Source organism: Rhizobium sp. 268, from assembly GCF_036571585.1.
Lineage (GTDB): Bacteria > Pseudomonadota > Alphaproteobacteria > Rhizobiales > Rhizobiaceae > Rhizobium > Rhizobium redzepovicii.
Window position 1 is genome coordinate 1 of sequence record NZ_JAPPSO010000026.1, and the last position, 42,792, is coordinate 42,792.

Annotated in this window: 42 protein-coding genes and 1 tRNA gene; 24 read left to right on the forward strand and 19 right to left on the reverse strand. The window is 61.8% G+C overall.

Annotated elements, in window-relative coordinates; all coding sequences use genetic code 11:
* The 5 genes from OS035_RS30745 to OS035_RS30765 all read right to left on the reverse strand — a co-directional run.
* Positions 1-247 (reverse strand): electron transfer flavoprotein subunit beta/FixA family protein (locus OS035_RS30745; protein WP_442967724.1); only part of this gene is annotated, 247 nt, incomplete at its 3' end.
* Positions 248-410: 163 nt separating this feature from the next.
* The gene (locus OS035_RS30750) at positions 411-1,208 is read right to left on the reverse strand and encodes a rhomboid family intramembrane serine protease (RefSeq protein WP_097629823.1); all 798 of its coding nucleotides are present in this window, start codon (positions 1,206-1,208) and stop codon (positions 411-413) included.
* Positions 1,209-1,239: 31 nt separating this feature from the next.
* Positions 1,240-1,818, reverse strand: a complete 579-nt coding sequence (locus OS035_RS30755; protein ID WP_097629819.1) for a cob(I)yrinic acid a,c-diamide adenosyltransferase — start codon at positions 1,816-1,818, stop codon at positions 1,240-1,242.
* Positions 1,819-2,114: 296 nt separating this feature from the next.
* The gene (locus OS035_RS30760; protein WP_097629818.1) at positions 2,115-2,318 is read right to left on the reverse strand and encodes a twin transmembrane helix small protein; all 204 of its coding nucleotides are present in this window, start codon (positions 2,316-2,318) and stop codon (positions 2,115-2,117) included.
* A gap of 14 nt (positions 2,319-2,332) precedes the next feature.
* On the reverse strand, positions 2,333-3,166 hold the full coding sequence (locus OS035_RS30765; protein WP_097629817.1) for an SDR family oxidoreductase: 834 nt from the start codon (positions 3,164-3,166) through the stop codon (positions 2,333-2,335).
* A 76-nt stretch (positions 3,167-3,242) separates the two neighbouring features.
* On the opposite strand from OS035_RS30765, the gene OS035_RS30770 reads away from it, so the two are divergent.
* A complete protein-coding gene (locus tag OS035_RS30770; protein ID WP_097629816.1) occupies positions 3,243-4,166 on the forward strand; it encodes a YihY/virulence factor BrkB family protein in 924 nt (307 codons plus the stop codon).
* On the opposite strand, the gene gluQRS is transcribed toward OS035_RS30770, so the two are convergent.
* Positions 4,131-5,012 (reverse strand): tRNA glutamyl-Q(34) synthetase GluQRS, encoded by an 882-nt coding sequence (gene gluQRS / locus OS035_RS30775; protein WP_097629815.1) that lies wholly within the window; start codon positions 5,010-5,012, stop codon positions 4,131-4,133. The two genes, OS035_RS30770 and gluQRS, sit on opposite strands and share 36 nt — an antisense overlap.
* Here gluQRS and OS035_RS30780 point away from each other — a divergent pair.
* Both OS035_RS30780 and OS035_RS30785 read left to right on the forward strand, forming a co-directional pair.
* Entirely contained in the window at positions 5,011-5,703 is a 693-nt protein-coding gene (locus tag OS035_RS30780; protein WP_097629814.1) for a DNA-3-methyladenine glycosylase family protein, read from the forward strand. The genes gluQRS and OS035_RS30780 overlap by 2 nt on opposite strands.
* Before the next feature lie 111 nt (positions 5,704-5,814).
* Positions 5,815-6,372 (forward strand): HNH endonuclease, encoded by a 558-nt coding sequence (locus OS035_RS30785; protein ID WP_003567029.1) that lies wholly within the window; start codon positions 5,815-5,817, stop codon positions 6,370-6,372.
* On the opposite strand, the gene OS035_RS30790 is transcribed toward OS035_RS30785, so the two are convergent.
* Positions 6,373-6,888 carry a disulfide bond formation protein B gene (locus OS035_RS30790; protein WP_097629813.1) on the reverse strand — a complete coding sequence of 172 codons (516 nt, stop codon included), beginning with the start codon at positions 6,886-6,888 and terminating at the stop codon, positions 6,373-6,375. It abuts the gene before it with no gap.
* A gap of 18 nt (positions 6,889-6,906) precedes the next feature.
* Positions 6,907-7,497 (reverse strand): YqaA family protein, encoded by a 591-nt coding sequence (locus OS035_RS30795; protein WP_097629812.1) that lies wholly within the window; start codon positions 7,495-7,497, stop codon positions 6,907-6,909.
* 258 nt (positions 7,498-7,755) lie between these two features.
* Here OS035_RS30795 and OS035_RS30800 point away from each other — a divergent pair, with 258 nt between their 5' ends.
* A complete protein-coding gene (locus OS035_RS30800) occupies positions 7,756-8,040 on the forward strand; it encodes a hypothetical protein (protein ID WP_097629811.1) in 285 nt (94 codons plus the stop codon).
* A gap of 42 nt (positions 8,041-8,082) precedes the next feature.
* On the opposite strand, the gene OS035_RS30805 is transcribed toward OS035_RS30800, so the two are convergent.
* Positions 8,083-9,831: a cation:proton antiporter domain-containing protein gene (locus OS035_RS30805; protein WP_097629810.1), complete on the reverse strand. Its 1,749-nt coding sequence runs from the start codon at positions 9,829-9,831 to the stop codon at positions 8,083-8,085.
* A gap of 212 nt (positions 9,832-10,043) precedes the next feature.
* On the opposite strand from OS035_RS30805, the gene OS035_RS30810 reads away from it, so the two are divergent.
* Both OS035_RS30810 and OS035_RS30815 read left to right on the forward strand, forming a co-directional pair.
* A complete protein-coding gene (locus OS035_RS30810) occupies positions 10,044-10,328 on the forward strand; it encodes a hypothetical protein (RefSeq protein WP_097629809.1) in 285 nt (94 codons plus the stop codon).
* Between the two features lie 166 nt (positions 10,329-10,494).
* Entirely contained in the window at positions 10,495-10,782 is a 288-nt protein-coding gene (locus OS035_RS30815; RefSeq protein ID WP_331814861.1) for a hypothetical protein, read from the forward strand.
* Positions 10,783-10,978: 196 nt separating this feature from the next.
* Here the strand turns inward: OS035_RS30815 and OS035_RS30820 are convergent.
* A tRNA-Leu gene (locus OS035_RS30820) sits at positions 10,979-11,063 on the reverse strand.
* Positions 11,064-11,253: 190 nt separating this feature from the next.
* A complete protein-coding gene (locus OS035_RS30825; RefSeq protein WP_097629808.1) occupies positions 11,254-12,549 on the reverse strand; it encodes an MFS transporter in 1,296 nt (431 codons plus the stop codon).
* A gap of 129 nt (positions 12,550-12,678) precedes the next feature.
* On the opposite strand from OS035_RS30825, the gene OS035_RS30830 reads away from it, so the two are divergent.
* Positions 12,679-13,257: a TetR/AcrR family transcriptional regulator gene (locus OS035_RS30830; RefSeq protein ID WP_097629807.1), complete on the forward strand. Its 579-nt coding sequence runs from the start codon at positions 12,679-12,681 to the stop codon at positions 13,255-13,257.
* Between the two features lie 84 nt (positions 13,258-13,341).
* Here OS035_RS30830 and OS035_RS30835 read toward each other — a convergent pair whose 3' ends face one another.
* Positions 13,342-14,322, reverse strand: coding sequence for an aldo/keto reductase (locus tag OS035_RS30835; protein ID WP_097629806.1), 981 nt, complete (start codon positions 14,320-14,322; stop codon positions 13,342-13,344).
* 251 nt (positions 14,323-14,573) lie between these two features.
* On the opposite strand from OS035_RS30835, the gene OS035_RS30840 reads away from it, so the two are divergent.
* Positions 14,574-16,214, forward strand: coding sequence for an AMP-binding protein (locus tag OS035_RS30840; protein ID WP_097629805.1), 1,641 nt, complete (start codon positions 14,574-14,576; stop codon positions 16,212-16,214).
* On the opposite strand, the gene OS035_RS30845 is transcribed toward OS035_RS30840, so the two are convergent.
* The 3 genes from OS035_RS30845 to secA form a co-directional block, all read right to left on the reverse strand.
* The gene (locus OS035_RS30845; RefSeq protein ID WP_097629804.1) at positions 16,211-17,488 is read right to left on the reverse strand and encodes a GNAT family N-acetyltransferase; all 1,278 of its coding nucleotides are present in this window, start codon (positions 17,486-17,488) and stop codon (positions 16,211-16,213) included. The two genes, OS035_RS30840 and OS035_RS30845, sit on opposite strands and share 4 nt — an antisense overlap.
* The gene (locus OS035_RS30850; protein ID WP_331814866.1) at positions 17,489-18,904 is read right to left on the reverse strand and encodes an oligosaccharide flippase family protein; all 1,416 of its coding nucleotides are present in this window, start codon (positions 18,902-18,904) and stop codon (positions 17,489-17,491) included.
* A 178-nt stretch (positions 18,905-19,082) separates the two neighbouring features.
* Positions 19,083-21,800 carry a preprotein translocase subunit SecA gene (secA, locus tag OS035_RS30855; protein WP_097629803.1) on the reverse strand — a complete coding sequence of 906 codons (2,718 nt, stop codon included), beginning with the start codon at positions 21,798-21,800 and terminating at the stop codon, positions 19,083-19,085.
* Positions 21,801-22,045: 245 nt separating this feature from the next.
* Between secA and OS035_RS30860 the strand changes: the two genes are divergently transcribed.
* The 6 genes from OS035_RS30860 (at position 22,046) to OS035_RS30885 (ending at position 26,265) form a co-directional block, all read left to right on the forward strand.
* On the forward strand, positions 22,046-22,927 hold the full coding sequence (locus OS035_RS30860) for a peptidylprolyl isomerase (protein ID WP_097629802.1): 882 nt from the start codon (positions 22,046-22,048) through the stop codon (positions 22,925-22,927).
* 115 nt (positions 22,928-23,042) lie between these two features.
* On the forward strand, positions 23,043-24,284 hold the full coding sequence (gene argJ / locus OS035_RS30865) for a bifunctional glutamate N-acetyltransferase/amino-acid acetyltransferase ArgJ (protein WP_097629821.1): 1,242 nt from the start codon (positions 23,043-23,045) through the stop codon (positions 24,282-24,284).
* Positions 24,265-25,071: a GNAT family N-acetyltransferase gene (locus OS035_RS30870; protein WP_097629801.1), complete on the forward strand. Its 807-nt coding sequence runs from the start codon at positions 24,265-24,267 to the stop codon at positions 25,069-25,071. Before argJ ends, OS035_RS30870 begins: the two co-directional genes overlap by 20 nt.
* Positions 25,068-25,481 carry an 8-oxo-dGTP diphosphatase MutT gene (gene mutT / locus OS035_RS30875; protein WP_097629800.1) on the forward strand — a complete coding sequence of 138 codons (414 nt, stop codon included), beginning with the start codon at positions 25,068-25,070 and terminating at the stop codon, positions 25,479-25,481. Before OS035_RS30870 ends, mutT begins: the two co-directional genes overlap by 4 nt.
* A 229-nt stretch (positions 25,482-25,710) precedes the next feature.
* Entirely contained in the window at positions 25,711-26,028 is a 318-nt protein-coding gene (locus OS035_RS30880) for a hypothetical protein (protein WP_003582564.1), read from the forward strand.
* A gap of 69 nt (positions 26,029-26,097) precedes the next feature.
* Positions 26,098-26,265 carry a Flp family type IVb pilin gene (locus OS035_RS30885; protein ID WP_003590018.1) on the forward strand — a complete coding sequence of 56 codons (168 nt, stop codon included), beginning with the start codon at positions 26,098-26,100 and terminating at the stop codon, positions 26,263-26,265.
* Between the two features lie 69 nt (positions 26,266-26,334).
* On the opposite strand, the gene OS035_RS30890 is transcribed toward OS035_RS30885, so the two are convergent.
* Entirely contained in the window at positions 26,335-27,219 is an 885-nt protein-coding gene (locus OS035_RS30890; RefSeq protein ID WP_097629820.1) for a methyltransferase domain-containing protein, read from the reverse strand.
* Between the two features lie 77 nt (positions 27,220-27,296).
* Between OS035_RS30890 and OS035_RS30895 the strand changes: the two genes are divergently transcribed.
* The 4 genes from OS035_RS30895 to OS035_RS30910 are packed head-to-tail and all read left to right on the forward strand — an operon-like array spanning position 27,297 to position 29,655.
* Positions 27,297-28,073 carry a ComF family protein gene (locus OS035_RS30895; RefSeq protein WP_097629799.1) on the forward strand — a complete coding sequence of 259 codons (777 nt, stop codon included), beginning with the start codon at positions 27,297-27,299 and terminating at the stop codon, positions 28,071-28,073.
* Positions 28,074-28,104: 31 nt separating this feature from the next.
* A complete protein-coding gene (grxC, locus tag OS035_RS30900; RefSeq protein WP_097629798.1) occupies positions 28,105-28,362 on the forward strand; it encodes a glutaredoxin 3 in 258 nt (85 codons plus the stop codon).
* A 10-nt stretch (positions 28,363-28,372) separates the two neighbouring features.
* Positions 28,373-29,230, forward strand: a complete 858-nt coding sequence (locus OS035_RS30905; protein ID WP_097629797.1) for a carbon-nitrogen hydrolase family protein — start codon at positions 28,373-28,375, stop codon at positions 29,228-29,230.
* On the forward strand, positions 29,227-29,655 hold the full coding sequence (locus OS035_RS30910) for a DUF1178 family protein (RefSeq protein WP_097629796.1): 429 nt from the start codon (positions 29,227-29,229) through the stop codon (positions 29,653-29,655). Before OS035_RS30905 ends, OS035_RS30910 begins: the two co-directional genes overlap by 4 nt.
* Positions 29,656-29,683: 28 nt before the next feature.
* Here OS035_RS30910 and ubiG read toward each other — a convergent pair whose 3' ends face one another.
* Positions 29,684-30,430 (reverse strand): bifunctional 2-polyprenyl-6-hydroxyphenol methylase/3-demethylubiquinol 3-O-methyltransferase UbiG, encoded by a 747-nt coding sequence (ubiG, locus tag OS035_RS30915; protein ID WP_097629795.1) that lies wholly within the window; start codon positions 30,428-30,430, stop codon positions 29,684-29,686.
* A 296-nt stretch (positions 30,431-30,726) separates the two neighbouring features.
* On the opposite strand from ubiG, the gene OS035_RS30920 reads away from it, so the two are divergent.
* The 6 genes from OS035_RS30920 to clpB all read left to right on the forward strand — a co-directional run bounded on the left by OS035_RS30920 (position 30,727) and on the right by clpB (position 40,241).
* The gene (locus tag OS035_RS30920) at positions 30,727-32,001 is read left to right on the forward strand and encodes an aspartate kinase (protein WP_012559094.1); all 1,275 of its coding nucleotides are present in this window, start codon (positions 30,727-30,729) and stop codon (positions 31,999-32,001) included.
* Between the two features lie 89 nt (positions 32,002-32,090).
* The gene (gene ptsP / locus OS035_RS30925) at positions 32,091-34,358 is read left to right on the forward strand and encodes a phosphoenolpyruvate--protein phosphotransferase (RefSeq protein ID WP_097629794.1); all 2,268 of its coding nucleotides are present in this window, start codon (positions 32,091-32,093) and stop codon (positions 34,356-34,358) included.
* A gap of 29 nt (positions 34,359-34,387) precedes the next feature.
* The gene (prfA, locus tag OS035_RS30930) at positions 34,388-35,467 is read left to right on the forward strand and encodes a peptide chain release factor 1 (RefSeq protein ID WP_097629793.1); all 1,080 of its coding nucleotides are present in this window, start codon (positions 34,388-34,390) and stop codon (positions 35,465-35,467) included.
* The gene (prmC, locus tag OS035_RS30935; protein WP_097629792.1) at positions 35,464-36,324 is read left to right on the forward strand and encodes a peptide chain release factor N(5)-glutamine methyltransferase; all 861 of its coding nucleotides are present in this window, start codon (positions 35,464-35,466) and stop codon (positions 36,322-36,324) included. The genes prfA and prmC overlap by 4 nt, the downstream gene beginning before the upstream one ends.
* Positions 36,325-36,667: 343 nt before the next feature.
* Complete coding sequence (locus OS035_RS30940) at positions 36,668-37,390, forward strand: DUF4167 domain-containing protein (protein ID WP_097629791.1); 723 nt, start codon at positions 36,668-36,670, stop codon at positions 37,388-37,390.
* 250 nt (positions 37,391-37,640) lie between these two features.
* Entirely contained in the window at positions 37,641-40,241 is a 2,601-nt protein-coding gene (gene clpB / locus OS035_RS30945; protein ID WP_097629790.1) for an ATP-dependent chaperone ClpB, read from the forward strand.
* A gap of 189 nt (positions 40,242-40,430) precedes the next feature.
* On the opposite strand, the gene OS035_RS30950 is transcribed toward clpB, so the two are convergent.
* Together OS035_RS30950 and OS035_RS30955 are read right to left on the reverse strand one after the other, a co-directional pair.
* Positions 40,431-42,371, reverse strand: coding sequence for a M23 family metallopeptidase (locus tag OS035_RS30950; protein ID WP_097629789.1), 1,941 nt, complete (start codon positions 42,369-42,371; stop codon positions 40,431-40,433).
* Positions 42,372-42,604: 233 nt separating this feature from the next.
* The coding region (locus OS035_RS30955) for a hypothetical protein (protein WP_331814882.1) at positions 42,605-42,792 on the reverse strand (188 nt) is incomplete at its 5' end.

The window sequence follows — 42,792 nt, forward strand, 5'->3', positions numbered from 1 at the left end:
CCCGGTCGGCACCCATGGCGAGTGCCGTGCGCAGCGTCTCCTCGGCCTTGGCAGGGCCGATCGACACCACCACCACTTCCCCGGCCTTGCCGGCTTCTTTCAGCCGCAGCGCCTCTTCCACCGAGATCTCGTCGAACGGGTTCATTGACATCTTCACATTGGCAAGCTCGACACCGGAACCATCCGGCTTCACTCGGATCTTCACGTTGTAGTCGACGACGCGCTTGACGGGCACGAGAATCTTCATGGTGTCCTTCCTTCAGGGGAAATTGGCTTCAGCGAAAATGCGCGCTCGCGCGCCATTTCGATTGTCGAATGGCGACATGGATACGCGCTTTTCCTCCAATTACAACGCTTCCATGCTAGCGGCGGGCGATTTGCCGGGCAATATATGGACGTTTACGTTCACGTCAATATTCTTGTCGGCGTCGACCCCAAGGAAGGCGTTGAACCTTGCGCCCGGCCGCGTCGACAGTGATGGCCGGACCGGTGCCGGGATCGCTTCTCACAGCCCGGGGCGTGACGATCTCTCGGTCGAAGAGCGGCACACCCGGCCGGCGCAACACCAGGATCGAAAGGGCACCGGCAAGAATGCCGCCGACATGCGCGCCCCAGGAAACGTCGCCGTCGGGTGCGACCGCCAGCATGAAGAATTGCTGGCCGATCCACAAAAGCAGCGGCACGAAGGCCGGCAGCGGCAGCGGCACGCGGAAGAAGACCAGAACCCAGACCTTGACGCGCGGATGCAGCAAGACATAGGCGGCAATCACACCGGAAATCGCCCCCGAGGCGCCGACCAGCGGCGCTTGCGACGTCATGCTCAGCAGACCGTGGCAGAGCGCGCCGGCGGCCGCGCACAGCAGATAGAAAATCAGGAAACGCAGATGTCCCATGGCATCCTCGACATTGTCGCCGAAGACCCAGAGGAAGATCATGTTGGAGGCCAGATGCCAGAAGCCGGAATGGACGAAGGCATAGGTGAGGTAAGTCAGCGGCTCCGGCACGATTTCCAGCCCCTGGGCCAGCACCGCGTCGCCAAAGGCGATCGCCGGGATATAGCCGAGCCCGACGGTCGTTGCCTGCGCTGCCTGCTCGCTCTCCAGGCTGGTGAAAAGCCAGACGGCGACATTCAATGCGATCAGTAAGAGCGTCACCCACTGGACCTTGATATATTTCAGCGTGTTGGCGTCATGAAAAGGTATGAACATCAAGCCCCCGGCAATCGTGATCGCGGCAAGCCTATCTGTTTTTTCCCGGAACCCAAAGCACATCCGCATGGCCGCGGTCATTTGCATGACGTGCGGCGACGAAGAGGAAATCGGAGAGCCGGTTGACATATTTCCTCGCCGGCTCGCTGACGATCTCGCCGTCGGTGCGGGCAAGCGCCACCATCAAACGCTCGGCGCGGCGCGCGATCGTGCGGGCCAGATGCAACTGCGCGGCGGCCGGGCTGCCGCCCGGCAGGACGAAGGACGTCAGGGGCTCCAGGCCGGCGTTCAACTGGTCGATGTCGCGCTCCACGCGGGCGACCTGCGCCTCGACGATCCGCAGCGGCTCATAGGCCGGTGGCTCGCCGGTATCGGGGGTGGCGAGATCGGCGCCGAGATCGAAGAGATCGTTCTGGATCGACATCAACATAGCGTCGAGTTCGGGCAGGCCTGATGTGTGCAGCCGCGCCAGCCCGATCGCGGAATTGGCCTCGTCGATCGTGCCATAGGCCTCGACGCGCAGATCGTCCTTTGCCCGGCGCGGGCCGGACACCAGCCCGGTCGTGCCGTCGTCGCCGGTTTTGGTGTAGATCTTGTTGAGTTTCACCATGTTGCACCGCCTGATAGGGGGAGGGTTGAACCACCCCACCCTCCGTCATGCTCGGGCTCGACCCGGGCATCCAGACCGCATCCAGCAGCGGCTAGGGGGATGGATCCTCGGGTCAAGCCCGAGGATGACGGAGAGTGGGGTTGGCATTGTTGCCAAACTCGCGCAGTCATACTGACACACACCGCGTTGGGGTGTTTCCTCAAGCCGCTTACCTCACCTCCCTCATTCCTGTTACGAGCACAGGAATGAGGGAGGATGTTTCGGCGTTCATCATCAAAAATGCCCCCACGGTCTTCTCACGTCGGCCGGCCGCCGCCGGTGAACCAGAGTGTTAGCATGATCAGGAAGACGGCGATGGCCTGCAAGAGGACGCGCAGCTGCATCAGCTTGTTGGAGCGATTGGCGTCGCCGCCCTTCATCATGTTGAAGAGGCCGCGGATCAAGACGAGGGCGACGCAGCCCATGACGATGATCGCGAGGATATAGGTGACGGTGGACATGGCATTCAGCTTTCTCAGTCCGTCCAGCGCATCAGGCGGTAGAAGAGGTCTGCCGGAAGCAGCCGCTTCAGGAACATGCCCTGCTTGGCCGGTGTCGTTACAGGATAATGTGGCCTCGGATTTTTCGAGTTCAATGCGTGTTTCAACACGGAATAGACCGCCTCCGGGCCAAGCTTGTGGCGGTTGACCGGGCCGGATCCGTCGAGTCTTGCCAGTTGCCTGACATAGTCGGCTGCGTGCGGCGAGTTCTCGACGTCGATATGTTCGTGGATCTTGGCGAGCGCGTTGGTGGTGAAACGGGTGGCAATCGGGCCGGGCTCGATCAGACTTACATGGATGCCGCTGCCCTGCAGTTCCATGCGCAGGGTGATGCTGAGGCCTTCGAGCGCAAATTTGGAGGCGGTATAGGCGCCGCGATAGCGATAGGGCACGACACCGAGAATGGACGAGCATTGCACGATCCGACCCTGACCGCATTTGCGCATCGCCGGGATCACCTGCCGCGTCAATTCGTGCCAGCCGAAGAAATTCGCCTCGAACTGGGCGCGCAGCGCTGCCGTCGAAAGATCCTCGACGGCGCCCGGCTGGCCATAGGCGCCATTGTTGAAGAGCGCGTCGATGCGGCCGCCGCTACGTTGCAAGACGGTGTCGACCAGCTCGGAAATCGTCTCGGGCCTGGCATAATCCATCAGGAAGGCTTCGATGCCGTCGGTTTCCAAGCCCGGCAGATCTTCCGGTTTGCGCACCGTCGCGAAGACGCGCCAGCCATCGGCTTTCAGCGCCCGCGCGCAATGAGCGCCTATACCGGACGAGCATCCAGTCACGACGATGCTGCGCTCTGCCGCCATGGAATGATTCCTGTACAAAATGGGACTCGTTTCCCATATTCGGCCAGAGGATACAATCTGGAAAGCCGGAGACGGAATGCCGAAGGCGCTGCGCACGATCTACGACGTGGTCTACGACGCGATCTGTCACATGGTCGAGGATGACGGCTTCGCCATGGCAAGCCATGTGGCGCTGTCGAGCCTGCTTGCGGTTTTCCCCTTCCTGATCTTTGGCACGGCGCTCGCAAGCTTCCTCGGCGCCGATCAGTTTTCCTCGACCGCCATCCATCTGATCTTCGACACCTGGCCCGAGGCGATCGCCAAGCCGCTCGCCGACCAGGTGCTGCAAGTACTGACCATTCCGCGCGGCGGGCTGCTGACGATCTCGGTGCTGGCGGCTGCCTATTTTGCTTCGAACGGCGTCGAGGCGCTGCGCATCTCGCTCAACCGCGCCTACCGGGTGCAGGAAACGCGGCCGTGGTATTTCACCCGCCTCGCCAGCCTCGGCTATGTGCTGATCGCGGTGATCATCTTTGCGGCGATCAGCATCCTGCTGGTCGCCGTACCGCTGGCGCTCGACTATGCCAGGAATTGGTTTCCGCTGTTTGCCGATACGCTCGACATCGTCTTCAGCTGGCGCATTTACGGCACGCTTGTCGTGCTGACCGTCGGGCTGCTGGTCATGCATCTCTGGCTGCCGGCCGGCAAACGGCGGGTCTTCGACGTCATTCCGGGCGTGCTGCTGACGCTGCTGCTCTGGCTTGCCGGAGCGCTGATCTTTGCCTATTACCTCGCGACCTTCGCCAACTACACCGCAACCTATGCCGGTCTCGCCTCGGTCATGATCGTGCTGATCTTCCTCTATATGGTCGGCGTCATTTTCATCATCGGCGCCGAGATCAATGCGGCGCTGATCAAATTCCGCGTCTTCCGGATGTTCTCCCACACCCTTTCGATTGTCGGCAGGGAGCGTGTCGAAAGGCCATCAGAGCCCGACAAGGCGGCGAATGTCGGCCCCTGACATGCCGCTGGCGCGCAACTCGCCAATCCCGCTGTCGCCCTGGCTTTTCGAAAGCTTGCGGCCGGCATTGTCGAGAATGAGACGATGATGGTGATAAACCGGCTGCGGCAGGCCGAGCAGCACCTGCAGCAGCCGGTGCACCGAGGTGGCCGGGAAGAGGTCGAGCCCGCGCACCACATGGGTGACACCCTGGAGCGCATCGTCGACCACCACCGAAAGATGATAGCTCGACGGAGCGTCCGAGCGCGACAGGATGACATCGCCCCAGACTTCCGGCTCGGCGGCGATCTCGCCCGATCTGCCGTCGCCGGTTTCCGTCCAGAACAGCAGCTCGCCGATCAGGTCGAGTGCCTTGCGCATATCGAGCCGCCAGGCATGTTTCTTCCCCGAGGTCAGCATCTCCTGCCGTTCGTCTTCCGGGCGCTCGCGATCGGTTGCGGGGTAAAGTGGCGTGCCGTCGGGATCGCGCGGCCAGGACTTGCCAGCGGCCTCATAGGCGGTGACGCGCGTCTTCACCTCGCCGCGCGTCAGGAAGGCCGGATAGACCAGGCCGCGTTCGATCAGTGCGTGCAGTGCCGCCCGATATTCGGGGAAATGTTCCGACTGCCGCCGCACCGGGCTTTCCCAGCCGACCCCAAGCCAGTCGAGCTCCCTGAGGATGCCGGCCTCGAACTCGGGCGTGCAGCGCGTCTGGTCGATATCCTCGATGCGCAGCAGCAGGCGGCCATGTTCGGCCTCCGCCATGTCGTGATTCAAGAGGGCCGAGAGGGCATGACCGAGATGCAGCTCACCGTTGGGGCTCGGCGCAAAACGAAAGACAGGTTTTTGACGCTCGCTCGTGGTCATGCTTTCTTCTGCCATGGATTTAGGTTTCGAACCACTGCGAGGCGATGTGCAGATCATCCGCAACGAAGACGACGTCAGGCAAGGGCTCGAAGCGCTGCTTCGCCTCGATCCGCGCCTTGTGCCGATCGCGGCGGATGCCGGGCCTGTGCCGCTGCGGCTGCGTGAACCGGGTTTTGCCGGCCTTGCCCATATCATCGTCTCGCAGATGGTGTCGCGCGCCAGCGCCGAAGCGATCTGGCGGCGCATGCAGCCGGCGGACGGTCTCCTGACCGCGGAAGGCTATACGCTGCTTCACGCCGAGGCCTGGCGCGACTTCGGCCTGTCGCGCGCCAAGGCCGAGACCTTGTCGCGGATCGCCGAAGCCGTTGCCTCCGGCCGCCTCGATCTTTCCGGGCTCTGCCTGATGCCGCCTGGTGAAGCGCTTGGAGAACTCACCGCGCTGAAGGGCGTCGGTCCGTGGACGGCAGAAGTCTATCTGATGTTCTGCGGCGGCCATGCCGATGTGTTTCCGGCCGGCGATGTCGCGCTGCAGAACGCCGTCGGTGCGGCATTCGGTCTCGCGGCACGGCCTCAGGCAAAGGCGCTAACGGCGCTGGCGGAAGCCTGGTCGCCGTGGCGCTCGGTGGCGGCACGGCTTTTCTGGGCCTATTACGCTACGAAAACACGGCGTGACATGGTGCCGACCGGCTGATCGGCAACACTCTTCAAATTGCCTTTATCCTCTGAATTTATTGGACTTCACAATCCTGTAACAACCGGCCTAATATACAGGTGCAGATGCCGAATCGATCAGGAGAGTCCCTTGACGATTGCAGTCTCCCCCCAGGCCCTGCCAGCGCTCGTCCTGAACGCTGACTACCGGCCACTGAGTTATTACCCCTTGTCGCTGTGGTCCTGGCAGGACGCGATCAAGGCGGTATTTCTCGACCGTGTGAACATCATCGCAGAATATGAACATTCGGTTTCCTCGCCGAGTTTTTCGATGCGGCTTCCGAGTGTCGTGTGCCTCAAGACCTACGTCCAGCCGTCCCGCAATCCCGCCTTCACCCGGTTCAACGTCTTCCTGCGCGACCGGTTCGAGTGCCAGTATTGCGGCGCCCATGACGATCTGACTTTCGATCACGTCATCCCGCGCGCCCATGGCGGCGAGACGACCTGGGAGAATGTCGTGGCCGCCTGTTCGCCTTGCAATCTGCGCAAGGGCAGCAAGCTTCCCAAGCAGGCGAGCATGTTCCCGGCGCAGAAACCCTATCAGCCGACGGTGCAGGATCTGCACAATAACGGCCGGCTGTTCCCGCCGAACTATCTGCACGACAGCTGGCTCGACTATCTCTACTGGGATACCGAACTGCAGCCCTGATCAGGCCGTCTTGCGAACGCCAACGAAAGCGAAGGCGGCCAGCAGGATTCCGGCAATCACGTTCCAGCCCGCAAAAGACAGGCCGAGCACCCGGAGCGCCGCATCGGTGCAGGACGGGCCCTTGATCGTGTTGAGCTCACCGAGCAGATCGCCGGCATTGGTGGTCATGCTGCTTGCCGTTGTCGAGCAAGTGGCCGGGCCCGGCCAGAAATGCCATTCGACTCCGGCGTGATAGACGCCCATGCCGGCCGTGACCAGCATCAGCATGCCGGCGGCGAGAATGAGCGCGCGGGTGATCCAGTTCGGCAGGCCGACGAGTTCCGAAACCGCGGCGAGGACGGCGATCGGGATGGCGTAATAGTAGGGCTGCCGCTGCAGCAGGCAGAGCGCGCAGGGAATATAGCCGCCGATATATTGGAAACCAAGCGCCGTGCCGACCGCGGCCGCCATGCCGATGGCGAGCAATATGGAATAGACGAAGCCGGGACGGGCGAGCGGCGAGGAAGTGGCAGTCATGGCGGAACTCCGCGAGATTTAGTGAGCGAAAGAGCGGTAGCCGACATATAGCACGATCACCGCAGTTGCACCGATGCCGACGATCTGGCCGAGGCGCTTCTCGATGAAGTCACGGATCGGCTCACCGTAGCGGCGCAGCAACCAGGCGAGGAAGAGGAAACGCGCGCCGCGGGCGATGATCGCCGAAACAATAAAAAGCCCCAGATTGACGTGGATGACGCCGGAGAGGATCGTGACGATCTTGATTGGCGGCAGATGCGCAAGTCCCGAAGTGACGAGCAGCAACAGGATCGTCTCGTAGGTGACATAGGCCTTCATCTGCTCGAAGGCGTCGAGCTTGCCGTAGAATTCGAGAACCGGCCGCGCCACCGTCTCATAGGCGAAATAGCCGAGCGCCCAGCCGGCGATACCCCCGAGCACGGAAGCAATGGTCGCGATCACCGCGTAGCGATAGGAGCGTTCCGGCTTGGAAAGCGCCATCGGCAGGAACAGCACATCGGCGGGGACGAGAAAGACGGAGCTTTCGACGAAGGCGATGACGGCGAGCCAGACTTCGGCCGATTTGCGCGCGGCCAGAGACATGGTCCAGTCGTAAAGTCTGCGGAGCATTCCGAACCCTTCCTGTTGCGGTGCAAAAAAGCTTTAGGGGCCGTGCGCGACGCTGTAAATGCCCGCCCGTGTCCTTCGTGCCACCCGCCGCCTAAAAATTTCGTGATACAGGCCCCGCCGCCCTCCCAAGATTTCATGTGATGGCGAATCGGCCATTCTGCGGCAAGCTGTCTCAAAGCGTGATGCCGAAAAGTGTGGGCGGTTTTGGGACGGCATCAAGCTCGAGCTGAATTGGGCGACGTGCAGGGTGGCATCAGAATGTTCAAAGTGATCGAAGGCGGCCGCGGGCAGGCCGTGCATATGGCCGACCGGCCCGAAGAGGGCGGCAGACCGAGCCGGGACGATGTGCGCCGGGAAGCGGCGCGACGGCTGAGCGAAAGCGGCTATCATCCGTCGCGCATCCGGGAATTTGCGACCGGCGTGCCAATGCTGGCGTCGCTTAAATATTTGTCGCTGCAGATCGATTTCGCAGCCGAGACATTGTCGCGGCTCGACCCGATCCCGGAGGATTTCCGCGCCGACGGCTATTGGCCGGCTGGCTGAGGCAATCGCATATCGCATTCGCAGACATGCGTCGGTATTGCCTCAGGAGAGGTCCATCGACTTTTCCCATTGCTGACGCAGGTCGTTCATCTCCGTGCGTTTCTGCGCCATTTCGCTGACGGCGGCGCGCAGATTGGGATGACGCGACATGAACATGTTGAAGTCGCGCCGTTCGAGCACTTCGAACTGGCAGAAATCGACGGCGATGACATCGGCCGTGCGCCGTCCGCCGGTCAGAAGCGCCATTTCGCCGAAGAAGGCGCCAGGCTCAAGGCGGATCGCGCCGCTTGCGAGCCGGACTTCCACCGCCCCCGAAGAAATGAAATACATGCCGTCGCCGCGGTCGCCGCGGCGGATGACGCGTTCGCCGGGTGGAGCGGATTTTGCCTTGAAGAGCAGCAGCAGTTCCTCCTGCGCGTCTTCGTTAACCTCGGAGAACAAAGGAAAAGTCTCGATCAGCTGCTGCATTTTCAGCTGATGCTCGCGTTCGCGCTCCTCGCCGAGCGCCCTGATCTTTTCCAGTTCCTTGCTGAGCGCCTTCTGCCTCGCCCTGCCGTAGCTTTCCCAAAGGGAGGGCCATCTCGAATGGGCAAATTTCTTCAACCCGTCGGTCGCCAGGATCACGATCGGGTTGAGCGTGATCGACAGGATTGCAGCGGCAAGGATCAGATCCTGGCCCTCGTGCGGCAGCAGCCCGAGCGAGACGCCGAGGCCGGCGAGGATGAAGGAGAATTCGCCGATCTGGGCAAGGCCGCCGGCCAATGTCAGCCCCAGGCCGATCGGATATCGCAGCAGTAAGACGATGAAGAAGGTGATGATGGCCTTGCCGAGGATGACAAGCGCCAGCGCGCCGATCACCGCCAGCGGCTGGCTGACCAGGATCGATGGATCGAAGAGCATGCCGACGGAGACGAAAAACAGCACGGAGAAGGCGTTCTGCAGCGGCAGCGAGTCGGCGGCCGCCCTGTGGCTGAGCTGGGATTCGCTCATGACGACGCCGGCAAAAAAGGCGCCGAGCGCAAAGGAGACGCCGAAGATCGCCGCCGAGCCGAAGGCGATGCCCAGCGCGATCGCCAGGACCGTCAGCGTGAAGAGTTCACGCGAACCGGTGCGGGCGATCATCGTCAGCAGCCAGGGCACGATGCGCGGGCCGAGGAAGATCGCCATGGCGGCGAAGCCGGCCACCTTCGCCAGCGTCAGGCCGATCGTCAGCGCCAGGGAAAGCTCGCCGAGGCCGTGGTTGGTGGTCGCGGCGGCGTTGCCGCCAAGAAGCTCTGCGAGCGCCGGCAGCAGCACCAGCGCCAGCACCATCACCAGATCCTCGACGATCAGCCAGCCGACGGCGACGCGCCCGCTTGGCGCGTTGACGAGATTGCGCTCCTCCAGCGCCTTCAGCAGAACGACAGTGCTGGCCACAGACAGGCTGAGGCCCAAGACGATGCCGGCGCCCAAGCTCCAGCCCCAGAGTTTGCAAAGGCCGATGCCCAACAGGGTGGCGAGGATGATGCGCCCGATCGCGCCCGGCACGGCGATCCCTCGGACGGCGAGCAGGTCCGAGGCGGAAAAATGCAGGCCGACGCCGAACATCAGAAGGATGACGCCCATTTCGGCGAGCTGCCCGGCAAGGGCGGTATCGGCGACGAAACCCGGCGTAAACGGCCCCATCAGAATGCCGGCGAGGAGATAGCCAACGAGCGGCGGCAGCCGCAGCCGGTCGGCGCCATAACCCAGGATCGCCGCGAAAACGAAACTGACGGCGACCGTTGCGATAAGCCCTACTTCCTGATGCACGTCCGACCCTTCCTGTGATGGCGGCGGCCACTCTGTACGAAGTGCAAGCAAAATTAAACAGTTGATTTGGCGGGTAGCGGCCCTTGTTCGCAATCCTTGCGATCAGGCGTAGAACTGGTCTGCTGTCGTCTGCACCAAGCCCGGGCGGGCGGCGATCTTGGAACCAGTTGCGTCTTTTCTCGTTGCCCTTTCATCCAGAAAGGAGAAACGACATGCGGAAGATCATCCTGAATTGTACTATAGCGGCCCTTGCCGCCTGCTCGTTTGCAGCGCCTGTTCTCGCCGACAGCGTCTATGTTAGGGAACGTACCTATGATGACGGTTATCGTCATGAACGGGTGAGACCCGGCATAACCATCAGCGAGCGTGGCGTCACTTTCGGTGCGGTGCGCGAACGTGAACACCGCCGCTATCGCGACAACGGCTGCGAAACCAGAAGTGTCACCCGTCAGACCGACGACGGCGAAGTGACCAAAACGGTCCGGCGTTGCAATTAACTGGAACTACGCGACAATGACGAAGCCCGGTTCGAAGAGCCGGGTTTTCGCCTTTCGTGGCGCTGATATCGCAATCCAGTGGTGAAACTCGTCCGTCGGTGTTATGAGCACGCCTTTGGTAGAAGCGCATTCCCAGCGCAAACACCGCCTGCACAGGATTTCGAGTATGATTGAACTTACGCCGTCCCAGATCGCCGCGCTGAAACTCGCCAGGGATGGAGACCTTTACCCTCAGCCGGCCAATAAATGGACGCATCAGAACGCAACGGTGACCTACGCGAAAAACGACCGCTGGAAAGAGCGGCCGCAGAAAATAAAATCGGTCACTGCCAAGACGCTGGGCGAGTTGAAGGAACCAGGTTTCCTCGAGGGGCGGCACCTCGATGACGATGTCACGAAAGACGTCTACGGCATTACCATGGCCGGCAAGATGTGGCTGCTGAAGAACAAGTAGTTTCGGATGTGAATACGGTTCGTGCTTCCGCGTCAGCTTGTCGATGCGGAGGCGCGGACGAACGTATCGGGATGACGGTTTTAGTGGCCGGAGCACTGTCTAAACCGGTCAGCCATCCTTCCTAACGGAACTGCGGCGCGACAGCCTTCGCTCTATGAGCTTCGGCTTGCTGAGCCGAAGCTCATAGAGCGAAGGCTGGTGCCCCATGCCGGGGTCGAACCAGCACTTCTTTCGAAACTCGATTTTGAGTCGAGCGCGTCTACCAATTCCGCCAATGGGGCAACGGAGTGAACGGGCGGCTGTCTAACATGCGAGCGCCCGCACGCGCAAGACGGGCAAGCGAAGTTATCGGACTGATCCGGTAGAGACATCCGGCCTCGTTTCGAGGCCGGATGCTTGCGATATCAAAGCTCTCTATTTTTATGCATGTCGTTATCCCCGAACCGCTGGCACACTTCCGGGCGACATGCATTAATGGGCGGCGGCGGGCGCCGGGCTGGTCAGGCCGGACTTCTTCAGCGTGATCGCCAGGATCGAGGCCAGCAGGCAGAAAGCGCCGGCGACGAAGAAGGCGGGCAGGTAGCTCGACAGCTCCGTGCGCGACAGGCCGGCGCCATAGGCGGCGGTAGCGGCGCCCAACTGATGGCCGGCAAAGACCCAGCCGAAGACCAGGCCGGCCTTTTCGCGGCCGAAGCGGTCGGCGGCGATCTTGACGGTCGGCGGCACGGTGGCGATCCAGTCGAGGCCGTAGAAGATGGCAAAGATGGAGAGGCCGTAGAAGCTGAAATCGCTGAAGGGCAGATAGAGCAGCGAGAGGCCGCGAAAGCCGTAGTAGAAGAACAGCAGCCAGCGATTGTCGAAGCGGTCGGACAGCCAGCCCGAGCCGATGGTGCCGAAGAAATCGAAGATGCCCATGACGGCGAGCACACTGGCAGCAGCCACCGGCACGATGCCGAAATCGCCGCAGAGAGTGACGAAATGGGTCTGGATCAGGCCATTGGTGCTGAGCCCGCAGATGAAGAAGGTGGCAAACAGGATCCAGAAGGTCGAGGTCTTGGAGATTTCCCTGAGCACGGTGATCGGCGTCATCAGCGCAACGCCGAGAGAGGTTCCCGCCGGCGGCGGTGTCACCTGCGTTTCGCCGACGGACGGCAGGTTCAGGTCGGCCGGCCGGTCTCGCATGAAAGCCAGCACGGCCAGAGCTGCGACCATGATCATGGCGCAGACGAAAAACACCGTCGATCGCCAGCCGTAGCGTTCCGTCAGCTCCGCCATTAGCGGCAGAAAGACGAGCTGGCCGGTAGCCGAGCTCGCCGAAAGCATGCCGACGACGAGGCCGCGATGCTTGGTGAACCAGCGGGTTGAGACGGTGGCCGCGAGCACCATAGCCGTCAGACCCGTGCCGAAGCCGACGACGACGCCCCAAAGCGCCAACAGATGCCAGAGCTTGGTCATGAACAGCGAACCGATGAAACCGGCGCCGATCAGGGCCAGGGCGAAAACGATGACCTTGCGCACGCCGAAATAATTCATGAAGGCGGCGGCGAACGGTCCCATGAAGCCGAAAAGGATCAGGCGGATCGCAAGGGCCGAGGAAATCTGCGAGGTCTCCCAGCCGAACTCGTCCTGCAGCGGCTTGATGAGAACGCCGGGTGCGCCCATGGCGCCGGCCGTGACCAACATGGTGAGGAAGGTGGCGGCGACGACGACCCAGCCGTAGTGGATGTTGCGCCGGGCAAGGGTGGAGGCAAGGGCTGTGGAAACCATAGGCGAGATTCCGTTCGGATTCAGCTTCGGGAAGATACGGGAATGCTTTACATGATGGCCATCATATTTCTTGCCTATTGATGATGGACGTCATATATTTTGTCAAGCGACTATTTCTGGAGTTTAAAAATGCGGGTCAGCCGCGAGAAATTTGCCGAAAACCGAGAGAAAATCCTGAGCGTTGCCGGCGTGCTCTTTCGAGAGAACGGTTTCGACGGCGTCGGCGTCGCCGACATCATGAAGGCGGCCGGGCTGACGCATGGCGGTTTCTACGGTCACTTCGCGTCGAAGGACGACCTGGCGCTGGAGGTCAGCCGCAAGCTGATCGACAAGGTCGAAACGCGCTGGAAGGAGCATATCGCCGATTCTCCGGACCGGCCGCTGGAATCGCTTCTCGACCACTATATCCACTGGCGAACGGTCGACGATCCGGGCGGCAGCTGCGTCTTCGCGACTCTGATCCAGGAGGTCAGCCGCAGCCGCGGTGCGGTGCGCGCCGTCTTCAGCGACGGGCTCTCCGTGCTGGTCGACACGCTCGCCGATATCGTTCCCGGAAAGAGCGAAGAGGAACGCCGCGCCAATGCCGCTACCACGCTCTCCTCGATGATGGGCGCCGTCATTCTTGCCCGCGCGGTGGAAGACCGGGCGCTTGCAGAGCAGTTTCTGGTGACGATGCGCCGGCAGCTCGATCCCAGCAGTAGTTTTTAATCTGGAAAGACAATGTTTCGCTCTCCCTCTTCTGCCCATAGAGGGAGTGTGATCTGTCTTACCGATGCCTCAGGCGGCCAGCGGCTATTTGAAGCCGGCGACGGCGTGTGGGATATAGGGTGCTTCCAATGCGGCGATTTCCTCAGTGGTGAGCTTGACCGAGAGCGAGGCAACGGCGTCGGTCAGGTGGTTCGGTTTGGAAGCGCCGATGATCGGGGCGGTCACCGCACTCTTCTGCAGGATCCAGGCGGTTGCGACCTGGGCGCGGGAGACGCCGCGAGCCTTGGCGATCTCTGCCACCGCCTCGACGATCTTGCGATCGGCATCGATGGACTGCGTGTAAAGCGTCTTGCCGAATTCGTCGGTTTCGCTGCGCGCTGTCGCCTCGTCCCAGTCGCGGGTCAGGCGGCCGCGGGCAAGCGGGCTCCAGGGGATGACGGCGATCTTCTGATCCTCGCAGAGCGGCAGCATTTCGCGCTCTTCCTCACGGTAGAGCAGGTTCAGGTGGTCCTGCATGCTGACGAATTCGGTCCAGCCGTTCAGCCTCGAGACGTAGAGCGCCTTGGCAAATTGCCAGGCATACATGGAGGAGGCGCCGATATACCGCGCCTTGCCTGCCTTGACGACGTCGTGCAGCGCCTCCAGCGTTTCCTCGATCGGCGTCGTATAGTCGAAGCGGTGGATCTGGTAGAGGTCGACATAGTCTGTGCCGAGGCGGCGCAGGCTGTTGTCGATCTCGTCGAAGATCGCCTTGCGCGACAGGCCGGCGCCGTTAGGGCCCGGCCGCATGCGGTTGAACACCTTGGTCGCCAGCACGATGTCCTCGCGCTTGGCGAAATCCTTTATGGCGCGGCCGACGATCTCCTCGGAGGAGCCGTTGGAATAGGTGTTGGCGGTGTCGAGGAAGTTGATGCCGAGGTCAATCGCCTGCCGGATCAACGCCCGGCTTTCTTCCTCCCGCAGGCTCCAGGCATGATTGCCGCGGCCGGGATCGCCGAAGGTCATGCAGCCCAGGCAGATTTTCGAGACTTCCAGGCCGGTTTTCCCAAATTTTGCATATTCCATGAAACGACTCCGTGATGAATTTGCTGATCCAAATCCGATGCCCCAAATCCGATGTCGTTGGACCGCCTTGTATGATCTAGTGCGGAAACCGGCAAAGTCGCAGGGCGCCGGGCGAAGAATCCGTCCGGCGATGCGCACAACAATGCGTGATGGGCTTTGAAGCAGGGGGGCGGTCATCGCCGTCCGGACCGGTCGCTTGCGCAATTGCAGCACAAGGTGTTAGCTGGTGCAGCATTCACTGGATTTCGCCTATGCTACTGCCGTCCCACAATCGCTACGACGATCTCTATCGCGATTTTTCGTGGCGGATTCCCGAAGATTTCAATATCGGCCGCGCCGTCAGCGACGACTGGGCGGCGAGGGCGCCGGAGCGCGTCTGCCTCGAACATTTCAGCCCGGACGGGCATCACCGCAGTTTGACCTATCGCGCGCTCGCCGACCGTTCCTCGGCCTTTGCAAATGCGCTGGTTTCACTTGGCATAAAACGCGGCGATCGCGTCGCGCTGCTCCTGCCGCAATCCTTCGAGACGGTGATCGCGCATGTGTCGATCTACAAGACTGGCGCGATCGCCTTGCCGCTGGCGCTGCTCTTCGGCGTCGAGGCGCTGGAATACCGGCTGAAGGCGGCAGGGGTGGCGGCCGTCGTCACCAATGGCTTCGGTCTCGAGCGCATCCGGCAGATCCGGGAGCGCCTGCCGATGCTGAAACATATCGTCAGCATCGACGGGGCGACTGCCGATGCGGCCGACTTCGGCGAACTGGTGGATGGCCATTCTCCCGTCTTTGATGTCGTCAAGACCGGTCCGGACGATCCGGCGTTGATGATTTTCACCTCGGGAACGACAGGGCCGCCGAAGGGCGCGCTGCATGGCCACCGCGTCCTACCCGGCCATATTCCCGGCATGCAGTTTGCTCATGAGGGTTTTCCGAAAGCGGGCGACAAGGTCTGGACGCCGTCCGACTGGGCCTGGGCGGGCGGGCTGCTCAACGCGCTGCTGCCGAGCCTTCTGCTCGGCGTTCCCGTCGTCTCGTCGCCGGCGCAGAAATTCGACGCCGACATGGCCTATCGCATCATGGCCGAGATGGGGGTGCGCAACGCCTTCATTCCGCCGACGGCGCTGAGGTTGATGAGATCCGTTGCCGATCCGCGCTCGAAATACGATCTGGTGCTGCGCACCATCGGCTCGGCCGGAGAGGCGCTCGGCCGTGAGACCTATGAATGGGCGCAAAGGACGCTCGGCATCACCGTCAACGAATTCTACGGCCAGACGGAGTGCAATTTCGTGCTCTCGTCGAGCGCTGCCCATGGCGTGACCAGGGCCGGCGCCATTGGCCGCGCGGTACCCGGACACCGCGTCGCAATCGTCAGCGAAGCCGGTGACGAATTGCCGACGGGCGAACCGGGCCAGATCGCCATCGCCAGTCCCGATCCCGTGATGTTCCTCGGCTACTGGGACGATGCGGCGGCGACGAAACGAAAATTCGCAAAGAACTGGCTGCTCACCGGCGATGTCGGCCGGCAGGATGCCGATGGCTACGTCGCCTTCGAGGGCCGCGACGACGATGTCATCACCTCGTCGGGATATCGCATCGGCCCGGCCGAAATCGAGGATTGCCTGATCGGCCATCCCGCCGTGCAGCTTGCCGCCGCCGTCGGCAAACCCGATGCGGTGCGCACCGAGATCGTCAAGGCCTATATCGTTCTGTCGCTGGGCCATCAGCCAAGCGAGGCGCTGGCCGCCGATATCAGGGAATGGGTGAAGACGCGGCTTTCAATGCATGAATATCCGCGTGAGGTGGAATTCATCGATGCCTTGCCGCTGACGACCACCGGCAAGGTGATCCGCCGGCTGCTGCGCGAGAGGGCGGCGGCCGAAGGTCAGCCGTGCTAGCCCCGGCCGGCGAGCGACATGATCTTCTCGCGCAGCATTTTCGCCATGTTGCGGGTGCTGCGGTACATGTGGAGCTGGGCTGAGACCTGACGCATGTCGCGGTCGCTGTTCTGCGTCAGGCCGATCACCAGCGTTCCCATTTCCTCGCGCTCCTGCCAGAAGCGGCTCATGATCGGATGGTCCGAGACGGCGCAGGAATCGGAGCGGACGATATTGGCGTCGTCGAGATGCCATTCGGTGAGTTCGCTCATCAGCAGCTTGCCCGGCGAAAAGCGCGCATAGTTCTCGTCATAGGCGGTCTTCCAGGTATAGGCCTCGCCACCCATCATCAGCACGACGATGGCGGCGATCGCCTTGCCGTTGAGATCGATCGTGTGAATACGCACGGCATCGACGGCGGCAAGGTTCGACACCGCCTCGCGGGCGAAGGCCGTGTGATAACGATCGGTGACGAGAGCGCTTCGGCGCTTGCCCTTCCAGCCACCGGCTTCCATTGCCAGGAATTCCTCGAAGCGGATATGGATTTCGCGCGGTTGCCGGGCGACGGCATAGACCGCTGTTCCCAACTCCTCCAGCAGGCGCCACTGGCGGCGCATCTCGCGCATATGCGAGGAGGAGATGGTTTTGCCGAGATAGGCCGGCGCCTCTTCCTCGCTCTGCAGCATCGGGCGCAAATAGGGATTGGTGACGGTGACGGGAAGATTGCGGCTGAGCGCCACGGCCTTGATCATCCGCACGAAGATACCGTTCAGCCTGAGATCGGGCAGGACCACGATTCCGGGCAGATTGAGGTCGCGCGCGGTCAGTCCCTCGAAGAGATTGTCGAGAGTCTCGGCAGCATCCTCGCTGTCGACCAGCGGCGTGCCGAGCGGGCCGAAGCTGTTCGACCAGCCGCGGATGATCGATGGGCCGACGGCAAACCCCGGCTTGTCGACCGAAAACGGCATTAGAAAACGCATGCGGCTGCGGCCGGCATTGTGGTCGCGGATCAGGGCGAAGTTCACCTGCCGGTCTTCGAGCCGCGGCATGGCGGGCGCGAGGAAGCGGCCGGAGAAGAAGACGTTCGGCTCCATCGCCCGGTTGGAGAGGAAGTCGAGTTCTTCCTGCAGTTCATAGCCGAGCTTGCCGGGATAGAGGCAGAGTTCGCGCCCCGGCCGGCCGATCTCGGCGCGGGCCTCAGCCCGCGGCGCTTCGAAATGCAGCGCGGCGAGATCATGCACCATGCGGTTGGCAATGCTATCGGTGCTTTCGGTAACGGGAGGAATACGCACCATCTATCGAACTCTCATTTCTGGCGTTGCGGCGGAGGGGCTGGCAAAGGCGAAAAGGACGATGCCGAGCGTGCGGCGCACGGCAAGATGCAGCAGGATTGCCTCGACCGCCATGGCAGAAGCCGTGGCGATCGCGGTGCCCTCTATGCCGTAATGCGGGATCAAAGCGAGGTTGAGACCGACATTGGCGGTCAGAGCGCCGGCGTAGAGCGCGACGCAGAGGTTCTGCTTGCCAGCCATCATCAACAGCGTTTCGGCCGGGCCGACCAAAGACTTGGCGAGGATGCCGGCAAGCAGGATCGCCATGACCAGATAACCTGATGTGAAGACGCCGCCGAAGAGCGACAGCAGAAGATGGCCGGCGGCAAGTACCACAAGGCCGACGCCGAGTGCCGGCCAGAAAGTCCAGCGGGCGGCGTCGATGGCGGCGGTCGCCAGCTGGGCGTGGTCGCCTTCGGCGATGATCGAGGAAAAGCGCGGGCCGGAGGCTGCCTTGACCGAGAAATTGATGAAATGCACCAGCGCCATCGTCTTGGCGGCGGCGAAATAGATGGCGACATCGTGCGGCTCGAGGAAGATGCCGACGACGACGACATCGGAATTGGTGAGCAGGAAGCTCACGCCCTCGATCAGGAAAATCGGAAAAGCGACGCTGAACCAGGCGAGGAAATCGATTTTGCGCGGGCCTTCGTCATAATGCCGGCGAAGGCGATAGAGCGTTGCAGCATACTGGCCGAGCGCGGTGACGAAGGTCGCGACGAGCGCCGCCTGCATCGCGGTGACGGCCGTATGCTCGGCGCCGATGGCAATGGCGATGAGCATGAAGGCGATGATCAGGATCGGACGGACGATATAGACCGGGCTAAGCGCCATGACCGGCCAATGGTTCGCTCGCGACGTGCCTTCCAGAATGTCGCCGAGCGCGATCATCGGCATGGCAAGCAGGCCGAGGAATATCGGGACGAGATAATAGACTTGGATCATATGGCCGAATAAATGCAGCCCGAGCATGCCGGCGGCGAGCACCGCGATGCCTGAAAGCAGCGCGAAGATGCGCGCCGTGCCGGTGAGGCCGCGGATTTCCTCGAAAGCGCCGGCCGCCCTGTATTGCGGCAGAAAGCGGATGATCGCCGTGTGGAACCCAAGACACGAGAGATCGCCGAAGACGACGACCAGCACCCAGACGAAAACGAAAATGCCATATTCATATTCGCCCATCAGCCGGGCAAGCACGATCTGGGAGATGAAGGCGAGGGCTGCGCTGAGGATTCGGATCGAAAAGGCCGTCAGCGCCATGCGCTGAGCGGCCGCCTTCTCACCACGTTCGGTGAGCACGGCCGCAAGCATGCGCAGCGCACGGCCGCCGATCGGGCGCAGACCCGCGGGCAGCATCTTTTCCGCTGTTTCTATGACCGCCATGATGAACACGCAAAACTCTGAAGGTCAGGCAAATCGTCCCGAAGTCTTGACAGAACAGGGTTAAGAAACGGTTCCGGATCGGGCTTGTCACCGATGCTGAAATCGCGGTTTTCCTGCGCGGCCGCGGAAAAGAAAATGCCGCCCGAAGGCGGCATTTTCACGATCTTTGGGGCTTGCCTCAGACCTGCTCGAAGGCGCCGTGGCAATGCTTGTATTTCTTGCCGGAACCGCAGGGGCAGGTCTCGTTGCGGCCGACCTTGCCCCAGGTAGCCGGGTCGTCCGGATTGCGGTTCTCCGGCGAAACGATGACTTCCGATGCCTGGTAGATCGCCGGGGCGAAATCGTCCTCGCCTGTGGTCGGATCGAGGTGATGGGCCTGCATCAGCGGCGGTTCGGGTTCGGCAGGGGCCTGCTGCACCAGCTCGACGCGCATCAGCTGGGCGGTCACGGCCTCGCGCAGATTGTTAAGGAGGCTCGTGAACAGCTCGAAGGCTTCCGACTTGTATTCCTGCAGCGGATCGCGCTGGGCATAGCCGCGGAAGCCGATGACGGAGCGCAGATGGTCGAGATTGACGATGTGCTCGCGCCAGAGATGATCGAGCGTCTGCATAACGATCGAGCGTTCGACATAATGCATAATGTCGTCGCCGAAACGCTCGGCCTTTTCGGTGAAGGCGGCGTTGGTGGCTTGCGTCAGGCGCTCGCGGATGTCGTCTTCGCCAATGCCTTCTTCCTTCACCCAGTCTTCGATCGGCAGGTCGAGATTGAGAATGTTCAGAGCACCGGTCTTCAGGCCGGCGGCATCCCATTGCTCGGCGTAGGCGCGCTCGGGGATATGCTTGTCGACCAGATCCTCGATCACCTCACGGCGCATGTCGGAAACGGTTTCGGAAATATTGGTCGATTCCATCAGTTCGAGGCGCTGCTCGAAGATCACCTTGCGCTGATCGTTGAGAACGTCGTCATACTTCAAGAGGTTCTTGCGGATATCGAAGTTGCGGGCTTCGACCTTCTTCTGCGCGCGCTCCAGAGCCTTGTTGATCCAAGGGTGGACGATCGCCTCGCCCTCCTTGAGGCCGAGCTTGGTCAGCATGCTGTCCATACGGTCGGAGCCGAAAATGCGCATCAGGTCGTCCTGAAGCGAGAGGTAGAATTTCGAGCGGCCGGGGTCGCCCTGACGGCCGGAGCGGCCGCGCAGCTGGTTGTCGATGCGGCGGCTTTCATGGCGTTCGGTGGCGATGACGTAGAGACCGCCGGCTTCCAGCGCCTTCTGCTTGAGTTCCTTGATCTCCTCGACGATTGCCTGGATCCGGGCTTCACGCTCCGGACCGGCTTCGACTTCGCCGAGTTCGCGCTCGATGCGCATCTCGAGGTTGCCGCCGAGCTGGATGTCGGTACCGCGGCCGGCCATATTAGTGGCGATCGTGATGGCGCCGGGCACACCGGCCTGGGCGACGATATAGGCTTCCTGCTCGTGGTAGCGGGCGTTCAGCACCTGGAAGTCGTCGAAGCCCTGTTTGCGCAGGCGCTCTGCGAGCAGTTCCGATTTCTCGATCGACGTGGTGCCGACCAGCACCGGCTGGCCGCGCTTATGGGCGTCGAGAATCTCCTCGATGATCGCCTTGAACTTCTCGTCGAAGGTCCGGTAAACCTCGTCGTCCTCGTCGATACGCTTGATCGGCAGGTTGGTCGGGACCTCGATGACGTCGAGGTTGTAGATATTCCCGAATTCTTCCGCTTCCGTCTGTGCCGTGCCGGTCATGCCGGCGAGCTTGGCGTACATGCGGAAATAGTTCTGGAAGGTGATCGAGGCCAGCGTCTGGTTTTCCGGCTGGATCTGCACCTTTTCCTTGGCTTCGAGCGCCTGGTGCTGGCCTTCGGAATAACGGCGGCCGGGCATCATGCGGCCGGTGAATTCGTCGATGATGACGACTTCGTCGTTGCGGACGATATAGTCCTTGTCGCGCTGGAAGAGCTTGTGGGCCTTCAGCGCGTTGTTGACGTGGTGGACGATCGCGACGTTCTCGATGTCGTAGAGCGCGTTGCCCTTCAAGAGGCCGGCCTGGCGGAGCAGGTCCTCCAGCTTCTCGGTGCCCTCTTCGGAGAAGTTGGCCGAGCGCTGCTTCTCGTCGATCTCGTAGTCGCTGGGGACGAGCAGCGGAATGAAGGCGTCGATCGTATTATAGAGTTCGGAGCGGTCGTCGAGCGGACCGGAGATGATCAGCGGCGTGCGCGCTTCGTCGACGAGGATCGAGTCCACTTCGTCGACAATCGCGAAGTTGTGGCCGCGCTGGACCATCTGGTTCTTCTCGTACTTCATGTTATCGCGCAGATAATCGAAGCCGAGTTCGTTGTTGGTGGCGTAGGTGATGTCGCAGGCATAGGCCGCGTGGCGTTCCTCGTCGGACAGGCCGTGGACGATGACGCCGGTGGTCATGCCGAGGAAACTGTAGACGCGGCCCATCGTCGCGGCATCGCGCTGGGCGAGGTAATCGTTGACGGTGACGACGTGCACGCCTTTGCCGGACAGCGCGTTCAGATAGACCGGCAGGGTGGCGACGAGGGTCTTGCCTTCGCCGGTCTTCATCTCGGCGATCGCATTCGAATGCAGGATCATGCCGCCGACCAGCTGTACGTCAAAAGGCCGCAGGCCGAGAACGCGGCGGGAGGCTTCGCGCACGACCGCGAAGGCCGGGATCAGGATGTCGTCGAGCGTCTTGCCCTCGGCGAGCAGAGCGCGAAACTCGACGGTCTTTGCCGCCAGCTGCTCGTCCGTCAGGGCCTTGGTCTTCTCTTCGATAGAGTTGATGGCAGCGACGTTCGGCTGGAAAGACCGCACGCGGCGGTCATTGGAGGACCCAAATAACTTGCGGGCTATACCGCCAAAGCTGACCATATGACTGGTCCTTTCTCAATATTCATCCCCGGCGTTTGTTGTTCGCGGCCCAGCCGAAAATCAGGCGCGCGCCTTAAAACGCCCGGAAACTGTTCTGGACGCGAGGTTGCGTGACAGATAAGAGGGGGGTCGAATGATGTCAACGGATTTGGCGGATACAGAAAGGCCACAATCCGGTGTTGATGGCTATTTTGGGCCGATTCAGGCGATGCTGAAACCGGCGATGTAACTGTGAAGGGTATTTCATGTTGAGCACCAACAAACTTGCCGTTCTGGCTTTCGCAACTGTTGTTGCGTTCCAGGCCCCGGCCTATGCCGATGACGCCGTCATCGCCAAGGTTGGCAATCTGGAGATTCACCAGTCGGAACTCGACCTTGCCGTCGCTAATCTCGATCCGCAGCTGGCGCAGCTGCCCGACGACCAGAAGAAAGTCGCAGCCCTTTCCGCCGCCATCGACGTGAAGCTGCTCGCCGCCGACGCTGCGGCCGAGAAGCTCGATCAGACCGACGAATTCAAGAAGCGCATGCAGTATCTCACGGACCGCGAGCTGCACAACGCCTACTTCAAGAAGCATGTCGTCGACATCGTGACGCCTGAAGAAGTCAAGGCTCGCTACGACAAGGAAGTCGCCGCCCTGCCGAAGCAGGAGGAAGTCCACGCCCGACATATCCTCGTCAAGACCGAGGACGAAGCCAAGGACATCATCAAGCAGCTCGACGCCGGCAAGGATTTCGCCGAACTCGCCAAGGAAAAGTCCACCGATCCGAACAAGTCGGAAGGCGGCGACCTCGGCTATTTCTCGCGCGGCCGCATGGTCAAGGAATTCGAGGACGCAGCCTTCGCGCTTGAGAAGGGCACCTATTCCAAGACTCCGGTTAAAACCGATTTCGGTTATCATGTCATCAAGGTCGAGGATAAGCGCGACGCCCCGCCGCCGCCCTTCGAGCAGGTGCAGGACCAGGTTCGTCAGCTCGTCATGCGCGACAAGTATCTTGAGCTTCTGAATAAGGCGAAGGCCTCGGCCAAGATCGAAATCAGCGACGAGACGCTGCGCAAGGGTTACGACCAGGCCAACAAACAGCCGGAACCGGGCAGTGAGCCCGTCGCGCCGGCGCCGAAGCAGTAATAGTCGCATCAGGGCCCGGTTTTTCCGGGCCCTTTAATATCGTTGTTGTTGTCGCATTTCCGGACGGCGAATCGTTTTCGATTCCGCCTGGAAATGCCCATTGGCAGGTTTCATCATGTCCGGTTCCGTCTCTCCGCTCGCCCCGAAATCCTTCGTCTCGATGCCGCCGCTGCGCGGCGTGCGCATGGCAACGGCTTCCGCCGGCATCAAGTACAAGAACCGCACCGATGTGCTGCTGATGGTCTTCGACAAGCCGGCGGCCGTTGCGGGCGTCTTCACCCGCTCGAAATGCCCGTCGGCGCCGGTGGATTTCTGCCGCGCCAACCTGCCGCATGGCAGTGCGCGTGCAGTCGTTGTCAACTCAGGCAATGCCAATGCCTTCACCGGCCTGAAGGGCCGCCAGGCGACTGCACTGACGGCGAAGTCGGCAGCATCAGCTGTCGGCTGCGGCGAAAATGAGGTCTACATGGCCTCGACCGGCGTCATCGGCGAGCCGCTCGACGCCACAAAATTCGCCGGCGTGCTCGACCGGATGCAGACCGAAGCCACCGGCGACTTCTGGTTCGAGGCCGCCAAGGCGATCATGACGACCGACACCTATCCCAAGGTTTCGACCCGCAGCGCCGAGATCGGCGGCGTTGCAGTGACGATCAACGGCATTGCCAAGGGTGCCGGCATGATCGCGCCCGATATGGCGACGATGCTGTCCTTCGTCGTCACCGATGCCGATATTGCGCCCGCCGCGCTGCAGGTGCTGCTGTCCGATGGCGTCGGGCCGACCTTCAATTCCATGACCGTCGACAGTGATACCTCCACATCCGATACGCTGATGCTGTTTGCGACGGGGGCTGCGGCCGAGGACGGCCAAGCCCGTATCGAACGCGCCGACGATCCGCGCCTTGCCGCTTTTCGCGCCGCGCTCAACGAAGTGCTGAAGGATCTGTCGCTGCAGGTGGTGCGCGACGGCGAGGGCGCCACCAAGATGCTCGAAATCACCGTGACGGGCGCCGAGAGCGATGCCGCCGCCAAGCGCATCGGGCTGTCGATCGCCAACTCGCCACTGGTCAAGACGGCGGCCGCCGGCGAAGACGCCAATTGGGGCCGCATCGTGATGGCTGTCGGCAAATCCGGCGAGATGGCCGACCGCGACCGGCTCGCCATCTGGTTCGGCGATGTCAGGGTCGCCGTCAATGGCGAGCGTGACCCGGATTATTCCGAGGCTGCGGCCACTAATGTCATGAAAGCGCAGGATATCCCCGTCAAAGTCGATATCGGTCTCGGCACCGGCACGGCAACCGTCTGGACCTGCGACCTCACCAAGGAATATGTTGCGATCAATGGCGACTATCGGAGCTGATCGTTCGTTGGTGCAGACATCCATCTCTTCTCAGAATCTGCCGTTGGTGCGCAGGCTGGAGGCCGTCGGCTTTCGTGCCTGGCCGGCGGCATCCGTCCAATATGACGGCAGCTGGCAGGTGCGGCTGACGGCCGGCCACCCGTCCAACCGGCTGAATTCGATCGTGCCGCTCGATCCCTCGGACTATCGCGACGTCGAAATCCGCCTGGAAAAGGCAAGCCGGAAATTCGAAGCCTATGGCCGCACCGCCGTGGTCCGCCAGACGCCGCTTGCCTCGCCGGTGCTGATCGATCTTCTCCGCGCGCAGAACTGGAAGCAATTCGACGAGACGGTGGTGATGACCTGCGACCTGGCCGAGGCCGAGCTGCCAGATACGCTCGATCACCTGCCGACCCATGATGTCGGACGTTTCGTTGACGCCAATCTTGCCGTCGACCGGGCGCCACTGAGTTTGAAGCCGGCGCTTGCCGAAATCATTTCGGCGATCAAGCCGCCATCGGGCCTGTTCATGATCGAGAATGCGGCGGACGGGCCGCTGGCGACCGTGCTCTGCGTCCAGGACAACGATCTTGCCGGCATCATGTCGCTTTCGGTCTCCGAAACGCGGCGGCGCGAGGGGCTCGGCACCGAGATCCTAACCTCGGCGCTGCGCTGGGCGCGCATGCGCAGCGCGCGATCGGCCTGGCTGCAGGTGAAACTGTCCAACCGTCCGGCCATCACACTCTATGAACGGCTCGGTTTTCGCGACGCCTATCACTATTGCTATTGGCAGCAGGAGCCGCGATGAGCGAGGCAGGCCGGAAAATATTGCTGGTCGCCGCCTGTGCGCTGATCGATGCCGATGGGCGTATCCTCTTGGCACAGCGTCCCGAGGGAAAGTCGCTTGCTGGATTGTGGGAGTTTCCCGGCGGCAAGGTCGAGTCCGGCGAGACGCCGGAGGAAACTCTGGTGCGCGAGCTTGAGGAAGAGCTCGGCATCAAGACCAAGATTGCCTGCCTGGCACCGCTGACCTTTGCGAGCCATTCCTACGAAACCTTCCATCTCTTGATGCCGCTTTATATCTGCCGGCGTTATGAAGGCATTCCGCAGGGTCAAGAGGGCCAGGCATTGAAATGGGTGCGCCCGCAGGCGCTGCGCGATTACCCGATGCCGCCGGCTGACGAGCCGTTGATCCCGATGCTGCAAGATCTACTTTAAACCGCGTCTCGTTGAACTTGATTCGCGCGACGCGGTTCAAATTTAATTGCATGGCATGTCGTTATCCTGGAGCCGCGGCCCACTTCCGGACGACATCCATTAGCGTTACCTGATTATTATCACGCCACGGCGTTTTCGGCTGTGGATATTAATGGATCGTTTAACACCTTCTGCCAAAGATCGGCCTCAATCAAGCATCTGGCGTGCGTGTATTAAAAGGCTTGACGTCATGGACGATGATTTCTGGAAAGCTGTCCGGGAAAAGGAACGGGTTTCGTCTGCCTCGCGCAGGACGGGTGCGCTCAATATCGCCCTTTTGTTCGGCACGGCGGTGGTCGCCCTGACGCTTATCCTGACACCGATGCTTGCGGATTCCTCGAAGAAGAGCGTCTTTGCCAGCGCACCGGCGGAATTCGATACGATGACGACGGGATCGATCCCGAAGAGCGAAAGCGGCAAGCGTTATACGATCCGCCGCAGCGTCCTCCAGGATACGCCCGGCTCTGTCTGTGTGGTCCAGGGCTACGGCGTCGGCGCCGGTTGCTGAAAATGCCGGCCATCACGTGATGGTCGTGGAATGCTCGTTTGCTTTCAGTTTGCGCTAAGGGTTGGGGTAATGCGTATTTTTAAAGCATTTCTTGCGGACGACGCAGGTGCGACGGCGGTCGAATACGGCTTGATCGCCGCTATCATTTGCACCGCGCTCGTCTCCGGCCTTGGCTTCTTCACCGGCGCCTTGCAGAACGTCTTCAACGTGATCAACAACAATATGACCGTCAACTGAAGCAGCAGTTGGCTCAACTGTTGCAGCGTGATGTTGTCCGAAACCGCTCACAGTTTTCGGCGTCGCGCTCTATTGCCTGAGCTTGTGCTCGTCCACGTTGAGCGCATCGGCAAGGCGTGCCTTGGCCGAACCCGGCTGAAGTGGCTTCTGCTGGCTCTCGTGGGGAGCCCACCCGGAGACATAGATGATCGAAAAGGTCGCGCGAATACGTCCGTCGGGATCTGAATAGCGCTCGGCGTAGATCTCTGCCGCGCGCAGAAAGAAGGCACGCGTCAGCGGTATGCGGCTGCGGGCGGCAAGCGGATTGCTCATGCCCATGGCTCGGAGATCCCGCATCAGCGGAAAGAGCGAATCATAGCGTACCGTGTAGTTTTCCGCGTCGATCACCGGCAGCGTGAAGCCGGCGCGCTGCATCAGGCTGCCGATATCGCGCACATCGGCGAAGGGAATAACGCGCGGGCTTGCGCCGCCTGTCATCTCGACCTCGGCGGCGAGCAGCACGTCGCGCAGTTCCTGCAGCGTGCCGGCACCGGGGATCGCAGCCAGGAACAGGCCGTCCGGCTTAAGGGCGCGGCGGATCTGGATGAAAACACCAGGCGTGTCGTTGGTCAGGTGCAGGCTAAGTGGCGCAAGGACGAGATTGGTCGATTGCGGCTCGAGCGGCACATCTTCGAGCGGCGCCTCGGTCAAGGTTTCGCCTTGGGTCGCATAGGCCTTCTCGCTTTCGACACGGATCATACTGCCGATCTTGCCGGTCGCCAACGCGGCACGGGCGGCGGCTCCGGTCGTGCCATGCAGTTCGACGCCGGTTTCGAAGGTCCGCTCGACCACAGCAAGCCTCTCGGCCATTTCCTCGGCGGCGATATCGAGCAGGAAGGCGGCTTTCGGGTCGTTATTGGCAAGCGCGCGATGGCGATGCGCGGCGATCAGGGTTTTATCGAAGATCGTTTCCATAACGATGTCCTTAATCCCGCTCTGTAGCAGCGGCAAGGCGATTTTCCTTTCGCGGAGAACAGGCTACTCTCTGCCGCATGGGGCCGATCGATGGCGAAACACGGGTGGAGTTCTTGCGGGCGCAGCTCTTGCGGCCGTTTTCGGCGCTTGCCGATTTTCTCTATCCGCCAGCCTGTTCCGTCTGCGGCATTTCCACCGGCGGCCATCGCGGGCTCTGCGCGAAATGCTGGTCCGGCATCCGCTTCATCGAACGACCCTATTGCGAGGTGCTCGGCATTCCCTTCTCGCACGATCTCGGCGCCGGCATCCTCAGCGCCGAGGCGATCGCTAACCCGCCGCCCTTCGACCGGTTGCGGTCGGCGGCAACGCACGACCGTGCGGTGCGTGATCTCGTTCATCGGCTCAAATATCGCGATCGCACCGATCTGGCGCCGATGATGGCCGCCTGGATGCTGCGCGCCTCCGACGGGACGGTTGAAAGCTGCGACACGCTGATCCCGGTGCCGCTGCACCGTACCCGGATGCTGGCGCGCAAATTCAACCAGGCAGCCGAACTTGCCCGTCACATGGCAAGGCTGTCAGGCAAGCCGCTGCTGGCCGCCACGCTTATTCGCGTCAAGCGCACCAGCCAGCAGGTCGGCCTCGGCGCGAAGGCGCGCGAGGATAATGTCAGGAGCGCTTTCGCGATTGCCAAGGGTTGCGAAAACGACATTTTCGGCAAGCGCATCGTCCTCGTCGACGACGTCTACACGACTGGAGCGACGGTCGCCGCGGCAAGCCGGACGCTGCGCAAGGCAGGTGCGGCCGACATAACGGTTTTGACCTTTGCAAGGGCTCTCTCCGAGCCTATATGACAGAAATACCCGGCATCCGTCTGGAGAGATTATGGTACCCGTCACCATCTATACGCGGCAGTTCTGCGGCTATTGCACCCGCGCCAAGTCCCTTCTCGAAGAAAAGGGCGTAGATTACGTCGAGCACGATGCGACATATTCACCGGACCTTCGCCAGGAAATGATCGGCAAGTCGAACGGCCGCACCACCTTTCCGCAGATCTTCATCGGCGCCGATCATATCGGCGGCTGCGACGATCTGTTTGCGCTCGATCGGGCCGGCAAGCTCGATCCAATGCTGGCGGCCTGAGGACGAACCGATGAGCTTCAAGGCCGCCGCCGTCCAGATGTGCTCCGGGGTCGACCCGCTTAAGAACGCCGCCGCCATGGCGCGGCTGGTGCGCGAGGCTGTCGCCCAGGGCGCGACCTATGTGCAGACGCCTGAGATGACCGGCATGCTGCAGCGCGACCGCGCGGCGGCGCGTGCGGTGCTCACAGACGAGACGCATGACATCATCGTCAAGACCGGCTCCGAACTCGCCCGGGAACTCGGCATCCATATGCATGTCGGCTCGACCGCGATCGCCCTTGCCGATGGTAAGATCGCCAATCGCGGCTTCCTGTTCGGCCCCGACGGCAGGATCCTCAATCGCTACGACAAGATCCACATGTTCGATGTCGACCTCGACAATGGCGAGAGCTGGCGTGAAAGTGCCGCCTATACGGCCGGCTCGGAGGCGCGCGTCTTGTCGCTGCCTTTTGCCGAAATGGGCTTTGCGATCTGCTACGACGTGCGTTTTCCGGCGCTCTTCCGCGCTCAGGCGGTTGCCGGTGCCGAGGTGATGACGGTTCCGGCTGCCTTCACCAAGCAGACCGGCGAGGCGCACTGGGAGATCCTCCTCAGGGCGCGCGCGATCGAGAACGGCGTCTTTGTCATTGCCGCCGCGCAGGCCGGCCGGCACGAGGACGGGCGCGAGACTTTCGGCCATTCGATGATCGTCGATCCCTGGGGCACGGTGCTGGCCTCGGCCGGCGCCACCGGCGAGGCGGTCATCATTGCCGAGATCGACCCCAGCGCCGTCAAGGCCGCGCATGACAAGATCCCGAACCTCAGGAACGGCCGGGAATTCTCGATCGAAAAGATTGCGGGGGCAGTCGCCGGAGGCGTCGCCGCTTGATCCGCTATTCCCTCACTTGCGACAATGCCCATGAATTCGAAGGCTGGTTTTCTGAAAGCGCCGATTTCGACCGCCAGGTCGCGACCGGTTTCTTGACCTGCCCGGTCTGCCATTCCGCCGCCGTCTCCAAGCTGTTGATGGCACCTTCGGTATCGACGGCACGCAGGAAGGACGAGAGGCAGACGCTGGCGATGGATGCCATGCGCCAGGAGGCACTGCAAAAGCTCAAGCAAGCGGTCGCGGCGGTCAAGGCCAATTCCGAGGATGTCGGCACGCAGTTTCCCGAGGAAGCCCGCAAGATCCATTATGGCGAGGCGGATGCCCGCGGCATTATCGGCCAGGCGACGGTCGACGAGGCGCAGGCGCTGCTCGAAGAGGGCATCGAGATTGCTGCCATTCCCGTGTTGCCCGAGGATGTGAACTGACGTCCGCGCGTCTGGCCTTCCGGTGGAGTTATGCAGACCGCTTGGCCAACAGCATATAATTCACGTCCATATCTTTGGACAGGTTCCATTGGTTCGACAGCGGATTGAAGAAGACACCGGTGCGGTCGGTGATCTCGATGCCGCTTGCCGTCAATGGCCTTTCCAGCTCTTCTGGGCGCACCAGCTTCTCATATTGGTGGGTGCCGCGCGGCAGCCAGCGCAGAATATTCTCGGCGGCGAAGATGGCAAGGGCTGCCGCCTTCATCGTGCGGTTGATGGTCGCAACGAAGATCAGGCCACCGGGGCGGACCATTTTTGCGCAGGTCGTCATGAAGAATTCGACGTCGGCGACGTGCTCGACCACTTCCATGTTCAGAACGATATCAAAGGTTTCGCCGGCGTCGGCGAGCTCCTCGGCGGTGACGGCGCGATAGTCGACCGAAACGCCGGAGGCCTTGGCATGGGTCGAGGCGATGCCGATATTCTTCTCGGACGGATCGGCGCCGGTGACGGAAGCGCCCATGCGGGCGACAGGTTCGGACAACAGGCCGCCGCCGCAGCCGATATCAAGCACGCGCAGACCTTCCAGCGGACGCGCGCTCTTCGGATCACGGCCGAAATTCTCGCAGGCCTTGTCTCTTATATAGGCGAGGCGGACGGGATTGAATTTGTGCAGCGGTTTGAACTTGCCGGTCGGGCTCCACCATTCCGCTGCCATCGCCGAGAAGCGGTCCACTTCGCCCTGGTCGATCGTGCTTCTGGCGCCTTCCGTCATCGTCCACTCCTTCGTTCGCAGGATGTGAAGTCGGACGATCGGAGGCATAAGTCAAGGGGCGCGGACCAGAGGACTGAGGAGCGCGGAGCTGCTCGCCAACCGCTTTTGTCGTGCGCGCTTGCCTCCCCCCGCCAAACTCGCTAAGAGACGCCGCAACTTGGGGCCTTGGGGACCCGGGCTTTTAGAGCGGTTCCAGAAGTCGGGAGCCGGCTCTCCGGCCAAGCGGTCCGCCCCAGAGCTTTCGTGATGCCGGGTCCGGTTTTCCGCTTTCCCGGCGCCAGTCGTGGTAGAGGCATATGGCACGCATCGTAATGAAATTCGGCGGCACGTCCGTCGCTGACCTGGACCGCATCAAGAACGTCGCCCGCCATGTCAAACGCGAAGTCGACGCCGGCCACGAGGTGGCGGTGGTGGTGTCGGCCATGTCCGGCAAGACCAATGAGCTGGTCGGCTGGGTGCAGGGCATGCCGAAGGTGATCGGCGCCAATTCGCCGTTTTACGATGCGCGCGAATATGACGCGGTGGTCGCTTCCGGCGAGCAGGTAACCTCGGGACTGCTGGCGATCGCTTTGCAGGCGATGGATATCAATGCGCGCTCTTGGCAGGGATGGCAGATCCCGATCCGCACCGATAACGCCCATGGCGCGGCGCGGATCATGGAGATCGACGGTTCCGACATCGTCAAGCGGATGGGCGAGGGGCAGGTTGCCGTCATCGCCGGCTTCCAGGGACTGGGACCCGACAACCGGCTCGCGACGCTTGGCCGCGGCGGATCGGACACCTCGGCCGTCGCGATCGCGGCGGCTGTCAAGGCGGATCGCTGCGATATCTATACAGATGTCGACGGCGTCTACACAACCGATCCGCGCATCGTGCCGAAGGCGCGCAGGCTGAAGAAGATCGCCTTCGAGGAAATGCTCGAAATGGCCTCGCTCGGTGCCAAGGTGCTGCAGGTGCGCTCGGTCGAGCTCGCCATGGTGCACAAGGTGCGCACCTTCGTGCGCTCGTCATTCGAAGATCCCGATGCTCCGGGCATGGGCGATCTGCTAAACCCGCCCGGAACGCTGATTTGTGACGAGGATGAAATCGTGGAACAGGAAGTAGTCACCGGCATCGCCTATGCCAAGGATGAGGCTCAGATCTCGCTTCGCCGTCTTGCCGACCGGCCGGGCGTCTCCGCGGCGATCTTCGGGCCGCTCGCCGAATCCCATATCAATGTCGACATGATCGTCCAGAATATCTCCGAGGACGGGTCGAAGACCGACATGACCTTCACGGTGCCATCGGGCGACGTCGAGAAGGCGATCAAGGTGCTTAGCGACCATAAGGAGAAGATCGGCTACGATGTCGTGCAGAACGAATCGGGGCTGGTGAAAGTCTCGGTCATCGGCATCGGCATGCGCAGTCACGCCGGCGTTGCCGCTACCGCATTTCGTGCACTTGCCGAAAAAGGCATCAACATCAAGGCGATCACCACCTCCGAGATCAAGATTTCCATCCTGATCGACGGTCCTTATGCGGAACTGGCTGTCAGGACTTTGCATTCCTGCTACGGTCTGGATAAGAATTGATTCCCAGTGGGCGGCCTGCCCCTTCAGGTTGAGGAGACGAGGGCCGGCCCGCCGGGACTGAGTGCTTTGTTTCGGGAGCTTGAGACGCCATGAGAGACCTTTCCGGCGGTCCGCGCGTGCTGCTCAGGCGGTTGCGCGAGTTGATGGCGGAGCCGCTGGAGCCGCAGGATCGTCTTGACCGGATCGTCCGCCAGATCGCCGGTAACATGGTGGCCGAGGTCTGCTCGGTTTACGTGCTGCGCGCCGATGGCGTGCTCGAACTCTATGCCACCGAAGGCCTCAACCGCGAAGCCGTGCACCTGGCGCAATTGAAGATGGGGCAGGGCCTGGTCGGCACGATTGCTGCCTCGGCCCAGCCGCTGAACCTTTCCGACGCACAGTCGCATCCTGCGTTCCGCTACCTGCCGGAAACCGGCGAAGAGATCTACCATTCCTTCCTCGGCGTGCCGATCCTTCGGACCGGGCGCTCGCTCGGCGTTCTCGTCGTGCAGAACAAGGCGAGCCGTACCTATCGCGAGGAAGAGCTGGAAGCGCTCGAGACGACGGCGATGGTGCTCGCCGAGATGATCGCCACCGGCGAGCTGAAAAAGATCACCAAGCCGGGCCTCGAACTCGACCTGACGCGTTCGGTAACCGTCGACGGCGACACGTATAATGACGGCATCGGCCTCGGTTACGTCGTGCTGCACGAGCCGCGCATCGTCGTCACCAACCTGCTCAACGAAGATGCGGAGAAGGAAATCCGGCGGCTCGCCGAAGCCATGGGCTCGCTCAGGATCTCGATCGACGACATGCTGTCGCGCCGCGACGTGTCGATGGAAGGCGAGCACCGCGAGGTGCTCGAAACCTATCGCATGTTCGCGCATGACCAGGGCTGGGTCCGCAAGCTCGAGGAGGCGATCCGCAACGGCCTGACGGCGGAAGCGGCGGTCGAGAAGGTGCAGAGCGACACCAAGGCGCGGATGATGCGGTTGACCGACCCCTATCTGCGCGAACGCATGCATGATTTCGAGGATCTGGCGAACCGGCTGCTCAGACAATTGACCGGGTATACCGGGCGGACGACCGCCGAAGGTTTCCCCAACGACGCGGTCATCCTGGCGCGCGCCATGGGGGCGGCCGAGCTGCTCGATTATCCGCGCGCCAATGTGCGCGGGCTGGTGCTGGAAGAAGGCGCGGTGACGAGCCACGTGGTGATCGTTGCGCGGGCCATGGGTATTCCGGTTATCGGCCAGGCGGCCGGTGTCGTGGCGCTCGCCGAGAACGGCGATGCCGTGATCATCGACGCCGACGAGGGGCATGTGCATCTCAGGCCGATGGCCGATCACCGACGTTCCTACGAGGAAAAGGTTCGCTTCCGCGCCAGGCGGCAGGAGCAGTTCCGGGCGCTGCGCGCCGTCGAGCCGGTGACCAAGGATGGGCAGCGGATCGCGCTGATGATGAATGCCGGGCTGTTGGTCGACCTGCCGCAGCTTTCGGAATCGGGTGCCGAGGGCATTGGCCTCTTCCGCACCGAACTGCAGTTCATGATCGCCTCCACCATGCCGAAGGCGGACGAGCAGGAGCAGTTCTATCGTAATGTGATAAAACAGGCGGCGGGCCGCCCCGTCACCTTCCGCACGCTCGATATCGGCGGCGACAAGGTCGTGCCCTATTTCCGCGGTCACGAGGAAGAAAATCCCGCACTCGGCTGGCGCGCCATCCGGCTGTCGCTCGACCGGCCGGGGCTGTTGCGCACCCAGCTGCGCGCCCTCCTGAAGGCTTCGGCCGATACCGAGCTGAAGCTGATGGTGCCGATGGTGACCGAGGTTTCCGAGCTGAAGGTGGTGCGCGAGCTGCTACAGAAGGAAGTGCAGCATCTGTCGCGTTTCGGCCACGGGCTGCCGCGCAAGCTGCAATTCGGAGCGATGCTGGAGGTGCCTGCACTGCTTTGGCAGCTCGACGAGCTGATGGAGGCGGTGGATTTCGTTTCGGTCGGTTCGAACGACCTTTTCCAGTTCTCGATGGCGGTCGATCGCGGCAATGCGCGGGTCTCGGACCGGTTCGACCCGCTCGGCAAACCGTTTTTGCGCATTCTGCGCGACATCGTGCGCGGCGCCGATCGGAACAGGACGCCGGTGACGCTTTGCGGCGAACTCGCCAGCAAGCCCATCTCGGCAATGGCGCTGCTCGGCATCGGCTTCCGCTCGATCTCGATGTCGCCGGCCTCGATCGGACCGGTGAAGGCGATGCTGCTCGGGCTCGATGTCGGGGCGCTGGCAACGGCGATGGCCGAGGTGCTGGACGATGTCCACGCCACGACGCCGATGCGCGAGGTGCTTGCCCGCTTCGCCGAGAGCCACAATATTCCCCTTTAGGCAGACGTTAAGAAGAATCGGAGTGAAGGGTGGCGAAGCTTCCCGTTGAAAAGATGCGCGAGCTGGAACGCCGTTTTGGCGAGATCGAAGCGCGCATGTCGGCCGGCCCGGCTGCCGACGTCTATGTGAAGCTCGCATCCGAATATTCCGAGCTGCAGCCCGTCGTGACGAAGATCCGCGCCTATGAGAAGGCGAATGCCGAGCTTGCCGATCTCGAAACGCTGCTCGAGGACAAGTCGGTCGACCGCGAGATGCGCGACCTTGCTGAGCTGGAGCTGCCCGAGGTGAAAGAGCAGATCGAGGCGCTCGAGCAGGAGATGCAGATCCTGCTTCTGCCGAAGGACGCAGCGGACGAAAAGAGCGCGATCCTCGAAATCCGCGCCGGCACGGGCGGATCGGAAGCAGCCCTTTTTGCCGGCGATCTCTTCCGCATGTATGAGCGTTTTTCGGCGGAGAAAGGCTGGAAGGTGGAAGTGCTCTCGGCAAGCGAGGGCGAAGCCGGCGGTTACAAGGAAATCATCGCGACGATCACCGGCCGCGGGGTCTTTGCCAAGCTGAAATTCGAATCCGGCGTGCATCGCGTGCAGCGCGTGCCTGAGACCGAGGCAGGCGGGCGCATCCACACGTCGGCGGCAACGGTTGCGGTGCTGCCCGAGGCCGAGGAGATCGACATCGAGATCCGGCCGGAGGATATCCGCATCGACACGATGCGCTCTTCGGGTGCGGGCGGCCAGCACGTCAATACGACGGACTCGGCGGTGCGCATCACCCATCTGCCGAGCGGCATCGTTGTCACCAGCTCGGAAAAATCGCAGCACCAGAACCGCGCCAAGGCGATGCAGGTGCTGCGCTCCAGGCTCTACGATGCCGAGCGGCAGAGGGCCGACAGCGAGCGGTCGGCCGACCGCAAGAGCCAGGTCGGTTCCGGCGACCGCTCCGAACGCATTCGCACCTATAATTTCCCGCAGGGGCGCATAACCGATCATCGCATCAATCTGACGCTCTACAAGCTCGATCGGATGATGGAAGGCGAAATCGAGGAGGTCGTCGATGCGCTGATGGCCGATTACCAGGCAAGCCAGCTGGCGCAGCTCGGCGAGCAGCAATGAGCTCGACGGTTGCCGATACGCTCGCCGAAGCACGCCGCCGCTTCACCGAGGCGGGTATCGCCGACCCGGCAACCGATGCGCGCTTGCTTGTCGCGGGCCTTCTGAAACTATCGCCGACCGAGCTTTTGACGCGATCGGCCGAGAGGCTTTCGTCTGAGCAGGCGGAGGTGATGTCCAAGGCGGTCGAGCGGCGGCTCGGCCATGAGCCGGTGCACCGCATTCTCGGCGAGCGGGAATTCTACGGCCTGCCGCTTGTCCTTTCGGTGGAAACGCTGGAACCCCGGCCGGATACGGAAATCCTGGTCGATACGGTGCTTGCCTATCTCAAGGACCTTGCAAAGACACAAGGCCATCTCCATATCCTTGACATGGGAACCGGGACCGGGGCGATATGCCTTGCGCTTTTGAGCGAATGTCCCGATGCGTCGGGTGTCGGAAGTGACATATCGGCGGATGCACTTCGCACAGCAAGATCGAATGCAGAAAGAAACGAGTTGCAGGATCGTTTTCAGGCCGTGCAGTCGAGATGGTTCGAGAGCATCCAGGGTTCGTTTCACGCGATTGTCTCAAATCCGCCCTATATTGCTTCCAATGTTATTCACGATCTCGCTCCCGAAGTGACGAAATTTGATCCGGTCGCAGCGCTGGATGGCGGCCCGGATGGGCTTGACGCCTACCACGCCATCGCCAAGGATGCGGCAAGGTTCATGAGGCCCGGTGGGGTCGTCGGGCTGGAAATCGGCTACGATCAGCGCAACGATGTGATGGCGATCTTTGAAGCGAAAGGCTTCAAGTGCCTCAAATCCGTAAAAGATTATGGTCAGAACGATAGAGTGCTCGTGTTTGCGCTCGCGTGACAGGCGATAATCGCTGCATTGAGCGGGACATTCTTGTTATTGCGAAGAAAAGGCTTGGATTTCCCAGGGAAGCAATATAGGTTGCGGTCACGTGTTGGGCAGATAGGAATGAACGAGATTCGTTCGGTACTTGGTTTGCCTCGGGGGTCCGCTCTTTTAAACGAGAGTTTCAACGGTTGAACACGACCCAACGCGTGAATCAGTCAAACTGACTTGAGAACCAAGCGGCAGGTCGGCGCAAAGGCGCAGTATGCTCGCGGCACAAAGGTCCTGACCCGGTTTTCCGGTCATGGCGGTTGGTGCCATGTATCCATCACAAACAGAGAATTCAGGTGAACGATCTATGAGGCCAGGACAGCAGAACAAGCGCGGTCGAGGGCGTGGTAACAACAATAATAACAACGGCGGCGGTGGAAATAACAATAATAACAATTTCAACCGCAAGGGCGGCAATCCGCTGACCCGGACCTATGACAGCTCCGGCCCCGATGTGAAAATTCGCGGGACTGCCCAGCATATCGCCGAAAAATACGCCCAGCTTGCCCGCGATGCTCAAAGCTCCGGCGACCGCGTGATTGCCGAGAACTATCTCCAGCACGCTGAGCATTATAATCGTATCATCGCCAGCGCCCAGGCGCAGATGCAGGAACGCTTCCAGCGCGACGATCGCGGCGAGTATGATCGCGATGGTGCAGACCGCGACGGTTCGGATCGCGACGGCGACGATATGGATAACAACGACAATGACGGCGACGATGTCGTTATCGTCCAGCCGCCGCAGAACAGGCAGCAGCATCGGCCGCAGGCACAGCCGCAACCGGCGGCTGCACCGGCGCCCCAGCCCGAGGTGATCGACGGAACCGGCCCGCAGCCGGAGATCGAAGGCATTCCGGCCGAGGTCGCCATGGACGAGGAAGGCTCCGCCGGCCAGCCGCGCCAGCCCCGCCGCCGCAGCACCGGCAGCCGTCCCCGTCGCCCGCGTCGCGGCGCTGAGGGCGAAGCCGCCGCCGAGGGCGAGGGTGCCTCCGGCGAGGCGCCGGTTCTGGCCGACGCCGCATCGGAATGAGGATTTCGCTTCTCCTTCGAGGGAGGCGCGAGGTTCATGCCATCTGTTAGAATTGCAACGAAAATCCCCGGCCTCGTGTCGGGGATTTTCGTTTTGTCGGCTCTTTAAACTCGCAGAACAGGGTACCATATTCTCCTCGACTGCTTCGCTCAAATCAGAGATGGGTGAAGCGCGGCCTGCCTTTTCAGGGGGTCGATCTCAATCATCGGTCTGCGCCTCATCAGGGCAGAGCGATCCATGGAGGTAGAATATGAATATCGAGAAATATTCCGAACGGGTGCGCGGCTTCATCCAGTCGGCGCAGACTTATGCGCTGGCGCAGGGTCACCAGCAATTTACGCCCGAACATGTGCTGAAAGTCCTGCTTGACGACGATCAGGGCATGGCCGCCTCGCTAATCGATCGCGCCGGCGGTGATGCCAAGGCTGCCCGCCTTGCCAATGACGCGGCGCTGGCCAAGCTGCCGAAAATTTCCGGCGGCAACGGCAACATCTACCTGGCCCAGCCACTCGCCAAAGTGCTTTCGACCGCTGAAGAGGCGGCAAAGAAGGCCGGCGACAGCTTCGTCACCGTCGAGCGCCTGCTGCAAGCGCTGGCAATCGAATCCTCGGCTTCGACTTTTTCGACGCTGAAGAATTCAGGCGTGACGGCGCAGGGTCTGAACCAGGTCATCAACGACATTCGCAAGGGCAGGACGGCGGATTCGTCCAATGCCGAGCAGGGTTTCGATTCACTGAAGAAGTTCGCACGCGATCTCACCGCCGAGGCCCGCGAGGGCAAGCTCGACCCGGTGATTGGCCGCGACGACGAAATCCGCCGCACCATCCAGGTGCTTTCGCGCCGCACCAAGAACAATCCGGTGCTGATCGGCGAGCCCGGTGTCGGCAAGACGGCCATCGTCGAGGGACTGGCGCTGCGCATCGTCAACGGTGACGTGCCGGAATCGCTCAAGGACAAGAAGCTGATGGCGCTCGACATGGGCGCGCTGATTGCCGGCGCCAAATACCGCGGCGAATTCGAGGAGCGGCTGAAGGCCGTGCTCAATGAGGTTCAGGCTGAGAACGGTGAGATCATCTTGTTCATCGATGAGATGCACACGCTGGTCGGTGCCGGCAAGGCGGATGGGGCGATGGACGCCTCCAACCTTCTGAAGCCCGCACTTGCCCGCGGCGAGCTGCATTGCGTTGGCGCGACCACGCTCGATGAATATCGCAAACATGTCGAGAAGGATCCGGCGCTTGCCCGCCGCTTTCAACCGGTCGTCGTCGACGAGCCGACGGTCGAAGACACGATCTCGATTCTGCGCGGCCTCAAGGAAAAATACGAGCAGCATCACAAGGTGCGCATCGCCGATGCGGCGCTGGTGGCGGCGGCGACGCTTTCCAACCGCTATATCACCGACCGTTTCCTGCCCGACAAGGCGATCGACCTGATGGATGAGGCGGCGGCGCGGCTGCGCATGCAGGTGGATTCCAAACCGGAAGAACTCGACGAACTCGATCGCCGCATCATTCAGCTGAAGATCGAGCGCGAGGCGCTGAAGAAGGAAACCGACGTCGCCTCGGCCGACCGGCTGAAGCGGCTGGACACCGAATTGACCGGCCTCGAAGAGGAGGCCGATGCGCTGACGGCCCGCTGGCAGGCGGAAAAGCAGAAGCTCGGCCTTGCCGCCGATCTCAAGAAGCAGCTCGACGATGCCCGCAACGAACTGGCGATCGCCCAGCGCAAGGGTGAATTCCAACGGGCCGGCGAGCTGACCTATGGCGTCATTCCCGATCTGGAAAAGCAGCTGGTCGACGCCGAAAAGCAGGATGGCGAACGCGGCGCGATGGTGCAGGAGGTGGTGATCCCCGACAACATCGCCCACGTCGTTTCCCGCTGGACCGGCATTCCGGTCGACAGGATGCTGGAAGGTGAGCGCGACAAGCTGCTCCGGATGGAAGACGAACTGGCGAAATCGGTGATCGGCCAGGGTGATGCGGTTCAGGCCGTGTCGCGTGCGGTGCGCCGTGCGCGTGCCGGCCTGCAGGATCCGAACCGGCCGATCGGTTCGTTCATATTCCTCGGCCCGACCGGCGTCGGCAAGACGGAGCTTACCAAGGCGCTCGCCCGCTTTCTCTTCGACGATGAAGCGGCGATGGTGCGCATGGACATGTCGGAATACATGGAGAAACACTCCGTGGCCCGGCTGATCGGTGCGCCTCCCGGCTATGTCGGTTACGACGAAGGTGGAGCGCTGACGGAAGCCGTGCGCCGCAGGCCCTATCAGGTCGTGCTGTTCGACGAGATCGAAAAGGCCCACCCCGATGTCTTCAACATCCTGCTGCAGGTGCTGGACGACGGACGCCTGACGGATGGGCAGGGCCGAACTGTCGATTTCCGCAACACGATGATCATCATGACCTCGAACCTCGGCGCCGAATATCTGACGCAGCTCGCCGACGGTGACGACAGCGATACGGTTCGCGAGCAGGTGATGGAGGTCGTGCGCGGGCATTTCCGGCCGGAATTCCTGAATCGCATCGACGAGATCATCCTCTTCCACCGCCTGAAGCGCGAGGAGATGGGCGCGATCGTCGATATCCAGCTGAAACGTCTGGTGGCGCTGCTCTCCGAGCGCAAGATCGTCATCGACCTCGACGAGGACGCCCGCCATTGGCTGGCGAACAAGGGTTACGATCCGGTCTACGGCGCAAGGCCGCTGAAGCGGGTTATCCAGAAATTCGTGCAGGATCCCCTCGCCGAGCAGATCCTGTCCGGCCAGGTGCCGGACGGATCGACGGTGAAGGTGACGAATGGTTCCGACCGGCTGCAGTTCAGGACTGGTCAGACGGTGAGCGAAGCGGCATAGGCCGATTTTGCCGGATGAATGAGAAATGGCGGCTTCGGCCGCCATTTTTGTCTGGCGGGTGCGAAACCACGCAAGGGTTAAAGCATGTCGCGCAAAAGTGTGCAGCGCTTTTTGCGGCAACGTCATGCGTAAAAACAAAGAGCCAAAGTGTAGGGAGCGAATCTGAAAGATCGCCACGCGCTTTAGCGATTATTTGCTCGCCACCTGGTCGGACGTCTGGTTGTTCAGCAGCGTATCGATACGCTTGCGCTCGTCCTCGAATTTCGCCAGCGCCTCACCTTGCAGCGATTTGCCGCCCGGCAGGCGGATGCGCAGGGGATCGACCTTGGTGCCGTTGACGATCAGCTCGTAATGCAGATGCGGTCCGGTGGACTCGCCCGTCGTGCCGACCCAGCCGATCACCTGGCCCTGGCGGATCTTGGCGCCGGGGGTAACGCCCTTGGCGATGGCGCTCTGGTGATTGTAGGAGGATTCATAGCCGTTGGCGTGACGGATAATCGTCTGATTGCCGTAACCGCCAGAATCCCAGCCGGCTTTTTCCACAGTGCCGTTGCCGGCAGCGATGATTGCGGTGCCGCGGGGTGCCGCCCAATCGACGCCGGTGTGCATGCGGGCGAAACCGAGGATCGGGTGACGGCGCATGCCGAAGCCGGATTTGAAAATGCCGTTCGGGACCGGGTTGCGCAGCAGGAACTGGCGGATGCTTTTACCGTTCTCGTCGAAATAATCGACCGTGCCGTCCTCCGGATCCTGGAAGCGGTAGAAGCGTGTCTGCGTATCGCCGAAACGGGCGTTAACGTAGAGCAGCTCGGAATCCTCGGTCGCCTGGCCGGCGCTGTCGGCGACGGAGAAGAAGGCTTCGAGACTGTCGGTAGGCCTCAACTGCGCCTGGAAATCGACATTGCTGGCAAGCAGCTTGATAATCAGCGCCGTCATATCCTTGGTCATGCCGTAGGAAAGGGCAGCGCGATAGATGCCGTCATAGACGCGCGGCAGGTTCTGGCCCGGCGGCGGCGCGAAGGAATTGTCATCGAAGGCGGTGGCGATGGCATCCAGCATCGGCGGTTCGCTGCCGGGCACGTATCTGCCCTTGTCGTCGACGGCGACGGTAACGAGATGGCGGGTGCCGCGATAGACACTGGCCCGGATGATCTTTGCCTGTTCGCCCTTCTGAATGATGCCGATACGCAGCACGTCGCCCTTGTCGAGATCGGTGGAACCCAGTTGTTGCGAGATAAAACCGGCAATGCCGTCGGCATATTGCTGCGGATAGCCTGAATCCGTCAGCGCCTTGGCGATCGGCGTGTCGGCGCGGACCGGCAGGATGTCGTCGGCGAATTCCTCGGTCTGCGGCGTGATCGATTCCGATGCGGAGACGGTCATGTTCTGTTCGAGCACACGGGCGGAGAGACCGGCGGTCAGATCGACATCGGCATCCTCGTTGGAGAAACGGCGCGGATCGACGTAATAGAGGGCCGCAAGCTGGGTGTTGCCGTCCGTCAGCACCGAGCCATTGGAGCGCACATTCTCTTCGACCTCCTCGAGCGACAGGCCGGACGCCATCTTCATGCTCGTCTTGCCGGTCGGGAAGGAAACGGTTTTCAGGCTGACTTCGGATTCGACATCGGAGCCGTAAATCGCGCCGGTGCGGCTTTGCGGGGCGGGCTGCGGTTCGTCGGCGGAAAAGATCGCCAGGGGATCGAAGTCGGGATAGTCCTCGGTCGCCACGTGGTTGGCGGCCAGCGTCATCTTCACATGCGCGAAGGGCTGGCGGCGTACGACTTCCTTTTCGCCGTCGTGGACGACTGTGGAAACTTCCATGATGGCCCGGTCGGACGGTTTTGCGGCGATGGCAGGCGCGATCAGCCTTCCGCCGCGCACCACCGTCGTATCTTCGTGCGCGTCTGCCGCAGCACTTGCATAGGCTTCGGCGGGGATTGCCAGTTGCTGGCGGCCGTCAAGGGCGGCAAAAAGCGCGACGCCCATCAGGACCGAGGATGTAATGCCGGTGAGGAACGTACCCGAGAGCCAGCGGAGAGACACTTCACGGCGGTCGGGCGCACGCCTGCCGTCGGCCAGAAGCGGAGGCTCGTTGCCTAACGAGCGGATCATCATTTTCTCCGTCATCATGGCAGTCGGGTCCGCGTCCTTACATTCGACGTCTCTGGAAGCATTTCTCGGCCATCCTGGCTGGGGCGAAAGATGTGCATATTTTGGGCATGGAAGTCAAATCGCCCAGGGAAAGGCAGTCTGCCTGCATTTGCCTGTGTGAATCATGTGTCTCTTAAGACCAGCAGATTGTGATGATGTCGGGGCGCCGAGGAGACGAAAGAGCATTCTTCCCCGGAAAAGTCGAAGAAGGTTCATTTTTCGAGCCATGTCAGGCCGGTCGGAATCCGGGAAACTACCGCATTTCCCAGTCGTTGGAAAATTATCATTTGAAAACAATTGCATAAAAGAAAAATCAGTTTTTTCGAAATGGCCTGTTGACTGTTTGGGAGGGTTAGTTCTATAAGCCCACTCACTGAACGAGGGCGGCGGCGCTGCTGGC

Excerpts from the sequence above, each read along its gene's own strand:
- OS035_RS30835 (WP_097629806.1), bottom strand. The coding sequence starts at position 14,322 with ATGGAATATGCAAAATTTGGGAAAACCGGCCTGGAAGTCTCGAAAATC.
- OS035_RS30795 (WP_097629812.1), bottom strand. The coding sequence starts at position 7,497 with ATGCTCCGCAGACTTTACGACTGGACCATGTCTCTGGCCGCGCGCAAA.
- mutT (WP_097629800.1), top strand. The coding sequence starts at position 25,068 with ATGAGCGAGGCAGGCCGGAAAATATTGCTGGTCGCCGCCTGTGCGCTG.
- OS035_RS30780 (WP_097629814.1), top strand. The coding sequence starts at position 5,011 with ATGCTTTCTTCTGCCATGGATTTAGGTTTCGAACCACTGCGAGGCGAT.
- grxC (WP_097629798.1), top strand. The coding sequence starts at position 28,105 with ATGGTACCCGTCACCATCTATACGCGGCAGTTCTGCGGCTATTGCACC.
- OS035_RS30810 (WP_097629809.1), top strand. The coding sequence starts at position 10,044 with ATGCGGAAGATCATCCTGAATTGTACTATAGCGGCCCTTGCCGCCTGC.
- prmC (WP_097629792.1), top strand. The coding sequence starts at position 35,464 with ATGAGCTCGACGGTTGCCGATACGCTCGCCGAAGCACGCCGCCGCTTC.
- gluQRS (WP_097629815.1), bottom strand. The coding sequence starts at position 5,012 with ATGACCACGAGCGAGCGTCAAAAACCTGTCTTTCGTTTTGCGCCGAGC.
- OS035_RS30840 (WP_097629805.1), top strand. The coding sequence starts at position 14,574 with ATGCTACTGCCGTCCCACAATCGCTACGACGATCTCTATCGCGATTTT.
- OS035_RS30770 (WP_097629816.1), top strand. The coding sequence starts at position 3,243 with ATGCCGAAGGCGCTGCGCACGATCTACGACGTGGTCTACGACGCGATC.
- secA (WP_097629803.1), bottom strand. The coding sequence starts at position 21,800 with ATGGTCAGCTTTGGCGGTATAGCCCGCAAGTTATTTGGGTCCTCCAAT.
- OS035_RS30755 (WP_097629819.1), bottom strand. The coding sequence starts at position 1,818 with ATGGTGAAACTCAACAAGATCTACACCAAAACCGGCGACGACGGCACG.
- OS035_RS30890 (WP_097629820.1), bottom strand. The coding sequence starts at position 27,219 with ATGGAAACGATCTTCGATAAAACCCTGATCGCCGCGCATCGCCATCGC.
- OS035_RS30800 (WP_097629811.1), top strand. The coding sequence starts at position 7,756 with ATGTTCAAAGTGATCGAAGGCGGCCGCGGGCAGGCCGTGCATATGGCC.
- ubiG (WP_097629795.1), bottom strand. The coding sequence starts at position 30,430 with ATGACGGAAGGCGCCAGAAGCACGATCGACCAGGGCGAAGTGGACCGC.
- argJ (WP_097629821.1), top strand. The coding sequence starts at position 23,043 with ATGTCCGGTTCCGTCTCTCCGCTCGCCCCGAAATCCTTCGTCTCGATG.
- OS035_RS30815 (WP_331814861.1), top strand. The coding sequence starts at position 10,495 with ATGATTGAACTTACGCCGTCCCAGATCGCCGCGCTGAAACTCGCCAGG.
- OS035_RS30850 (WP_331814866.1), bottom strand. The coding sequence starts at position 18,904 with ATGGCGGTCATAGAAACAGCGGAAAAGATGCTGCCCGCGGGTCTGCGC.
- OS035_RS30860 (WP_097629802.1), top strand. The coding sequence starts at position 22,046 with ATGTTGAGCACCAACAAACTTGCCGTTCTGGCTTTCGCAACTGTTGTT.
- OS035_RS30825 (WP_097629808.1), bottom strand. The coding sequence starts at position 12,549 with ATGGTTTCCACAGCCCTTGCCTCCACCCTTGCCCGGCGCAACATCCAC.
- OS035_RS30950 (WP_097629789.1), bottom strand. The coding sequence starts at position 42,371 with ATGATGACGGAGAAAATGATGATCCGCTCGTTAGGCAACGAGCCTCCG.
- clpB (WP_097629790.1), top strand. The coding sequence starts at position 37,641 with ATGAATATCGAGAAATATTCCGAACGGGTGCGCGGCTTCATCCAGTCG.
- OS035_RS30845 (WP_097629804.1), bottom strand. The coding sequence starts at position 17,488 with ATGGTGCGTATTCCTCCCGTTACCGAAAGCACCGATAGCATTGCCAAC.
- OS035_RS30905 (WP_097629797.1), top strand. The coding sequence starts at position 28,373 with ATGAGCTTCAAGGCCGCCGCCGTCCAGATGTGCTCCGGGGTCGACCCG.
- OS035_RS30885 (WP_003590018.1), top strand. The coding sequence starts at position 26,098 with ATGCGTATTTTTAAAGCATTTCTTGCGGACGACGCAGGTGCGACGGCG.
- OS035_RS30830 (WP_097629807.1), top strand. The coding sequence starts at position 12,679 with ATGCGGGTCAGCCGCGAGAAATTTGCCGAAAACCGAGAGAAAATCCTG.
- OS035_RS30765 (WP_097629817.1), bottom strand. The coding sequence starts at position 3,166 with ATGGCGGCAGAGCGCAGCATCGTCGTGACTGGATGCTCGTCCGGTATA.
- OS035_RS30880 (WP_003582564.1), top strand. The coding sequence starts at position 25,711 with ATGGACGATGATTTCTGGAAAGCTGTCCGGGAAAAGGAACGGGTTTCG.
- OS035_RS30895 (WP_097629799.1), top strand. The coding sequence starts at position 27,297 with ATGGGGCCGATCGATGGCGAAACACGGGTGGAGTTCTTGCGGGCGCAG.
- OS035_RS30790 (WP_097629813.1), bottom strand. The coding sequence starts at position 6,888 with ATGACTGCCACTTCCTCGCCGCTCGCCCGTCCCGGCTTCGTCTATTCC.
- OS035_RS30870 (WP_097629801.1), top strand. The coding sequence starts at position 24,265 with ATGGCGACTATCGGAGCTGATCGTTCGTTGGTGCAGACATCCATCTCT.
- OS035_RS30750 (WP_097629823.1), bottom strand. The coding sequence starts at position 1,208 with ATGTTCATACCTTTTCATGACGCCAACACGCTGAAATATATCAAGGTC.
- OS035_RS30920 (WP_012559094.1), top strand. The coding sequence starts at position 30,727 with ATGGCACGCATCGTAATGAAATTCGGCGGCACGTCCGTCGCTGACCTG.
- ptsP (WP_097629794.1), top strand. The coding sequence starts at position 32,091 with ATGAGAGACCTTTCCGGCGGTCCGCGCGTGCTGCTCAGGCGGTTGCGC.
- OS035_RS30940 (WP_097629791.1), top strand. The coding sequence starts at position 36,668 with ATGAGGCCAGGACAGCAGAACAAGCGCGGTCGAGGGCGTGGTAACAAC.
- OS035_RS30760 (WP_097629818.1), bottom strand. The coding sequence starts at position 2,318 with ATGTCCACCGTCACCTATATCCTCGCGATCATCGTCATGGGCTGCGTC.